Genomic DNA, 57671 nt, shown 5'->3' with positions numbered 1-57671 from the left:
CCAGGATACTGAAATTCGTATTCTTCATTCCGAAAGCCATGCACAAAGTTCTATTCTGTACCGCACTGTAGTCAGAGAAAAGGCTCATCATGTTTTTACAGGAAACCTTCATATTCCTTCTCATTGTAAGGATGTGGGAGCGATCCAGATCAATAATAATCTTCTTTTGGATAGAACCGCAAGAGCGGAGTCCATTCCGAAATTGGAAGTGTTTGCAGACAGTGTAAAATGTGAACACGGAGCAACCGTCGGAGAGATTGACGAAGAGCAATTATTCTACTTAGCTTCTAGAGGGATCGGTGCTGACGAGGCGCGTAAAATGATCGTAGAAGGTTTCTTAAACGAGATCGTGAGAGAATTTCCTTCCGAATCTGTGCGCGAAGAATTATCTTCCATGATAGAATCCAGGATGTTGGGCAACTGATGGGAGAATTCCAAAAACTCGCTAAACTTTCTGATATCCAAGAAGGACAAGTTTTCGTTGCAGAAACTCGTTATCATAGGGTCGGGTTGACTAGACTTGGGAACGAGATCTGTGCGTTTGCGGATCTTTGCACTCATGACGGAGAAGATATCGCGAGCGGAGAATTGGAAGGGGACGTAATCGTTTGCCCAAGACATTCTGCTAAGTTTAATATTCGCACCGGAAAGGTACTTTGTATGCCCGCAGTGGAAGATTTGCCAGTCTATAAGACTAGAATCGTGGGTGACGAAGTCGAAGTAGAGTTAGAGGATTGACATGGAAGAGCCAAGGAGAAACAGGATTTGAGTTTTGATCTCGATAAGATCCGCAGAGATTTTCCGATCCTCTCTACTGAGATGAACGGCAAGCCCTTGGTATTTCTGGACAGTGCAGCTAGTTCTCAAAAACCGAAATCTGTAATCGATACAATTCGTAAATACTACGAAGCGGAGAATGCAAACATCCATCGCGGAGTGTATGCTCTTTCCCAAAAGGCTACAGAAAAATATGAAATGACCCGTATCAAGGCTTCTCGTTTTATCGGAGCGGCTTGTGCTAAGGTTGTTATTTTTACACGCAATACTACTGAATCCATCAACTTAGTCGCTCAGTCTTGGGGACGTACGAATATTCATGAAGGCGATGAGATCGTTTTAACCGAGTTGGAACATCATTCCAATTTGGTTCCTTGGCAGATGCTCGCTCAGGAAAAACAGGCAGTTTTAAAATTTATCCCCCTCAACCAGGATTCTACATTAGATTTAAGTAATCTAGATGAGATCATCACTGAAAGAGTGAAATTAGTCGCAGTCGCTCAGATGTCCAATGTGACCGGAACGATCCATGATCTTTCTTCTATCATTCGTAGAGCGAGAGAAGTTGGAGCTAAAGTACTTGTGGACGGAGCCCAAGGGATCTGTCATCTTCCTACAAACGTTCAAAAAGAAGATTTCGATTTTTATGCATTCTCAGCCCATAAGATGCTCGGTCCGACTGGCGTAGGTATTTTATACGCTAAGGAAGAAATTTTAGATACGATGCCTCCTTGGATGGGAGGAGGAGATATGATTTCCAAGGTCTGGAAAGATAAATCCACATATGCAGATCTTCCAGCAAGGCTCGAGGCAGGTACTCCGAATATTTCCGGTGTGATCGGATTCGGAGCGGCTTTGGAATATCTAGAATCCGTAGGAATGCAAGAGATCAGAAACCATGAGTTGGAACTCCTACAATACGCTTTGGATCGATTGGATGATTTCGGCGGTTTGGAATTGTACGGAACAACAGATCTAAGTAAAAGAGGTGGAGTGATCTCTTTTAATTTTCCTGGAGTTCATCCCCATGATGTAGGTTCCATTCTGGATGAAGAAGGGATCGCGATCCGGGTCGGACATCATTGTGCTCAACCTTTTATGGACTTTAAGGGAATTGCAGGCACCTGCCGGGCTTCTTTCTATCTTTATAATACTAAAGAGGATGTAGATTCCCTTTTAGTAGGTCTAAAGAAAGTGAAGGAGATCTTTGGCCGTGTCCTTAAGCGATAGTCTTTACCAAGAAGTTTTACTAGACCATTACCAAAATCCAAGACATCACGGAAAGATGGAACATTCAGATCTTCATCAAGAGGGAGTTAATCCTTTGTGTGGAGACGAGGTGGAACTCTTTTTGAAACTAAACGGGGATATCATTTCCGAGATCAGCTTTGTAGGGAAGGGTTGTTCCATTTCCCAAGCTTCCGCTTCTATGCTAACCGAAAGTTTATATGGAAAATCTATAGAAGAGGCAAAATCTCTTCTGCATGAATTTAAAGGAATGCTTTTAGAAGATAAGGTTCCGAGTTTCAAAGAAGAATATGAAGACTTGGAATCTATGGAAGCGGTAAAGAAGATTCCGGCCCGTATTAAATGTGCAACATTAGCTTGGAATACTTTGGAAAAGGCGATCGGAAAGTGACTATTTTGGCCGGAAAGGCTTGACAAAGGTGGCCACGGTAGCTACAATAAAAGTATGAGAGCGGTTGGGATTAAGGATCTAAAAAATAATCTAAGCAGTTTTTTGGATTTTGTAAGGGGTGGAGAGACTATCCTAATTTTGGATAGAAATGAACCGATTGCGGAGATCAAAAAAATAGATCAAAAATCGAACCGTACATATCAGTATTTAAAAGAGGCGACTAACGCGAACTCTATCATCCCCGCAAAAAAAGCGAAAGGAATCAATATTCCAAAGTCGGTCTTATTAAATGCTGGAACCAAAACTCGAATTTCTTCAGCCTGGAAGGAGGCTTACCAAGCCGACAGAGATTAAATGGTCTTATATATAGATACTAGCCTTCTATTAAATATTCTTTATGCTGAGGAAGGTTATGAAGACCATTTAAACTATTTCAATAAATCCGATCTTAAGTTTGCCTCTATTCTGCTCGAGATAGAAAGTTTCAGAAGTTTACATTTCATCCATTCCAAAGAAGGCAAGAGTCTGCCTAAAAACTGGTTCAAAGAGGCGGAATCCTTTTTGGGTGAATTTATTTCTCAGATCAATTTAAAAAATTTGGATGATGATGTTCGAACTGAGATCCGAAAGAACAAAGGTGTTTTGGAGTTAAAATCCTTGGACGCCGCCCATTTAGCCACTGCTCTACATATTCAAAAGTCCATTTCCGACGAGTTAATCCTTTGTTCCATGGATGAAAAATTCAGGTCCATTGCCAAAAAATTCGGCTTCAAACTTTATCCGAAGAAATAGTCCGAACCTTTTCTAAGATTTTCCTTTTTAATTTTTATTGAAAGAAATCCAAATCTGTCGTTTTTTTTCTTCGATCGCAAGAACTATCAAGCGGGCTCGGATCGGATCATGTAATGTATTCGAGAAACAGTGCCAAGGATTGGAATGGATTTTGTTCAAAAGGCTCTCTGGTTTATAGAAGGTCATTCTAAAGAAGATATTTCTTTGGAAGATGTTGCGAAAGTGGCGGATGTTTCTCCTTTTCATCTGACCCGGACTTTCGCTTTGACTATGGGAGTCTCTTTGATGAAATATTTGAGAGGTCGCCGTTTAAGTGAAGCTGCTAAAAAATTGGCCGAGAATAAGGACAATATTTTAGATCTGGCTTTAGACATTGGATACGGATCTCATGAAGCATTTACCCGTGCTTTTAAAGAATATTTTTCTCTTACTCCGGAACAATTACGTGCCCAAGGGCATCTTGGTAATCTGAAATTAGTGGAGGCCATAACAATGAATGCCGAACCGATCCCTCAAATTGACCCACCCAGATTCGAGACAATAGGACCCAGAGTGTTTGCCGGTCTTGTAGAACATTACGATTGCCAAATGCCCGGAGGGATCCCGAATCAATGGCAACGTTTCGGAGTCTATTTAGGAAATCTTCCTAAACAAATCGGAGACGCCGCTTACGGAGTTTGTTATAATTTCGATGCGGAAGGAAACTTCGATTATATGTCCGGAGTAGAGGTTTCGGATCCATCCGGATTACCAAAAGATTTTCAAGTCATAAAGATCCCGACCCAAAAGTATGCAGTGTTTTCTCATAAAGGTCATATCGCAGGTATAAGAGCTACCTTTGCTGCTGCAGGTAAATGGTTTCCAGATTCAGGAGTAAAACCTTTTGAAGGTGCAAACTTGGAAAGATATGGAAAAGAATTTAATCCAATGACCGGTCAAGGCGGACTCGAGATCTGGATCCCGGTAGAAGATTGAAGTAAAAAATTTTTACCTAGAACATGAAAGAAAAGAAGAAGATAGAAGATGAAAATTTTCCGAAAGGTCTTGCGGCTCCTGCTCTCAGGGCCTTGGCAAATCACGGGATCCATTCTTTACAACAGTTGTCCAAATATTCCAAAAAGGAAATTGCGGAATTGCATGGGATTGGAAAGAACGCGATACTTCTTCTTCGTAAATCTTTAAAAGAAATCGGAAAGGATTTCAAAGGTTCTTAGAAGAAATTTCCATTTCCCGGATCCGGATCTCGCCTATAATTCTGATCGTTATAGATTAAAACCTTAAAATTCTTTACACGAAGTCTCGGTTTGAATAGACTAATTGATAGAATGCAATTATTGGAACAACCTACTCAGGAGATCGAAAAAAGGGTCTATGCGGAAATTCACCGTGTGGAAGATCCTGAAATAGGGATCTCTGTAGCGGAACTCGGATTGATCTATAAGATCCAGGTGGAAGGAGATAAGGCTAAAATAGAGATGACTTATACTTCTATGGCTTGCCCGGCCGGTCCTCAAATGAAAAAAGATATCGAGGACAATGCCCTTAGGGTAGAAGGTATCAACTCCGTAGATGTTGAAGTAGTTTGGACCCCGAAATGGGATCCTAGAGCAATGGCCTCGGAAGAAGCAAAAATGGATTTAGGGATCTTCGATTATTAAGATCTTGTTTTTTCGATCCAACCCTTCTCCATATACAAAGCTGAATTTCCGAGCAGCACCTGCGGATAATATTATACTTTAGAATTCCATAATGAAGCCGCCGAAATGGTGGTCATCAGCCAAACTGCACAGAATGCATAAAAGTTAAAGTTGTAGTAGTAATCCTGATCTCTGATAAAACTTACAAAGAATATATCAGGTAATAAGATCCCGAGTAGTAATAAAATTCCGGAGAATCCTTGTAGGATGATTACGGTTTTTCCCACCCAATCGCTTCTCCAAAAACCTCCGAAAAAGAATGTAAGAAAACAAGGTAGTATAAAAAAGATATTGGAAGCTGTTCTTACATTTACTTCCTCAAGTCCGCTTCTACTTGGCTCTATCCCGAAAAAACTTCCGAGTCTGGAAATTATATCCGATTGGGATTCTACTCCTAGATTGATGGAATAGTTGATCCAACTTCCCAAACTGAAAAATAATTGAAGTAAAGCTAATACGAAAATCAGCTTTTCCTTCCCTGTCTTTTCAGAATAGAACTCGATGAATCTTCCTAAAAGTTCGGAAAGAAACTTTTTCCAACCGTTCAATACTATGGAAGTTGCCGGTAAGGCGAGGCTTAAATCTCTTAATAGATTTTTGATCATCCGATCGAAACCGTCATTTCCACTTCTACCGGAGCTCCTAAAGGAAGAGAAGAATTCCCAACTGCAAAACGAGCATGACGTCCAGAATCTCCGAATATACTTAAGAGTAAATTGGATGCATGGTTCGCTACGAGATGTTGTTCAGTGAAGTCAGGATTAGAGGATACAAATACTCCGATCTTTACTATGGATTTGATCTTATCCAAATCTCCGATCACTCCTGCGATTGCCGCGAGCCCGTTCAGCGCTGCTTGTTCTGTTGCTGCCTTCACGTCATCCACAGAAAGTCCAGCTCCTAATGTTCCAGTCAGCATAAGTTTACCGTCTTTGAGAGGCAATTGGCCTGAGGTGAAGACCAAATTCCCTGTTTGTATGGCAGGTATATAGGCTGCGATCGCTTTTGGAGCAGGTGGGAGTTCCAACCCTAGGGATTTGATTTTTTCTAGTATGCTCATTCTATGAAGGCGTCCTTTTACTGTTTCTCTTCTATTCCTGGATCCGTGAGGGTTTTTTCAAGCAGATTCGGAAGATTCTTTTCGGGCCGTATTTCGTTCCTGGCCGGGGGATTTTCCTTTACGTAGGGAAGACTTTATGACAAGCTTCATGTAGGCAAGCATGTCCTCAATACTTGAATTGGAACCTCATCCAGAATACCCGGAAGCCTATATGGTATGCCGTCGCACGGGGGTCCATTTCTATAAATTGGCAAAGGAAAGGGAATACGAAGATTCCTATTTTCAGGAAGAATACAAAAATCAGTACAAAAAGACCTACTATGAGGACGAACCCCAACTTAGAAATTTTGCGAAGGTTCGTTTAGATATGATGAGCGCTTTCCAAGATCCGAAAGGCAAAACACTTTTCGAGATCGGATCGGCAGCCGGCTTCTTTTTATCGGAAGCCGAAAAAAGAGGATATAGGGTCAAAGGTATGGAACTCTCCTCAACTGAAGCAGCTTACTCAAAAGAGAAATTAGGTTTGGATGTGGTCTCAGGTTCGTTTTTGGACGACTCCATTTTTCCTAATGAAACATTCGATGCGGTCTGTGCGTTTTTTGTAATAGAGCATTTTCCAAATGCGGAACTTGTTTTTGAAAGGATCAATAAGATCTTAAAGCCAGGAGGACTTTTATTTTTAGGTCTTCCTTCTTTGAACGGTCCTTCATTTCAAACAAATCCGAATGAATGGTTTCGTACTCACCCGTCGGACCATTTTTGGGATTACTCACCTGATTCTTTAAAAAAAATGTTGAAAATGTACGGTCTCGTCACGGTATATAGGAAGCCTATGTCTTATCACCCTAGTAGAGATAAGGGATGGAAAGGCAAGTTCCTGACAGATCGGCTTTTTGTTCGCTTCGCAAACCTCTCCTGCTACGCCGACACATTTCACTCAATCGCGATTAAAAAAATATGAAATTCGAAGAATTAAATCTCGAGCCAAACCTGCAAAAAGCAATTCAAGAAGCAGGCTTTATAGAGCTCACACCAATACAAGAGAAAGCGATCCCACCAGGAATGGAGGGAAAAGACGTAACCGGTTTAGCACAGACCGGTACAGGAAAGACTGTCGCATTTCTTGTTCCTACAATTCATTCTATCTTAACGAGAGGATTACAAGGGATCAGTACTTTGATCCTTGCTCCTACTCGAGAGTTAGTGATCCAAATTGCAGAAGAAGCCGAAAAACTTCTGAAACATACAGACTATAGAGTTGTTCCGATTATCGGAGGAACCGACTACAAGACCCAGAACAGGGACTTGAACGGACTGAACGGTCTAATCGTTGCTACTCCTGGAAGATTGATCGATCTTGCAAGAAGCGGAACTGCAGATCTGGAGAAGGTAGAATTTTTTATCTTAGATGAAGCGGATAGAATGCTCGATATGGGTTTTATCTACGATATACGTTGGCTTCTTCATAAATGTAAGAATAGAAAGCAGACATTACTTTTCTCAGCTACACTCTCTGTGGAAGTTATGCGCCTTGCATATCGTTTCATGAATGAACCTGTGGAAATACAGATCAATCCGGACAAACTGATCACGGAAAGGATCGATCAGAAATTGGTCCATTTGGGAAGAGAAGAAAAATTACCTTACATGGTGAATTCCATTCTTGCAGAAGAGCTGGAAGGCCAAGGGATCATATTCACGAATTTTAAAGCGAATATTCCTAAAATAGTGTTTTCATTAAGAAAATATGGAATTCCGATCACCGGTATCTCCTCCGATCTAGATCAGAAAAAAAGACTTAGATTGATGAGAGATTTTAAATCCGGCAAATTTAAGTTCATGGTGGCGACCGATGTTGCTAGCCGTGGGATCGACGTAGAAAATATCGAAGTAGTATTCAATTTCGATCTTCCTCAAGACACAGAGAACTATGTTCATAGGATCGGAAGAACCGCAAGAGCGGGTAGAGTCGGTAAATCTATTAGCTTCTGCTCCGAATCAGATTATGTTGAATTGGAGAAGATAGAAAAATATCTGAAACAAAAGATAGATGTTCTTCCTGTTCATGAAGAAGCGCTTACTTTCCCTGCGGGAGAATTCCAAGTATTCGTAGGTGGGGACGCTTTTGATAACGCTCCTGTAGAAAGGAATGGAAATCGTAATCAGGGTAGAGATAGAGGTCCTAAAAAACAAAGAGGCGATTTCCAACGGAACGGAAATCAGCAAAGAGGCGAGAAAACCTGGAACAAAGAATCCGGAGATCGTAAAAAAGATTTCAACAGAGATTCTCGTCCTGGAAAACAAAACGGCGGACACAAAAAAAGACCGGAAGCTGCTATCCAAGAAGCTCAGGAATTTTTACAAAAAGCGGATAACGTGTTTGGGGCAAATAAAGGTCCTAAAGACAAAAACCAGAAAAATCATAAGAAGGGAAAACAGCAGCGCCCGGATTCCCAAAGACAAAACTCTTATCAAAACCCTAAACAAGAAAATAGAAATCAGAAGTATGATAAGAGCAAACGGAATCTATTTGATATAAATGATTCTAAAAGGTCCTCGGGTAAGAAGAAGGAATCAATTTGGGTAAGAATCAAATCCTTCTTTGGTGCTTAGGATCCATACTCCTTTTTAGCGGATCTATTTTTGCCGAGTCTAGAATTCCTAGGATCGGCAAAAACGGATACGTATCCTTCGAAGAGATCCGCAAAAAAATCCCTGGGTTACAATCAAAATTCGAATCGGCTACTCTTGTAGGTTCTATCTCTCATCCTTCCGGAGAGATCCGATTTCGGATCGGGGCTTCCTTTTATGCGATCAATGGTACTTTAGAAAAAACGAATTTACCCGTAATCTATAAAGAGAAGGATTTTTTAATTCCTCCAGATGTTGTGGAAGCGATATTCGTCCGTTTATTGCCAGGCGATGTGAGTTATGAATTTAAGGAAGAAGAGCTTGTATTCGATCTTCTTCCTAAAGCAGAAAGACTAAAACTTTCCGCGATTATAATCGATGCGGGACATGGGGGAAAGGACCCGGGAACTTCTTCCGATAAAGGAATGCAAGAAAAGCTCATTTCCTTACAGGTCGCAAAGTTTGTGAAAAAATTCCTGAATAAGGTATACCCTGAGGTTCGTGTGATACTTACCCGCTCGAATGATACTTTTATAGAACTTGAGAAAAGATCCGAGATCGCGAATAAGGAGATCCAAAAGGGAGGTTCCGTATTATTCGTCAGTCTTCATTGTAATGCTTCCATTTCAAACGATGTAAACGGTTTCGAGGTCTATTATCTTTCCCAAACTCCTAGTACCGAGATCGCAAGAGAAGTGTCTCTTTTTGAGAATGGTATCTCCGGAAAGAAAGGTGGGAGTTCCTACGGCAAAATCCAGGCCGGAATGATGTCCTCCATGATCCAAAGAAGGGGTCGTCTTCTGGCAAGAAGTGTGGAATCCGAGATGAAAAAAAACCTTGGTCCAAAGATATTGTCAAGAGGAGTGAAGAAGGCCGACTTTTCCGTACTTAGGGGAAGTTTAATGCCTGCCATTCTGGTCGAAATGGGTTATCTCACCCATAACAAAGAATCTGAGACATTGGCCGATAAAGCTCATCAGGTAAAATTGGCCAAAAGTATATTAGAAGGTATAAGAGCATATGAACTGGCAAAAGATTAAGGAAATTTGGGATCGCCTTGTTGCCTATTTTAATACATTCTATGCTTGGGTATTCGGGTTGGCAACTCGTGCCGCTGATTCGGGGGAATCAAAGAGGATCCTATTCTTAACCTACTCTTGGATTATCGTTCTACTCTTCTTAACCGGTTTTATTTTGGCCGGTAAAAATCCTCTAAAACTTTTGATCCCATTCACACTTTACGATCTGCCTAATATGGATCCAAGAAAAGAGATCGTGATTTACGGTTCGAATGGAGAAGGAGAAGTTTTTGCAGTTAAAAGAAAGGTCCTACTTTCCGGAGAGGACTTCCGACATGATGTCTTAACTTTAGTGGGAGAGACTGGAGAATCCAGTTATTTTGATCCTACTGTTCCGAATGCTTCCGCTCAATTTAGAAATCTAAAAAAATTACCGAACCTGCAAGATTCTGTGATCTCCATTTGGAAAAGAGGAGATCTTCTTATCTTGGATCTTAGAAAATCTACGATAGAAAATCTACTTTCCGATATGAAGTTTCGGATCGATTATACGTATGCGAGCCAGATGACGGAAGAACAGAAGTCTGCAGAAATTGAGCGCAAAAAATTAGTCCTACTATCTTCCGCATTTTTGGCGGTAGAAAAAACCTTATTCGAACATTATTCAGATCTGAATCGAATCGAATATAGGTTAGGCGGAGAACAGGCAGACCTCCCTGGTTTGACCTATTTACTCTCTTCCGTTCATTCCAGGTAAGATTCTAAAATTTAAAATTCTTCCCTAACTTTCCTGGGAATTAACGCGCGCTAAGGCTTGTTTTGACCTTTCGGACGGCCGATAGTAATAAGGACATGTCCGGTCTTAAACGTACAATTATCGCAGCAGTAGTTCTTATTGTCTCATTTGTTGCAATTTTATCTGCCGCTCCAGATTTACAGAACTCTCCGGATATCGGAAATATCACCGACTTCCGAACGGATCGTGTTGCATTCCATTATATTCAATTAGTGGATAAAGATGGTAAGGCGTTACCTGAAAGAAATCTAAATAAAGATACTTCCGAAGCGACCTTATTGATCATAGATCGTGGACAATTAACTCTATTAAAAGACGGCTTCGATGATCCTGCCCAAGTAAGGGAAAAGGAAAAAGAATATTTAAATAAGATCTATAAGTTCACAAGATTAAAGGATCTAGAACAGGAATATTATAAAATACCGGAATCGGAAAGAACCAAACCTTCTTCTAAAACGGAACCAAACCAGGCGGAAACAGGAAAACAAACTCCTAATGCGGAAACTTCTTCGGAGCCTGAACAAAAAAATAAAGAATTCGATCTTTTGTTAAAATACGACGACGAACTCTTGAAAGCATATGCAGCGGAGAAGTCTGTTCACGCCGAATATGTGAGAACGGATCGGATCTACGGAAAAGATTCCCCTAAGACAAGTGCGATCAGAAATCGTTTTGAAGAGTTAAAAGCGAAAACCCAGGAGAGAAAAAAGTTTCTATTAGGTTTTTTGCATAGTTCTTCTCCGGACTCAAACCCTTATCCAGGGGATAGAAAAGAACAGGTCTTTTATACGAATCATTCCAATGGAACTCCCGATTTTTATCTTCATTCCACTACTCCAAGAGAAGTGGATGGAATGATGAGGGGGGAAGAGGAAGTAGGAAAAAAATACGGCCAACTTTATAAGACAGCAGTAGATCGTTTGATCGATTCTCAGATCGATAAGTTATATTATTATTTTTGGAACCGAGATATGACAAATACCAGGATCAAGGTAGAGCGTCATTTAAAAGGGAAGAAGGTAACTGTAGTTACCGGAGACTCTGTCGTTTATACGATGATAGACAAGGAAGGAGACGGGATCACTGAGTCTTTCTTTGTGGATTCCCCGGGGCTTAGATTCGCTTGGGGGAAAGAGATCCCGAATATAATCTCAATCTCAAATTGTACGGATCAGAACATTCTGAATAAGATCAAATCCTTAGGAGATGATGTGTCTTCCGGAAGGATCCCGAAAAAAGTGGATAAACTGGATCTAGCAGTTCCGGAAGAACAGATCTTGTTGGAACTCCAACCTCTACTTAAAAACCTTTAAATACGGGTTTTCTTTTTTCTTCTAAAGATTTGATCGTTTCCTTAAAATCTTGAGAAAGGAAATTTAATGCTTGGGATTCCGCTTCTTTTCTAAGAGCAGCGTTCAATTTTTCACGATCGTAAGTATTCTTCTTCAATTCGCTTAGAGCCATAGGAGCACTTTCGCTCAAGGAAATTGCGATCTCCGTCGCTCTTTGTAATACCTCGTCCTTCGGAACCGAATCATAACAAATCCCTAATTGACGACATTCTTTGCCGCTTAAGGTTTCCGCTAAGAATAAAAGTCTATTGGAGATCTCCGTTCCAAAGAGTTCCTTTGCCAGATAACTGGAGCCCATGCCCGGATGAATTCCTAGTTTTACGAAATTGAACTGATATTTTCCGTCGTCAGCAAATACTCTTAGGTCGCATGCAAGAGTGATAGAGAGGCCTGCACCGATTGCGTGTCCGTTTGCAGCACAGATCACAGGAACGTTTAAGTCCCTTACCGTCAGGAAAAGATTATAAAATTCGAACATTTCCTTCTTATTGGTCTCGAAGGATTTTTCTGCAAAGGATTTGAGTAGTTCGAAGTTTCCCCCTGCTGAAAAAATATTATTTTTCCCTGTGATTACAACAGCTCGAGGGGGATTTTTTTTGAGTCTTTCTATATGTGCTTTAAACTCCAGGCCCATCGGAACGGTCATGGAGTTTTTAGTTTCTGGATTGTTTAGATAAAGGATTTCTATTCTAGATTCGGATGAGAGTTCTACGGTTTCTGCATCTACTAATGCCATTAAACAGCTTCCTGCTTTAATTCAAAACTTTCGTACCAAATTCGATCAGAAACCGAAAGTGGCTTCTCACCTATACCCATTTGGTCGAAATAATCCAGCAGAATTTCTAAATGAATGTTCTCTTCGTCCTCTAAAGTCCAAAAATTGGTGTCGATAGACTTCGAAACAATAGCTTGTCCACGAACGGAATCTAAGAAATAATCGGGTTTGCCGGAAAAGATTAAATGAGAGGAAATCAGATCAAATCGGATCGTATCTGCAATCTTTGAAAAGTCAGAGTCTGTTTTATCAAAATAGCGGGAAGCGATCTCAGTTTGGAAATAATCGCCCCAACTTAGGATATCAGGCTCTACTCCGGTGCGGGCTTTGATTTCCTGAAGTTTTTCATCTTCTAAAAAAGGTTTGGAAGCGAACTTGTCCACGAGCTCTCTCAAGGAGATCAGGGTTAGAATTTTATTCGCGGAAAGTTTTCCCTGCCGCATCATATCAAAAAGTTCCGGATTCAGTTCGGATTTGTTCTCTGCCATGGTTTATTTTTCGGCAGAAGAGGAAAAACGCCTCGAATATTTTCCTTCCGGAAAATCGGTAGATATGTCTCATTTTACAAAAAATAGACTTAAGGGATTTTTCCCGCCGACCAAAACTGAATTCCTAAAGCTCGTGAGTCGAAAATAAAGATAAGGGTAAATTTTACCCTGACTGCTATGGCTGTAGGAAGATCGGATACACTTCAGGAATTAATCACAATTTTGGAAACGATGTTTGGAGAAACCATCATCGGATCCGATATCAATCTGGTTAAACATCTATTTTATAGTTTGAAAGCGGACCAAAGAGAGTTCCCTTTCGATTATGAAGGGGAGAAGTTAAACTCCGTCGTAGAGGAAGTCAGCGAAGATACTCTCATTCTATATGTTCCTTATCTCCAACCAAAAGGGATCTTAAGGGCGAAAATCAGTTTCGAAATTTTGAATATACTTTACCAATTCGAAGTGGTGCTTCTCGATTTTTGGGAAGACCATGTAAGAGTTAAGATCCCTTCTGAACTCCAAGCTGCTGCATTCAGAAAAAACCTACGTGTTGCCGTAGACGATCTATTTATGAATTATGTGATCCTATATCGATCCTTGAGTGGGGGAGAACGGGAGCTTGGAAAAAACCTAAGCGTCGAGCAAAGATTCTTTCATTTGATGAAAGAGATCAAAAAGGATAATCCTAGTCTTAAACTCATTAACTTAATGGTCACTGAATATATCCTGGGAATTTCCAAAGACTATGAGATTGTATTCTTTGGTCCCGGAAAAACAAGGGACTTTTTCGGAGAGTTCATTAAGAAATATAATCGATCCGTTTATGTTCCGGATTGTTCTTTGATCAAAAATTACATCGGAGAAGAGAAGGATCCTTATCTGGATAATTTCAGAGAAGAATATTTAAGTTTGATCCAAGCAAAAGGGCAAGCCAAAGCGGACGAGTTCTTTAGGGAATTGCAAAAAGGAGAAGTTCGTAACTTCCTGATCTCGTACGTAGTCGCTCCAATCCGTTTGTTTAATGATCCGATCGGATACGTAAGAGTATATTCTACCGCTATGGACAAATTCTCCATAGTCCAACAACAAGCATTGTATATAGAGGAACTCGCCGATATTCTCACATACGCTTTGACTAAAGTGTATATTCGTCAGGAAAATTTTAGGAACGAGAAAGCGGTAACCCGTATCCTGGACATCAGTATGAATGGACTTTTGTTTGAGATAGAAGAAGAAAGAACATTCAATTATTTAAAAAAGCATAATATTATCAAGATGTTTGTTCCGATTTCGGAAAGAAACTTAGTGTTGCGCGGAGAAGTTGTACGTTTCTTGGAGCTCGCGAATGGTAAATTCCAGCTTGGGGTGAACTTCTTTGATTCTAATCCGGACGATATGGTCTTTCTGCAGAATTATATCTTTAGCAAGAAGCTGAAGATATTGTTTGAGTGAGATTTTTCAATTTCTTACTCGATATAAGATTTCTATAAATCTAAAATTTTTTCCATAATCGCGAGATCGTATCCATTTACGTTTAATTATTTAGTTTCAAACTTTCTAATCCATTCGAAAAAATCGGCCTGCCATAAAGTTGGTGCTCCCAATTGGCAATGTTCCGCGCCACCAGATTCTCGATCGTAGACGATTGCTTGGACACTTTTTGCATTTGTTAAACTTTTCTTAAAGTTGTCTAGCTGGGTTAATGGAATAAAATGATCTTCAGCAGCAGCGAAAACAAGCACGTCTTGTTTTATGTTTCTTGCAACTTCGTTCAAAGTGAATTTTCTCATAGTTGATAACGTTTCAACTGTACTTTTTGTTCCCAATGTCCAACGGCCATTTTTGACTCCCCAGGAGAACGTGGAAGAAAATGTAGCTTTGATCTTCACTAAAATTTCTATTATACTGTAGAGTTCTCGTTTTTCTAACCATAAAGCGATTCCCGGAGTCGCGTTTTCTGCAACCTTTCCGAAATCATAAAGTACGTCATAGGCGACTAAGCCGTCGAAACGTTTTTCGAATGCGGCTGCTCTGGAGGCAAGATATCCCCCTAAGCTAACTCCGACTAGGATCATCTTATTTGGCTTAGAATGATTAATGAGAAACGTGTCCAAAACAGCGGAGGTAGGTTTTTCCCATTCGTAAGTAAAAGGTAAATTTTGATTTCGTATTATAGACCCTTGGCCGGGGCCTTCGTAGGTTAAAACGCTGTAGCCTCGTTCATATGCATTTCTTGCTAGATCAAAATACAGCTCCTCCATCGTGCCATCGAAACCGTTAACCATAACGATGAGAGGTTTCTTTTCTGAACCTTTGGGGCCTGGATAATAGATCGCATTAAGATGATATTTTCCGTAAGGGATCCGAATTTTCTCATATTGCACTGAAAGCGAATCCAATCCGGAAAAAAACGTTTTTACTTGTTTATCGAAAGCGACCGGCCTTTTCGGATCATCCGGATCTAAAAAGAATTCGGCAGTACGAAAATAATTATGAGCTCTTAGATAGGCTTGGCCACGACTGACTGGATCACTGAGCGCTTCTGCACGTTGTAATACTCGATCTCCGGTTTTTTCCCAAGCATCGAACCAACTTTGGGCATTACCTTCTTCAATATGCCGGATCGTTTCTATGATCTCTCCGGTATCTGCTCCGTCTGTCCTAATATCATTAAAGGCCCTTAGGGTTTGAAAATGATAGGCCTGATCGTTAAAGAATCTCCCTTTTTTGACGCCTCCACAATTCACGAAGACAACAAGCGCAGAAGCAACCAAGTAAATTATGTTTATGGAGAAGATATGTTTTCTCGTAAATAGCCTTTGGATCATTCGGATTTTCATTTTGTTATCCTCTTCACTTTAATTAAAATATGAACCTTGTTCATATTTATGGAACCTACTCCCGAAAGACCTGTAAATCAAAATTTACATATATTTATAATTTTTAAGCCTGGGTAAACAGGGATGGCTAACCCGTCCAGGATCAGTAGCTGAGATAAATTGAAAGATGGCCCAAAAGAAGAAAAATATCAGAAGACCTGTTCAAGATCGTTCGATTGCGAGTAAGGAAAGAATTATCAATTCAGCTTACCAATTGGTAAAAAAGAAAGGGTATGTAAATACAGGAATTAGAGATATCGCTGATTTGGCAGAAGTATCTGTTGGAACATTCTACGCATATTATAAAGATAAGGATGCGATTGGATTCGAAGTTATACGCAAATATGGAGAAGAATTTTACGGTAAACTTGCTACTGATGTTATCGCTATTCTTCCTAAAAAGGCGGATCTCAAACAGATTATTTTAGAAATACTCATCCGAATGAAAAAGATCGCCAAAGAAAATATCAAACTCCATAAAGAATTTGCGATTTTATCTTTAACGGATCCTTCTTTCGGGTCGGCTGTCAAACAGGTCGAGCAGGAGCGTATACAGGTAGAATTATCTAAGATTTTAGAATACTTTGGAAGTCAGATCCTTCTCAAGTCGAAGCCTTCTTCATTATCCGTCGCACAAAGAGTGATGGATGATATTACGACGTACATGGTCTTGCAGGGATTCTCTATATCCGATGAGGAAGTTCTGGAAGAGACTGCGGTTATGATTTCCGGATATTTGGGGAAGAAAGGGTAATTATTTTTAACGTTTTCTCGAATTTTAGGATCTCCAACAAAATCCTAAAAAATCGAAATTTTACTCAAAAATGCCAGGGATCCTAGTAATCATTTCTCGGAGAAAACTATTGGTGAGATCCCTGCCATATAAATTATCGTTAATGAAGTTAGGCTGTTCTATTAATTTTTCGCTGCTTTATGAACTGATAGATCGATCCAAGAACGAATAATACAAGAAACACAAGTAGAGTTTTTCCAATTAAGGGATCGGTTATATCTTTAGCCAATGGGTGCTCTACGGGAAGTCGAGTGAGTGTTTCGTTTGTGGTAGGAACTAACGAAAGGAAGAAGCTGAAGGATAGAAAGAAATTTTCAAAATAGCGGCTTCTGTTGTTTCCTTTCTTTTTTGCTGAAAGAAAAAATGCGGTCGCTATTGAAAAAAGAATGATTAGTGAAAGAACATGTCCCGGATTAAAACCTCCATGTTTAGAAATTCCTAATGCAGTTAATGCAGCAATTGATGTGGCGTAAAAATATATTTTTCCCGTTAGCTGTGATAGATCAATTTTGCCGTATTTTACAAACGAAATAATTGCAGCGATAATTGCAATAATCCCAATCGTAGTGTGAAATATGCCTAAGTTTGTTAGTCCCATTTTATTTTCCTTTTGTCAGGCTTTTGGATCGATTCAAATCGTTCATTCCAGAATGGACTGAATTCTTCAACTTGCGAGTTAAGAGTCAAGGCGAATAAGATTAAGAAGAAAAAGCTTATACTATACCGGGGAAAAAATAACGGATCTTGGGGGACTTTAATTATAAATAATATTTGCATTTAGGAAGTGGTATGTTTTCCGAAAACAAGATATTACAAAATGCAGCAAGATATGTCGATCGTATCTGGAGAGCTGGTTTTTACGCGTCAACTTCTGTCAAAAAGTCTTCAGGACTCTGATCCTTTCAGGAAGTAAGCACCACACTGACGGAAGCGTTCAAAGCAAACTATACTGAATAGGGTAGAATGTATTGTGAGATAATTTTTTCGAAATTTAGAGATAAATTTAGACTTAGAGCCAACTCTAGGTGAGTCTGATCTATAAGCATCCGGAGGCTCCGAATGAGCACGTTCCTAAGTATTTCGGAAATATCAGAGATCACGAATTTCAGTCCTTATACTCTCCGTTATTATGAGAAGATCGGGATCCTGCGCAAACCCGAAAGGGCACACGGAAAAGATCGGAAATATTCGGAAAAGGAAATCCGCCATCTCAAGGGCATCAAAACCCTAAAGGAAATGAATATGTCCTTGGACGATATAAAGGAATTTTTCCTGGAGGGATGTATTCTTGATAAAGTGGAAAGCGGAGAAAACTTCAAACCACCTTTGAATAAGAGGATCCGCATTTTAGAAACTCATCTGCAAAAACTGGAACAAAAGAAGAAGGATCTAGAATCGATGATCCGGCTCGCAAAATCTAAATTAAAAGAGTATGAAACTCTTTTGAAAACAGAATAGGAACTTAAAAATGTCATCTATCAAACCTTATCTTTATCTCGTATTCTTCGCCTTGATCACAGGGACCACTTTTCATGTAGCTAAGGAAGCACTTGCCTTCTTCTCTCCTAGTCTAGCCGGAGCACTTCGGTTTGTGTTTGCTACTATTTTCTTATTTTTATTTGTGCTCGTTACAGATAGAAAATTACTAAAAGTCGATAGAAGGAATTTAATCGTATTCGTTTCTCTTGGGATCATTGGTGTTTTCGGATTTAATTTTTTCTTCTTTATGGGAATGAAAAAAGCGTCTCCTATGAATGCAGCGATCGTGATTGCAGCTAGTCCGGCGATTGCGATCTTTCTCTCTTATTTCCTTTTAAACACAAAAATCAAGTTCCAACATTATTTAGGGACCTTGATCTCTTTTTTAGGAGTTATACTCGTTATTTCAGATGGAAGTATCACGGCACTTGCAAATGCATTTCATGGAGAAGGGATACTGCCTATTCTGATCGCGGCTTCTTGCTGGAGTTTTTATTCGGTAGGAATGAAGAAATATATTCCGGGAGTTTCAACAATCCAGACGACAGCCTTTACCGCCTTATTCGGAACTGTCTCTTTATTGGTTTTAACTTTGATCAACGGAGATTGGAATACGGAATTTGCGACGATCCCAAATTCGGCTTGGTTAGCGATCCTGTATATGGCCGGATTAAGTACTTTTTTAGGATATTTATGCTGGAATTACGGCATCCAAGCAGTGGGTCCAGATAAAGCCGTTATTTTCGGAAACCTGATCCCGGTAATCGCGATGTTAACTTCTTGGGTCTTGGGAGAAGCTCCGAATGTATTCGATCTTGGTGGAGCTTTCCTTGTTATCCTCGGTATCTTTATTGTAAATGCTAAGTTGCATCGGGCGAAACTTAATCAAAGGGTTGAAGTTTCTAAGTAGCATCTTGGTTACGTCCATCGTCGCTAACTAAATAAATTTGTTTTTGAAGGTTAGTTAAGCGGCGTTTTTGTTTTCCGGTTGAAACATTCCGAGACTTTTGCGTGTGAATGACCTTTTAGAAAAGTTTTAACAGTCATATATCTTGTTCTTCAAAAATGGATAATATAATAGGATCAGTAATTACTTAGATCATCTGAGCCTAAAAACATTCATTTCTCCGTAAGTATCAAATTGAAGGATCTCCAACAAAATTCGAAAAAAAACCTCAAAATCTTACTCGAAAATGGCTTAACGAAAATGCCAGGGGATTCCATTAGTAATCATTTCTCCGAGAAAATTATTAATGAAATTCCTACCTTTGAGAACCCTAAGAATCAAACCTTTCGCCATTATTGGCCTCCCTGTCTTACTCTTATTCAGTGCCACACTTTTTGCATTTGATCTTCCGTTCCGATTTCCATGGCAGCAGAAATTGGATCTGGATTTAGGAAAGTTTTCAGAACCTCCTCCTCCTGTAGACGATTCCATCTTAGTAGTATTGCAGGCGACTCCTAAAGGGAATCTTCCTTATACCGGAAGTAAGAAAGAAGTTACTATCGTATTTAATCATCCTCTCATTCCACTTACAAGTTTAGAAGAAGAGACGAAAGGAGTCTTTGAGATCAAGCCTGCAATCGCGGGAAAATTCCGTTGGTATGGGACTCGGATCTGTTCTTTTATTCCCGATGGAGAATGGATCGCTGGAAAGGAATATACCTTCACCGTTAAGGCCGGTCTGAAGTCTATTAACGACAAAAATCTCCCGAAGGAATTTCAGGAGAAGTTTATTGTACAATATCCGGAATTAGTACTTAATAATATTTCCTTATACCAGGATCGGAAAGATTATAATATCGATTATGAGGATGAAGAATACGGTTATTACTACCAAGATAATTCCGCGCCGATTCACCCTAACCAAGAGTTCCAGTTTTCTTTTAGCGAAGATGTGGATCCGAAATCTTTGGATAAAGGGATCGAACTCCAAGTAAACGGTAAACCATTCCCATTTCAGACTCGGTTTGCTAAAAATTCTAAAAGACTCGTCATTCTAAAAGCTTCTCAGGTCTTCCCGACCGATTCCTCCGTGCGCTTACTTGCAAATAAAAACGTAAAGGCAAGTAAAACGGATGTTCCTCTTTCAAAAGAATTGAGTGGAGATTTTAAGGGCCCGGAAAATCTGGCGATCAGCCTGAACGATTGTGGTTTTGAATACTTCCAAGGAAGAGGGTATTGTAAACTTTCCTTCAATAATCCAGTAAATGGAAAAACCGTTTATGATTCGGTTCAGGTCCAACCACAAGCAAGAATATTAGAAAAATATACTGGGTCTGTACGTTCGATCGGGATTTCTTCCTGGGATCTAAAATCAGGCGTAACATATAAATTTACGTTTCCTGAATCCCTAAAGGATGAATATGGGCATCGCCTAGTGGGGGATCGTGAATTTACATTTACTATGCCTGATTATCGTCCTTCTTATTATTTAAGTACATATGACTCGGTATTGGAATCGAGCCTCAAGCAGACTTTGGGAGTGGATGTAGCAAATATCCAAAGTATGAAGTTGGAGATCGCCGAAGTTCCATTCTCCTCTATTTACGATTTCGAAAGAGAATATGATACCAAATATAATTTCAATCGACTTCGCTTCAAATCTTACGAATGGAAAACAGGAGTAGGCCATCACCAGGGTGCGAAAGTCGGTCTGGATCTTTCTCCTTATTTAAAAAAGAATAAAACAGGTTGGCTCGCCGTCAAACTTTCCTCCGACGTTGTGACTGGGGAACCGACGAAACAATTTATTCAATCTACAGACTTAGGCTTAACGGTAAAGAGGTCTATGCTCGGCTCCGAAGTGTGGGTACATTCTATTACGTTAGGAACTCCTATCAAAGGTGTCTCGGTGAAGTCTTTCTCCGCGGACAAAAAACAGTTAGGGATCTGCCAAACAAATGAGTTGGGGCATTGTTCGATTATAACCGGGAGTATTTATTTAGCGGAGTCAGGAGAAGACAGATCTTTCGTAGAAGATAAGAATTACAGTGTCTCTATGTATTCTTTTTCGAATCATTTCAGTTATTCCGAGGATAATTTCTTTCTTAAAGGAAATATATACTTTGATCGTAAACTTTATAAAAAAGGAGAGAAGATGCACTGGAAGGCAATTCTCTCTGAGATTAAAAATGGTAAACTGACTCCTCTCAAAAAACAATCGGTCATAGTCAGGATTACGAATCCTCAGAACTCTGAGGAGAAATCCGATAGTTTAATAACTTCAGAGCAAGGCGGGATCTGGGGAGATTATGAAATTCCGGAAGATGCGGATCTTGGGCATTATACGATTTCAGTTACTAAAGGAAATGATACTTTCGCAGATAATACTTTCCAGGTGGAAGATTTCCGTCCTGTCAGTTTCTCAGTGGATCTAAGTGGATTGGAAGATGATAAGGTCGGTTCTAAAAAAGAGATCGGTGTCGAAGGACGTTATTTATTCGGCGCTCCCATGTCTCAGGCAATCTATGATTATAAATTAGATCGTTATAAAAATTCCAGTTATCAGGGTTATCCGGAGTATCAATTCGGAGAAGAAAGCGATTACGGCGAACAAAGAGATTATTCTCAAACCGGATTCTTTAGTGGAGACCAAAAGAAATTAGGTATCGATGGAAAGGCCAAGTTCAGCGTGGATTTAAAACCTATGTTGATTTTAGAAAAGGTTCATAAACCTTCCGTAATGGAGTTCCGCATGAGTTCTCCCTATCGAGTCACTGCTTCAGCTACGGTTCATGATAAGGACGATAAAACTGTAACCAAGACCAAGGAATTTAATGTATATGCGGGAAGTTTTTCACCCGGGATCAAGGCGATCAGTCGTTACGGAGTATATACTGGAAAATTCTATTTCAATCTAATTGCAGTAGATCCGAAGGGAGGAGGAGCCGTTACCGGCAAATCTGCGGTGGTCCGTGTTTTAAAACGTGTTTGGAGCTCCGTGAAAACGAAGGGACCAAGCGGTTCCTTCCAAAGCAAGAATACTCTTACGAATGAACTCGTTTCCCAATCGGAAGTGGTACTTTCTTCTAATCCGATCGATTTCGTTTATCAACCGACTTCTCCGGGTTCTTATAGCATTACTGTCCAGGAGAAAGGAGGGATGGGATTTGCTAAGGTGCTATTCTATGCCTATGGTGGAGAGGCGGTTTATTGGGACTCTAAGGATGATAGTACAGTAGGGCTCGTTCCGGATAAGACAAATTACAAGCCTGGAGACATTGCGAAGGTTTTAGTTAAATCGAATTTTCCGAAAGCTAAAGCGATCGTGACTGTAGAAAGAGAAAAGGTACTTTGGCAGAAAAGTATCGATCTGACCCAAGCAGGAGTTCCATTGGAGATCCCGATTAAAGAGGAATATCTTCCAAATGTATATGTGGGGGTAACTCTGATCCGACCTAGGACTTTTCCTGCCGATTCACTTAGTCCCAAGGAAAAGAAAGATTTCCTAGAAAAGGATCTAGGAAAACCGGAAATAAAGACTAATGTAATTAAGCTGGATGTTTCCAACGAATCCAAACGTTTGAAATTGGCAATTCATGCTGAGAAGGATTATTATCGTCCTGGAGAAACTGTTAGACTTTCAATCGAATCGGAACCGAATGCTGAAATTTCCTTAAGCGTTGCAGATAGAGGAGTTCTAGATCTAATCTCTTATTCCTATGAGGATCCGCTTCATTTCTTTTATAAGAACTGGCCGCTATCCGTGGGAATATTAGAAATACGGAAACTATTGATCGACCAATTCTATGCGGCCCAAAAAGGAGAGAATCCGGGAGGAGACGCGTACGGGAACGGGTCAGGAGGATTCAATGTGGATTCCGAAGACGGGACTAGGAAGAATATACGTTATACGGCGTTTTGGTCTCCGAATATCATAGTTGGAGCCGACGGAAAGAAGAATATCGAATTCAAACTTCCGGATAATCTCACTACGTTCAAGATCATGGCAACCGGAAGTTTGAATGGAAAGTATGATGAATTCGAGAAAGAATTTAGAGTAGCTAAACCTACTGTCTTACTCGGCAACACACCTAGATTCATTCGTTCAGGGGATTCGATGGAGATCGGTGCTACGCTCATCAACCAAACCGGAAATAGCCAGGAATTCAAGGTTTACTTGGAGAGCCCTTATCTAAGATCCGATGAACTTACAAAAAAAGTTTTCGTATTCAAGGATGAGTCGGTAGAAGTCACTTTCCGTGTTTCTTTAAATTATAAACTGATCGAATTGGAAAAAAATTCGGAAAAGACAAAGAAGGATTTTCTTCCAATAGTAAAGGGCGTATTAGGAGCTGAGCCTACCAATTGGCAGAGATACATCGATAAAAAGGTCCCTCAATCGGAATATAAGGATCGTTTGGCTTTCAAATTCCCGATTAAGGAATCCAATCCGGAAGAAGCATTTGCTCTTTCTTGGTTTACTGAAAAAGAAGAAAAAGAAGCGGTAAAATTCCCAAGTCCGAGTGGGATCGAGCCAGGTTCAGGTTTTTTGAATATTCGGTTTTCAACAAGTGCTCTTATCGGTTTAGAAAAGGGTTTCCATTTTTATCAGACAAATCCTTATCTTTGTGCGGAACAGAGAACCTCTGCTTTTTTATTAGCGATGACGTCCGGAAACTTGCTGGAAGACTTCGGGTTCAAACCTGCCGATTCTAGCGGATACAATTTCTTTAAGATCAAGGACCAGTTCTTAGATGAGATTGATGATTTTCAGAATTCAGACGGTGGATTCGTTTTTTGGAAAGATACTAACTTCAAACAAATCTCGGATCCTTATTTGAGCGCGCATATCATGTTCACTTTGCAGACTGCAAAGAAAGCAGGATATTCGGTGAACGCTTTTATGTATTCTAAAGGGATCTCTTATTTAAAAAGTTATGTAAAGGAACCGCCTAAGGACGGTTATTCCTATGTCCTTGAAACTTTAGCCTATATTGCATATATTCTTTCAGAAGAGGGTATTTACGATAAAGGGATTATATCGGTATTATTGGATAAAGAAAAGTCACTCTCTATCCGAGCCAGGGCTTATCTTGCTATTGCGGTCAGTAAAATTGAAAAAGTAAAAAATTACAAAGAAAATAGTACTACCAAACTTTTGATAGAACCCATTTTGAATTCCATGGAGATCACGAATGAGAATGTTTTTGTAAAAGAACATAGTTGGGGAAGTTACAGAGGTGCGTTCTATACTCCTTCCTCAAGTTTAGCGATTGTTTTGAGAGCATTGATGATCCTTGATCCAGGAAACCCTTTGATCCCTAAGATCGTTTCCGCAGTGATCGGGGATAGAAACAATAGTTATTGGGTCGATAGCCAAAGTACGGGTGTTATGGCTTATAGCCTTAAGATGTATCGCGACATTTACGAAAAGAATTTCACCGAGGAGAAAATAATGAGCGCCTCCATCGGGAACAAACAGATTGCGAAGACTACATTCCCACCGAACGAATTACGATCCGCGAACTTTACATTTTCTTTGGATGATCTTTACTCTTCGGTGACTCCGGGAACAGTTCAAGATTTTATCATACGAAATGAAAAGGCTTCGGGTAGAATGTATTATCGAGCTTCTTTAGAATATAAGCCGATCCTACCCAGGGTAAAGGCGAGAGACGAGGGGTTTGAAGTTCATAGAGAGATCTTCGATATTTCCGATAAATCCAAGGCATTCCCTTTCGGACGTAAGATCAAAAACGATTTCATAAGAGGTAAAATTTATCTGGTGAAATTGATGGTGATCAATCCGAAACCAGCTAGGCAATTCGTATTGACCGATCCAATCCCTTCCAACATGGAAATCCTGAATCCTGAATTCGATACGGAAAGTGTTTCATTAAATTTGCCAAACAAGACTTTTGATGAAGAATACTATTGGAATTATACCGGAGAAAGGACCGAATACAGAGACGATCAATTTCTGTTAACTGCAAATTATCTTTGGGAGGGCGCGCATGAGTACTTCTATTTCTTAAGGCCTACTCAAAAGGGAACTGCAAATTTTCCTGCTGCACAGGCAAAGCTGATGTATGAGCCGGAAATTTTCGGACGGACTGCTGGCGGTCCGATTAATGTCCGTTAGGTTATAAGATGGGACAGTTGAGGTTTTCCGAGGCCAATCATGCTTTGGTTTGAATTCTATCTGATCCCAATACTCTTTTTTATCCTAAGGCTATTACCGTCTAACGAAACTTATTTAAAAGGGGAACAGTCTCTTTCATTCTATTCTTCGGAAATGATCGCGATGAACCGTTTCCCTACAAAAGAGGAAGAGACATTCACAGAATGGACCCCTCTTTCCGAATATCCTGAAAACCTGAAAAGTACGATTCTGGAATTGGAAGACAAGAGGTTCTATTATAGTATTGGAATAGACCCGATTGCGATCCTTAGGGCTTCGTATCAAAATTATTCCCAAGGTCGTATTGTTTCTGGAGGTTCTACGATCCATCAGCAATTGGCCCGTATTATTTTTGCTTCTAGACTATCTAAGAATATCTATCTTCGCAAATTGCAAGAGATCGTATATGCAATATATTTAAACCTTAGATTTGATAAGGACAGGATTTTAGAAGCATACTTAAATCGAGTTCCTACAAAATTCAATCAGTCCGGCTTCTCTGTGGCTTCCAAACGAATCTTGGCTAAGGATGTACATTTTCTGACTCGGGAAGATTCGATCTCTCTAGTCCTTCTTCTTAGAAATCCATCTATGACTAGGGAATCCTTCTCAAAACGATACGGATCCGTTCGAAGTAATATGTGCAAAGAATGTTCTATGGATATTTCTCAAATCGAATCGGGAATATTCGAAAATAGCCAGTCTTCAAGCGGTTCTAACGGAACGGCCGCTTCTCATTATATCGATTGGATCCGAAAAGAATATCCAGATCTGTCCGGAAAATTTCGATCAGAATTGTCGTTAAATTTGACCGAGACGATCCGCGGGATCTTGGCCGCGGAACTTTCCTATCTAAAACAATTTAGGGCCAATGATGGAGCCGTATTAGTATTAAGAAAAAGTGAAGAAGACGGTGGGATTTTAAAATTGGTTTCGATGGTAGGATCCAAGGAGTATAGAGAAGAAATTTCAGGCCAGGTAAACGGTACGGTCGCCTTGAGAAATGCAGGAAGTACATTAAAACCTTTTTTATACGCGCTCGCGATGGATAAATTCGGATACAAGCCAAGCACGATGTTGAGCGACTCCGAGGTAAGTGTAAAAGTGGATTCCGAATCTAGCTTTCGTCCCAAAAATAGCGATCTTAGTTTTTGGGGTAGAATGACTTTGAGAGAAGCTTTGGCCTTATCCAGGAATACTCCCGCTTATCGAATGGTGCAAAAATTAGGGATCGATTTTTTTCTTCGTTCTTTGAAAGAAGTAGGGATGACCCATCTAACGAAGGAACCGGAATATTATGGGGCCGGGATCGCATTAGGCGTCGGGGAATCGAATTTAATTCAGCTCTCAAGAGTATATTCTATTTTTATTAATGAAGGAAAGCTAATGCCTGTTCGATTGGGAAGAATGGAGAATGGAGATACAGTTGATTTTGGTTCGGAGAAAAAAGTCCTAAGTTTAAGGAGCGCCGTCCAGATTAAACATATACTTGCAGACAAAGAAATTCGTCGTAGGGTGTTCGGGACGAGAAATTTTCTGGATTTTCCCTTTGCAGTTGCGGCAAAGACTGGGACTTCCAAGGATTATCGCGACTCTTGGACAATCGGTTTTACTGAAGATTATATCGTTGCCGTTTGGGTTGGGAATTTTAACGGAGAAAGGACTGCAAATATCTCGGGCGCCTTTGGTGCAGGTAGAATTTTCCAATCCGTCATGAGACATCTATACAAAGAGAAGAAACATACCTTTAGGTATCCTTCCGAATTCGAAGAGAGGACGTATTGCAGATTAAGTGGATCTCCGGCTGGGGAAAATTGTCTAACGTATCGAGAATTACTCCCTAAATCAGATCCGAATCAAGAAATTTGTAGATTGGACCATCATAAGAACTTTTCGGAACTGAATCTTTCTCTTGAAAATGTTCCTTCGGTCTTGTCTCCATCGGAAGGAGAAACATATATAATCGATTCCAATCTACCTAGCAAGCTGCAGAAAATCCCTGTTCGGATCCTATATCCGGGAGAAGGGCAGAGTGAAGGATATTTTTATGAGATTGACGAACAAGGAAGAAGGCCTTTCTTTGCGGATGTTGAGATGACGATTTCCTTGGGTAAAGGTGCTCACCGATTTGCGATCTATCGCGATCAAGATATATTAGAAGAATTTTATTTTAAAGTGGAATAGAGATGTTTCGGCGATCCGGATTTTACTTGATCTTTCCAATCATTTCTTTGCTTACATCCCACTTAGGTTTGATTGTGGGTCCCGGAATTTTTCGGATCTCGATCTTTCTTTTTATAACGATCTTCCTATTAACAATTTTATTATTTGTCGCTTTGTATGTTTTCGAAAAGAAAAACAGACTTCTCTATTTGGATTATGCTCAAATTCTATATTCAATTTTTATTCTTTTGATCTTTTATATTTCCGGAATTTCGTATGAGAACTTGAAATTAATTCCAAATTTTGGTTTAACATCGTATTTCCTCCAAAATCTGGGAATTTTATATCAAGATGCTTTTTTTGCGTTTAGTAGGTTAGGTTTCTTTTATCATTTATGGTTTATATCCTCAGCGGTAGCTTGCTTTTACTTCATACCGAAAATCGACAGGCTATTTTTGCAAAAAGGTAGGATCGGATCCCCAACGATCCCAATTTTAACTCTACTTATAGTAGCTGGGAGTTACCTCTTGTTGTTTTCGGATAAGTTAGTTTCTAACCCGAATAAAATGGTCTTGGATCGCTTTTCAAGATCCAATTCAAATACCAAGCCTCAACGGAATAAAAATATAATCATTTTTCTATTGGAAGGAATTAGTAAGGAAGCTTTTACTAAAGTAGATCTGTCTTCATTTAAAAATTGGGAAGAGATAGAATATTTCTTTGTGCCTATTCCTCATAGTTCGAATTCTCTCTTTTCTTTGATTACTGGGAATTACTCCGATTCTAGAAGGGAACCAAATTCTGAAAATACGAAGTCTGCACAACCTATAACATCTGAGTTTGAAAGAGCAGGTTATAAGATACGGTTTCTATTCTCGGGTGCAGGTTATTTCGAAAATATACAAAGGATGATGCAGGATTGGAGAATTCCTTTGTATGACCGAAATTACTTTAGAAATAATGCGAAAAAGAATTACAAAGAATTTCAATGGGGCCTGGAAGATTCGGTCCTTATCGATTTCGCATCTGATTTTTCTCAATTAGATCCCTCTCCTTATTTATATATTTTATATTTTACGAATACTCATTCTCCATATTTTAATCCGCATCCGGAGAAGTTTTATAGATTTGAGGAAGATTCGGATTATGGAAGATACTTAAATTCTTTGGAGTACGAGCTCCATCTCGTGGATTCTTTCGTGAGAAAAAACGAAGATCGATTCCCGAACCAGACGATCTATTTGCTTCTTTCGGATCATGGAGAATCTTTCGGAAAATTCGGCGTTTATAAGCATGGGTTTTCGATTAAAAACGAGGAAGTACGAGTTCCTTTTCTTTATTATTCTCCTGAGTTTTCGATACCGAGTGCGGAGAAAGGTGGGATCCATGACGTGTTTCCATCCTTATTAGAACTTTTGGATTTTGGTTCTTATAAGGAGAAGAATGGGACCTCTTTCTTTGATCCCGACTACGAATTTCGTATGCCTCTTTATCCATGGGGGCCAAGAAGTTCTAAAGGGGTTTTGTATAAGGATAAAAAATATATTTTAGAAGAGAATAGCAGGAGTCTTATCGAAAGTGATTTGGACGAATCTGAGATGAAAGAATCAAGAGATCCTAATATTCTGAAATTATTACAAAAACTTTGAAGACAGATAGTGAAGATATTACGGTTGATAACTTTGCCTGAGAGGTAGTAGTTAAAATCTTCTCGGGCGAATACACTTTAATTTTTATCGAATCTACTTACGAACAAGTCGTAAAACCCTTGATCTGCATTGTAAATTGGATTTCCTACTGTATATCCTGTGGTATAAATATTTTCCGAGGGATCTAGGGTGATCCCATACGCGTACGTTCTTTTACCGTGCGCGGCCCGTAACCTCGTCCATAACTTTTCTCCGTTACTATTATACTTAACAACAAACATATTGGTGCGCATTATAAGAATTTGGTTATCTAGATTTCCGGTTGTGTAGCCAGTGATATAAACATTTCCGGAGGAGTCCGAAGCGATTCCCGTCGCGCTCGTATCCTTATTGAGAGCGCCTAACTGTCTCGTCCATTGTCTTACTCCGTTGCTGTTGAATTTTTTTACGAAGAGTTTCGATTGCCCTGGACTAGTTTGACCGTCTAAATTTTCTCCTGTTGTACCGCTAATGTAAAAATTTCCGGAGTTGTCTGAAGTGATTCCGGAAACGTTATATAATCCTGTATATGCTTGTGAAAGTTTTTCTCCATTGCTGTTGTATTTAGCTATGAGTTGGTCACTAGCAGTATAAAGATTTCCTAATGCATCTAATGTGATCCCTCGCCCGTAGATTATTCCTCCGGTGCCTAGTTGCCGAGTCCATAACTTTTCTCCATTACTATTGTATTTAACAACAAATTGATCCATCTCACCGATACGAGTTTGACCATCTAGAGACCAGTCAGTGTAACCGGTTGTATAAACATTTCCGATAGAATCAGAGGTGATTGCTGTTGCATATGCATTGGCACCTTGGATGCCTAATAACCTCGTCCATAACCTTTCCCCGTTACCATCATACTTAGTTACAAATAGACTAAAAAATCCAGTTCCTAATTGACCGTCCAGATCTCCTTTTGTAGTGCCAGTAGTATAAACGTTTCCGTCTGAATCTGAGGTAATCCCAAATGCAAGTGTGCTAACGTCAGGTGTGCCTAATCGTCTTGTCCATTGTTTTTCTCCTTTGCTATTAAACTTAATAACAAACAAATCAGGGAAGCCAACTGCGGGTATGCCATCTAAATCAAAACCTGAATAACCGGTAGTATAAATGTTTCCAGAGTGATCCGAGGTTATTCCGAATGCTTGTCCTTCTGTGCCAACGACACCCAGAAGGCTGGTCCATTCATCGTACCCGTCCGGTTTAAGCATTACAATGGGTATTGAGGACCCGGGGTTGCAGTTTATCGAGAACAACATTGCCGTGATAGAGACTAGAGTAATAAGAAACTTCTTCTCTTTCATCTTACTTAAGTATCCTCCGATATAGATAGAAGTTCGATCTATCATTTAACAACTTTTCGCTTCTTAAACTTTTTCCCTTTGGCAAAAGAGAAATACAAAAATCTTTCGTTTTGATCTTCGATGATATGCGGGTCTTGGAATACCAATACACCTAAAAATTCTAAGAGACGATGTGTTTCTATACTCAAATGAAATGCAGGACCAACTCCTACCCAGAAATTAATTCCGGAATAAACTCTCCTGTCCTCGTCGCATAATCGAAGGACTAGTGCGTTTGAGCAAGTATTTGCGCCTAAGATGCCAGCTCCCCATGCCAACGGCTGATTTGCACTTCGTAATGTGTCGCGTCGTTTCAATTCTCTCGAGACGGACGAAATCTCAGAGTGCGAATCATTCGGATAAGCGGTCCCGAATTCTAAGGGAACTTTTGCGATTCCGATTGAGGTTCCTAAGGGGCCGACTTCAGTTCCGGCTCCTATTCCATATCCGAACTTGAAAACAAATATGTCGGTGACACCTTTAAATAGATTCCCCACATAACGGAAAGGTAAAAGAAGAACATTCGTCAAGCTGTAGTCTCTATGATTTGAGATATTTTCATTGATATGAGCAGTTGACAGATTGTATTTCTCGATAATTTCCGGAGAAGCAAATTGCTCCTGTATCGTAAGTTGAGCATGAGCAGCTTCTAGATATTGAACGGATTTTTCGAAGTGATCTCCGAAGTCTCCGTTGTCGAAACTTTTCTCTAAAACTGCTCTTGCGTTTTCCATCTCCGCAATCTCTAAGAGACCGTTTACCGTATGATTCACATAAGATCTGGCACTATTTGCCGCTGTAATGTCTTTCTGTTCGAATCGAGTCAATATCTTAGCGAAGTTAGGCTGATTCATTACAGGTTCAAGATATACTTGAGCTTCTTTTACGATTTGGTGATAGATATCATGAGATCTTAGGAAATCCAATTTCTGGTAAGAATTATCTGCTTCCTTCTCCATATATCTGAAAGATGCAATTTTTACTTCCGCGATCCTATATTCTACCGCTTCTTTTGTTTTGATTTTCTGATTGAATTCTGTAGTTGAATTAATTTCGTCTAAAACGTTTTGATAGGAAAGATAATAATTATTTAGGGATTCCGGCGAGATAGACTTCTCTAAGTTTAAAGCTTGATCGATCTTTGATAGTTTTTCTTGAAATAAGCGGGAATAAGTGATGTCTAAATTTTTACGAATTAGAGAGAGGAGATCCTGTAAGGACTTTTGATATTCTTCGCTGATACTTTGCACTGCCTGGATCGATTTCAGATAGATTTCGGCAGCCTCAGCATATTCCTTTTTCGCAACAAGTTGGTCCGCATTTAAAAGGCGTTCCTTGAGCACGTCGGATAACATTCTAGCATTTGAGTCTCCTCCGCCAAAAACGTAGGCTTCCAATCTTTCGGAAGAAACCGTTGCCGTTTTGATCTTTAAAAAAGTTAATTCTAGATTTTCTTTTTGTGGAGCATTTAGAGAATTCACTATGTATTTAGGATTCTGAGTCTTCTTGGAGATCTCCTCTGTATAATAATCGAATTGGTAGGGGAATGCTTCCAAATTCTCCGTGAAAAGAATTTCGAAACCTTCGGCTCTAGTTGAACGTTTGACTACTTTTAAGGTGAGAAGATATTTATTGGCGCGCCTGGCAACAGTCCCGGAAATTAATACATCGAAGTCCGCGATCGTCTTGAGATTTTCGATACCTTGTTTTGTTCCAAAGCCGGACAGTTGAAGAGAAGCTTGGTTCAAGAGGGATCCCATAGCAATATCGCTCATCACGATATATTGATCCCCTAGCCGATTGATCAGTCTTAAAGTTAATAAATTTGTAATATTCTCCGGAATTTCCTGGGAAACTTCCTTATTATGATCCATAGACTGGATGAAAATTTTAGGAGTTTTGCTCCTCATCGGATCTTTGCTCGAAGGGTTCTTAACTAAGGAGCTGGATGTGCATCCTACGGAGCAGAATATTATGAAGATGAAAATTCGTTTCAAGTAATATATGCCTCTATCAATTGAATAACAATTTGTTTGAACAATTTTTAAGTCAATATTTATCAAGGGGCCATTTTGAGAAGAAGTGAAGGTGAAAAAGTCTCTTCATTCAGTGAAATGGATCGAAAAGCGTTATCCTGTATTGGATATTAGTGTTGGCGGATTTTGATTTAAATTTGAGAGAAATGGTATTCTTGCAGAATTATATTTATACTAGGAAATTGAAGTTCTTTTGAGGGTAAAGAGCGTTTGCCATCTTCTCTCATTGTTAACACTGCCTAATCTATCTAATCAGAAATAGTACGGGTGAACCAGATCTTAAGGCAGTCCGGAATCCAGTTTATTCTTCCAAGGGATCAGGATCCGAACGATCATGCCTCCCGATTCAGGAGAATCGACCTCTATTTCAGGATTTTCGAAATAATGCTCCAGTCGAAGTTTGATCCCTCCTAGAGAACGATTCCAAAGATTGTAGGAAGAATTTCCTAAACCTTTTCCATTATCCGTTACTGTAATCATGAGAGTTTCTGTCAGTGGATCAGAGATCGCGCTGACTTTCAGGTTCCATTGAATTCCTGTCCTTGTTCTAAATCCATGTTTGAAAGAATTTTCAACAATGGGCTGGAGGGTAAGCGGAGGGATCTTGACATTCTCAAAACTTCCCCGCTTATTTATTTCCAAGTCTAAGTTTGTTAAGAAGCGAAGTTTATGAAGATGAAGATAATCCTCCAGAAATTTCCATTCTTCTTCGAAAGGAACCAGGGATTGCCCTGATGTATCTACTAGATATCTGTAATTATCGGATAAACGGATCAAGGCCTTATCGGCGAGAGTCGGATCCACTGCAATTAATGCATGGACCGTATTTAGAGAATTGAACAGATAATGAGGGCTCATTTTATGTTGTAAAGATTTGAGCTCCGATTCTCTTAAGGACTTTTCATATTTAATTAAATTTTCTGAATATTCTTTTATTCTTTCTTCCCTTTCTCTAAAGGCCCTCTCTAAGATGATCCCAAAACACAAAATTCCCATCGGGCCATTTAAATGAGTGAGGTTTTCAGGAGAGTTATACCCCAAAAAACCTCTCAGAAATTGATATAAAAATAATAACACGGCAAAGGCTAAACCAATAACCGCGACAAGTCCGTGGCGCGGATCCCTTCTATAGGAAAGATAGGCAACTAATAACATTCCGCACATGGAGATAGTTACAAAAATGATATTGATCGTACTTGCTATAATTAAGAGAAGAGCAGTGCCTGGAGTGCCTGTGAAAAGATAGGAAACAAATTGGATTGGAGATATGATTAAGAAGACTCTTAAGAACCAAATTAAAATTTTGAAAGGACCTGCACCATACGATCGTATGAAAAAAACGAGCATCATGATAGGGAAGGAGTAAAAGAAAGCAGCAAACGAAAAAAAACCGATATAATGATTCGAAGTAAACCAAAGCACAAGCGGATTCGCGCATACGTACATTGCGCCTAGGCAAAGTGAAAATAACCCGAATTCTAAAAGGCTATAATATCTTTGTCTCCAGCGGAATAAAAATAGAATAATCGCAAATATCCCGATGAATATGCTCATACTGGAAAATACAATTACGTAAAATTCATCCTGAACTAATCTTAGGATTACTGAAGTTTTGTCTCCGATGAAGGTACGTTTCGATCCTAAACCAAAAATAACATTGGGAGGATGTCGAAAGCGAAGGTATAAAAATTTAATATTAGAATTTTTTGGTAAAGAAATTAGAGTTTGTTGGAATCCTTTGAATTTAATTTCGGATCCAGGCTCCATGGATCCGTAAGAGAAAATTTTCTCACCATTATCCATGTAAATTTCAAAATGACAAAAGAAATGTTGCATATTCATCGTTGCGTCTTCCATAGGAGGAAGGCCATCGAGTGAAACTTTATACCAGTTAAATTCGTGCGAAAGAATCGAGTTTAGATCGTCATTAGTAAAACTCATGGACCTGGTCCGAATAGGGCGGATCCAATTTACTCCAACTTTTTTTTTCTCATCCCATTCCGGGAATCCTTTAGGATCGAAAGAAAGATCTCCTAATATATAAGCGACGCTCGCTTCCGGTGAAACAATGTAAAGCTGGTCTTCATCTTTTTGCTCTATAAGCGAATTTGTATAAAGATATGTTCCGAGTAAAATAGGAACGATCGCAACAATGAATCCGTAAGCTACCCAGGGCTTTTTATGTTTATAGGGATTTTTCTCAGGTTCTAAAGGTTCTTTTTTCATCCTCTCTTAATCCCCTAACCTAAAATGGATCGGAACTCTATGAGACATGCTTGTAGGTTTTCCTTGGCTATACCCAGGTGAAAATCTAGCTAGATGTATGATCTTCAGAGCAGCAGAATCAAAACCATAACCGGGGTTTCCGGAAACAACTTTTGCACTTCTCAGGGTTCCAGACTCGTCCACTTGTACGAGAACCACCACAGTTTTTTCTGTGATCCCTGAGTTTTTTGCCGCGTCCGGGAAATATGAGTTTGGGTCAAAATCCAAGATAGGAGTAGGCGGCCTATCTCCATTATAAGAATATAAAAAGCCATCTTTATCCTTTCCATCTCCACTTACTTTATTCGGATCTAGATCATCGTTGTTAGGATCTTCTCCGTCTTTTTTAGATCCTTCTACCCAATCCTGTTTTTCAACGGGTGCGGGGCTTTCGGCGCCTCCTAATAATTCGGGAGGGAAATCATCTAGATCAATTTCAACCGGAGACAGATCGGCAGAATCCATAGTTGCACTATTTTGCATTTGGCTAATATAGAATCCTCCCACGGAGATCCCGTGCAGTAATAAAGAAGCGAGGATGGAAATTTTAAAAACCTTTTCTACAGTTTTACTGAAGCTTCTTGTTTCCATCCTATTTCCTTACGGACAAGGCAATCCGAGTCACACCCGCTTTACGGATCAATCCCATTGTTTCTGCAATTTTTCCATAGGTTAGTCCTTCGTCCGCAGAAAGAGTAAGCCTCATATTGGGTTTGAATTTTGAATCTCTTATTAGCCGATTACTTAAGGCTTGAATATTCGTCTCAGCACCTTCTAAATATAATTTTCCATCTTTAGTCAAAGATACCTGCAACGATTCGGAAACATTAGGATCCGCTGCTTGGACTTTGGGTAGATTGATATTTACCGATTCCTGTTTTAAAAAGTTGGCGGTTACCATGAAGATTACAAGTAAGACCAGAATGATATCCACCATTGGCGTGATATTGATGCTACTGATCTCTTCTGATTCGTTTTGTGATGAAGCTGCCATATTTCCTCACAAAACCGCGGAACCCGTTTGGGATCCTGATCTATGGTGATTTGAATTAGGATTAGAAAATCCGCCCAAAGCCTTTAAAGAAAGAATTTCAAGATTTCCTAATATTGTTATTTTTTTTCTTTGGAAGTAGTTGTTTAGAATTACTACAGGTATCGCGAGAGCAAGTCCTCCCGCTGTGGCGAGAAGTGCAGTAGAAATACTTCTCATAACTACCTCTGCACCGCTACTTCCTAAAGTTCCTAAACCATGAAATGCCTTGATCACCCCTAAAACGGTGCCCAATAATCCTAAAAAAGGTGCGTTGTTCCCGAGTGTAGATAAGATAGAAAGCCTTCTTTCCAAGAGCCCTTTCTCTTCCGCAATTTTACTCTGTAAGAGTTCTTTTTTGGAAGAAGTTCCGGAAGAAAAAACCTTCAATGCATAGCTCCCGAATCCATTGTACGCGTTGGATTCACTCTCTATAGCGTATCTTTGGACTGATTCAGTGTCTCCTGATTCGAGACCTTCTGAAATTCCCCAAAAAGAAGAATCGGGGTCTTTTCCTTCTCTTTTTGAAAATACGAACCATCTTTCGATCCCGACAGCTATGGCGAGAGTCGAAGCTAGGCCGAGTAAAATAAATACGGAGAGTTCTCCTATTTCTACAAAATCAAACATATCTTTTCCTCTATATTGATATATCTTAATATTTTAATAAATTTAGCTTGTATCCGTTCGGGTCCTAAGTTGCTTGTCCGCAATCAGATCCTTAGAGACGGATTTCCATTCCTACGTTAAAAAATGGGATCACTGTGGAACTTCCTACGACCAAGGTCCCGAAAACTTCGCTATCCTTTGGATTGGTGCGAGAATAAGGTTTGGTGTTATCATATTCTTCTCCGCTCACGTTCTTTCTCATATATACGTTTACGATTTCCAGATACCAATTGACGTAACCCCAATCATATCTATGGAAAATGTCCCAACGGATATCTAACCTTTGGTAATCTTTTCCTCTTCTTGAATATCCATACGTAGAACTATAAGGATTATTAGAATAAGTCTCATTCCAATAGGTTTGTCCATTGGCGGGATTTGAAAATTGCCCTCCGTCATCTCCTGTGATAGGTATGATCGGAGCGGATGTAAGGTAGGTCCATCGAGCACCTAATTGATGTTTATCGGAAATCTTCCAGCCGAATACGAAGTTTAATACATGTGTCCTGGAATAGGGCGCCGCTTGTTCCTTGGAATTAGTATAGTATTGGTTAACAAGAGCGATTTCTTTATAGTTTGATAATGCGGGGTCTCCATCATACATTTGATAGACACCTTCGTTTCTCATACTTTTACTATAGGTGTAGGAAATCCAACCGAACCATTCTCCTACTCCCGGAGTATGATTTTTACGAAGGATAACTTCATAACCTCTGGACCAACCAGTTCCTTTATTAGAATAATTTAATTTTTTATCCGTATAATACGGTTGAATGTATTTTGTGACCGAATCTGTGTTTTCGGATAGAGGAGTGTAAATATAAGGATCTTGAACAACTATGTCCCTGAATTCTTGTCCAAATCCTTCTACCTTAACATTCCATTGAGGACCTATCGCTTGTTCTAAACCTAAGCTGTACTTTCTTGCCTTCTCAAATTTTAGATCTGGGTTTCCAGTATCCTTATTATAATATTCTGCAAGAGGTTGGTGTGTAAATTCTCCTGCTCCAGCTATGATCCCAGTTTTATATCCTTCTTTTCCGAACTTATAACTTAGGTTTGCTCTCGGGGCCAGAGCTCCATTATTAATGGCGCCTAGATGATCGTAACGAGCTCCGGGAGTAAATACGAGTCCCTTCCATTTGAATGTAAGAGAAAGATAAGCATTGTAGTAGTTACTACCGGTACCTTGGTTTACTGGGATAGAGCTGAAGGCGGGATTTAGTGTATCAAATGGATTTGGAGCAGGGTTACTCGGATCGTTTTGAACAACACTTGTTCCAAAAATTCGAGAAGATAACATTCTAAATTCGGAACCCAAGTCCGCCTTAAACCAATTGGTTGGATTCCAGGTTAAGTCCTGTCTTAAACCTGTATATGCGTTTCGATTGTAAATTTTTCCGACAAGACTTCCAACGGAGATATTATTATCCGCTAGAGTATCATAATTTATTAAAGTAAGTCTATTGGAAAGAGTTTCAATCGGGGTCCAGATATGACGGATTGCGGTGGTACGAAATCTTTGACCTATGGAAAGATTACCTCCCGCATATGCGGAAAATGAATCCTTTGTAGGATCGTTATTCTCTTTATTTGGAATGTTTAAGGAGAGGCTATCTCCCGCAGTCAAATTATAGAAAATGAGCCTATTTTTTGGATCCAAATCATAGACAACCTTGACTTGCGAATCTGTATATTTAGGAAGATTCACTCCTTCGGGAACATCTGCGATCAAAGCAATAGACTTATCAAGGTAACCGACTTTTCCCGCTATGGAAACGGAACCTTTCCCTCCGAATGCAGGTGTGCTTACCATAGAAGTCGTATTCCAAAGTGTAACTTGTAAGGCTGCCTTTGTTTTTGCAGGAGAACTTGTGGTTTCTATGTCGATCACACCACCGGTCGCGTTATTATAATTTGCCGGATAAGCTCCCGAATATAGATCGATAGACTTTATTAAATCGTTATGTATGACGGATGTTAATCCGTCCGTATGAAATGGATAGAGAATGGGAAGATCGTCATATAGATAGGTATTCCAAGATGGATCCGCGCCTCGCACTATAAAGGAATTCGCGCCTCCTCCGAAACTCAAAGGAGGAGTAATGCCCGGAAGAGTTTCGATCCCTCTCAATGCTTCGCCGAAAGTCCCCGGCATCCTTTTTATTTCTTCATAACCTACACTTGTTCGTGACACTGAAGTTTTTTCTCTTTCTCCCATAACTTGGATGGCGCCTTTTGACGTTGTTCTTTCCTGAGGAGAAGAGTTTAGATTTAAGAACATTCCGGCTTCGATCCGAACTTTCTTTTCTATCATTCCTGTGGCTAAAATGATCCGAATCGTATAAGGGCCTTCTTCAGGAACTTCTCCTTTGAATAAACCGTTCGTATCCGTTTTGAATATTCTTTTCGTTTCAAATACGAGAACACCTGCTCCGACTTCCGGTTTATTTTGGCTTTCATTCCAGACTTTTCCTTGGAATTCAACCGCTTCTAAGGAGAAAGATCCTAAGACCAAAAATAGAATAAATATATTAAGGAAATTTAATTTTATTAAGTTCTTCATAATTAACGTACCATGGGATGTTGGAAGCCTCTTTGTCTAAATACATGAGGACACAACTGATTGGATAACCGAGAAAGGGGCATTCGGTCCTTGTGATTGCGATTGTGCAAAGATCTAAATTTCTTTTATAAACTTCATCGAAAACGATGAGAGGTGGAGAAGGAGCCGGATCACCGCATTTTTTAGAAACATATTGAACGGCAGAAAATACCTGGCTTTGTGCATCTTCTACAGAGATTGTTTCTTCAGATGAACACCGGACAAAAAAGGATAATCCGAGTAATAATATGGGAACTATAGGTAGCTTTGTATTTTTGATCTTCTCTTCTTCGGTGATCTCTGATTCAGGTTCTTCCTTTACTTCCGTTTCTTCTTTGGATAAAGGATTCTTCTTAGTGGGTGATTCATAAGGAACGAATATATATCCAAAGGATATCATTTGATTTTCTCCTTTGTTTTAGGTCCTACAAGAAGACCTTCTATGCGCAGGACCGAAACGGTCCCTAAAGGAAAATATAATCTGGTCTCATGAACTTGTTTTAAACTTATAATGGAGGTTCCTGCCTCGGCTTTGGACACTGCCTTTGATAAAGCAAGATTAGGATTTAAAGGAGGGGTAATCGGAATTGCGCCGAACAAAAAGAATTGAGAAGTTTCTCCCGAAACTGTTTCAATAACTTCATATTCCGTGTTCCGGATTACAGTCGCAGAATCTGCCAAAGACAGATCTCTAATTTCGGCGCCGCCTATACAAGCTATACTTGTTAAACCAACAACTAGAAAGGAGAACTTACCGAGGGCGGACATTCTGCTTCTCCCGATTTTCGTCTAGTCGAACGGCGTCTGCGAGAATTCCGAAAGTATGGATTCCTAATATTAGGAAGGAGGCTTTTTGATTATAGTATCTGATATTAACGAGTGCATCCGCTTTTTTCTCTTCTAAACTTTCCTGGATGATCGATTCCAAAGAAGGTTTTCCTAATGGTATACTGAAGATCAAAAGATCTAAAGTAAACCAACGGACTTCTTTTTGAACTCCCGATATAGGGGAGTATGTTTTGTTTCCAAGAGGGATATTGCTAGTAGCGATCCCTGCACTAGAGCTCGCGCAAGAAATAATAAAGAAAAATAGAAAGAGCAAAGAAACTTTTTTCAGGAAGTTCTTTTTATTAGGAGACTTTCTTTCTAAAGAAGTTTGTTCAAAAATCATGGCTCCTAATTGAAATCGAATTCTGATTCTTCAATCATTAAAAAACTGCAATATAGTTGTTCTTTGGATTTCGGGAGTGAATGCTATTTGTAGAAGAATATTTGTTACATATGTGCTTCTATGCTACGGCTAAGAAAAAAATCGATTTCTATATTATGAAAATAAGGAGTGAACGTTACTCCAGAAGAAGTGAACGCTATTGAATGATCCGGTTTTTACTTGAATTAGAAAATTTTGGGAAGAGAAGAGCGGATATTTTCTAAAATGCGCCGGCTATATTTTATAGGCCAAGACGTTTTCTGAGTTCTGAGGCGAAGGTTCTTCCTACAGGAAGAGGAGTTTCTTCTTCGTCTTTTAAATAAACCAAATAAGCTCCTCCCGCAGTATAATGTATATGAGAAACGAACTGTAGATTCACCACATGTTGTTTATGAATTCTCAAAAATTTTTGGACGGGAAGAGTTTCTAAGATATCTTTAAGAAGTTTGGACGTTTCATAATCTTTACGGAAAGTATGGATTATGGTCCGTTTATTATTGGATGTGAAATAGAGAATATCTTTATATTCAATTCTGTAGCGGACCGAGTTCTCGGAAAAGGAAAGAAATTGTTCGGTATTCTCTGATACGTTCGTTTTTTCCGTATTCTCCGAATGTTTGAATTTTAAAGCTCGATCAACTGCCAGATCGAATCTTTCGGATGTGAACGGTTTTAAAAGATAATCCACTGCTCCCAAATCGAATGCCTGGACTGCAAACTTACTGTCTGCAGTCGTAAAAATTACATAGGTAGGGCGGTTGAGAGATTCGAGAACCTGAATGCCGGAACGACCAGGTAGGTCGATATCCATGAACAATATATCAAAATTGGATTCCTGGATGATTTGGAAGGCCTGGTCTCCATCTTCTGCCATTCCTGCTAGGCGAAGCTCCGGTCTTGCCATGATATAACGAACTAAAAGTTCTCTGGCTGGGTATTCGTCTTCTGCAATAAAAACAGATAGAGGAGGCTTTTTGCCCACCGGATCCATACGCCTATCTCTGGCCTTAAAATGTTTTAGGAAAGAATAATTTAGAAAACTAGACGAAGCGTTAATGGGAAAAATCCAGCGTTTTCCTACTTTTAGCTTCCGTTTTTACTCATAACAAATCGGTTTTAGAGGATGTAAATCTTGGTGAGAGAAATTTTAATCTGTGCTCAGCATTGCTTACAATTAGAAAAGCATTCGTGAAAGAATTCATGTCATACTTTTCTAATTTATGAGATGATCTTATTTTTTCTGTAAATTTCCTTTAAATAGCTGTTCTAACACTTTTTTGGAAGGAGTCATCTGTTTGATCTCTTCCGCGGTAGGTGTTAATTTTTTTACCTGCGTTCCATTTGTAATACCATTACAAGGATCTTGTTGATTTGCAGGTTGTGCTTTGATGGCTCTGACCCAAGAACATGCCATTTTTAGATAGCCACTTGCATTTGGATGAATACCGTCTTGAAAATAATCAGTTACAGGTTGCAACGTACTGTGCATGTCGACTAGAGTCATTCTTTCCCGACTGGAAGGTGGGAGATTGATCCAGTTGTTCACTATATAACTATTGTATTTTGCGATTAGCTTATTAACGGTATTATAATCAAAAGGTTTGGAGCCTGGTTGCGGTGCGGAAGTTTTGATGATTTGGGCTACGAATATATACGTCTTCGGGTTTGTATTAAGTAAGATGTTCAGCATGTTGAACAAATTTTGCCCAGTAGTGGCAGCAATTTGATCCATTTGTGCATCCGTAGGATTTTGGATCTGTAATACCTGCCACATATCGTTTGTGCCTGCATGGACCAAGGTGATATCCGAGAAACTTGGTCGACCGGCTACAGGAGTCAGTCGTTCGATTGTCCATCCAGGATAGCCATCATGAGTTTGTGTATTTACGAACCATTGTTGGACGTAAGATCCTCCACTCTGGTAACCTTCAGTTGTAAATACAATTCCGTCTGCTTGGGGTGGAAATGATAGTAATGTCATCCATCCTCTATATCCGCCGCCTTTTAATCCGGGCGGCATGCATATATATTGAAGGATTTCGTAGATCGGACATCCTCCGTCTATTGTGAATCCAACTCCGTATGTGATCGAATCTCCAAATGGACGAATTAAGACAGGATTCGTTAGTTTGTATGGAGCAAGCTGAGCTCCTACTGTCGAACTATAAAGTAACAACACTCCGATGAATGTGTATACACAAGATTTTTTGAATTTCATTTTTGTTGGACCTGCTATTGAATGGATATTTAGTTTTTCTTAATATAATTAATGAATTTCGGCCCAGGCGAACCCTTCTGCGCCAGGCTGTTCTATCCCGTTCTCGAAACTTATGTTGGCAGTTACTTTGAATACTCCTTCGTATTTTTCCACTACCTTGATCATCTGATTTTTTCGTATTGCTTCCCCGCTTAATTCTACTTTCCCCTTCGGGGCTATAAGTTGGATTGAGAATTTAGTCGGATAGCCGTCTGCATCTTTTGTAACAGTATAGGTTATTTGATCAAAAGTCCAATCGAAGGAGGATATCATGGAACCGTTTTCATTGTATTGAACATGATAAGGATCGCTTATGTAAAAACGAGCCGCCTTAAGATCCGAAGTTTCTTTCGGATCCGATTGGACTGTCGCTTCTACAATTGAGATCATCATTGCTGCTTGGTAATTATAATAATTCTCTAATACAGGGAACTGGATAGCAAAGAATTGCCAAGTGGCAGACCCTACAATTTTTAAGCTTTCTTCTCCGAAACTTTGGACAACATAGTCTACCCAAATATTCCCTCTTTTGCCACTGGAATAAGGATTTCCATTTTTAGTAATATTAAAATTTTCTACTTTAAGCAATGGCATCGAGTAGTAGTAGGACCCCTGGCCGAGCATATCGTCCTTACCTGATTGAAGATATTTATGTATATCACCCTGGAACTCAGAATTGATCACTTTTGTTTGATCCGGAAATAACCATTGGGGAAGAAATGAGGATGGCCCATACCCAGTTTGCATTACTCCAAAAGTATCTTCCAAGAGTAGTTCATATTCCCATAAATTTCCATCCGGCTCGGAGAAGACACGACCGGACATTCTATATTTTGACCAACGTTTTCCCATTTCACCGTATATGAGAGATAGGCTGAGAATTCCGGTATTGATCGGATTATAATCGGCAGTGATTGCAAATGGAGATGCATATTCCACATTCCCTTCTTCTAAAAGAAAAGGAGCTAAGACGTAGCCGTCCGTTTGGTCATCACAGTAGGACCATTCTGCAATATAAGGTAAATTGTCAGGCAATGATTGGTATTGAATGATCGAGTTGATCGCCGCAGTTTTTCCATTTTCATCCGTAATATTCCCGAAGAAACACCAGGAACTCATATTGTATCTGGGGTGATGTTTGGAAAGCCAGCCGGAAAGTAGCTCGGGACTTTGCGCTTGAGGCAAAATAAGATTGGAACTATAAAAATTTTGGATCGTCAAATCATGCCCGGAATTATCCAGGGTTGATTTTTTTGGCTTAGCGACTTTCTTGGATCTGGATATAATTTGGAAGGTTTTTCTCATTTCGTGGCGTAGTATTATAAATTAAATTTTTTGAATTTTATAATATTATAATTTTTTATTCGTCAATATATTTTTTATAAGTTCTTTTTGTGAATGTTACATTTTTGGGAAATTATATTGAATTCAGGTTAGACGAAATATCATTTTCGGAAATGCCCTGGCTTTGAATTGCTCAAGTTTTGTCTGGAAAAACGGTTACATCGGCCTGAAGTTTGGCTATACGAATATTCTTCCCAAAAAAATCATACCTTAGAGGATCTAAATGGAAAACGCCGCTTATACGAGCATCCCCAATTAAGGGGAATATTTAGAAAATTACTATTATAAATCGCTTGGACATATTAGCAGGCCGCTAAGCGACACAACTGCTACGTCCAACTCAAATACATTAATATTTTTAATAAATTTGTGCTATTCCTTCTTTTAGTATTTTAAAATTACTTAAATTCAATCCGGCTTCGAGTAGCTCCTTTTGTAATTCTTCAGCAGGTGCGTTTAATGCCTCCTCCGTTTGTTGGAATGTTCCGAAATGTATCCCGATAGAAAGTTTAGAACCTAAGTCCTTGTGGGCTTGGATTGCATCCGAGGGATTCATATGAACCAATCTCATAAACCATCTAGGCTCATAAGCTCCGATTGGTAAAAGGGAAATATCGGGGCTTCCTAAACGCTTTTTAATTTCTTTATAGTGGGAAGAATATGCTGCGTCTCCGCCAAAATATACTTTCCTACTTTCGATTTTGATCATATAACTACCCCATAAACTTCGATTCCAATCGAATATACCTCTCGCAGAAAGATGTTGTGTAGGCGTAAAAGTCACATTTGCTTTCTTTTTTATTTTTATCGTTTGCCACCAATCCATCTCTTCCGTATCAGATATTCCTTCTGATTGTAAGAGTTCTTTATCTCCCAGCGGGACTAAAAATTTAGGCGAAAATTTTCTATTTAGAGTTTTTAAAGTCTCCAAGTCCAGATGGTCATAATGGTTATGGCTGATAACCACCAGATCTATTGGAGGAAGGTCCTCTATCCGAATACCTGGCTCCCTCACCCTTTTTGTTCCAGCCCAACTAACCGGACTGATTCTCTCGGACCAAACCGGATCGGTAAGAATATTTATTTCACGGGATTGGATCAGCACCGTTGCATGATTGATAAAAGTGATCGCTATTTGATCTTTATTTAATGGAGTTTTAATGAGATTCGTTTTTTCATTTTGAACCTTCTCCGGCCATTCTTCGAAATTAATTGTGACCAGAAGTTTCAAAATTCTCAATATCCCGTTTTCTTCGACTTGAGTTGGGTTATAAAATCGTCTCCCATCAAAATGATCCGAATTCGGATATTTAGTAGACGCGCAACATCCGAATAAGAGAGAGCTAAGGAACAATATATATGGAAGAACAATTATGCTTTTCCATTCTATTCTTGTGACGCCGATTCTGAGATTATCCTTCTTTAAAAAACAATCCATTTCGATACTCCTGTAATAGGTAATGTATATCCGGGATTATGATGGAATTATGAGAAAAGGTAAAGATTCGATACTACCTTATTATTGCCCAATCCTACCTTTGGGAATTTGCGCAAAATTATTTGGCTACAAGATCTGAGATTTGGCTACATGAATAAACGCAGCTGAGTCGAGTAAAGCTATTCGAAACTAAGGAGCAGTGAAATTAAGGTTTTATAATATTGAGGATACACCTATGAAAATTATTCTTACAGGTTCGCTCGGACATATCAGCAAGCCTCTTACTGAAGAATTGGTCCGTAAGGGACATTCGGTTACTGTTGTCAGTAGCAAGCCGGAAAGAGCAAAAGAAATAGAAACGATTGGAGCAATTTCCGCGATCGGTAAAATGGAAGACAGCGAATTCTTATCGCAAACCTTTCAAGGAGCGGATATAGTCTATGCTATGGAGGCGATCGGTTACGAAGGTTTTTTTGATCATAAGCTGGATGTCATGGAAGCCGTCAGTAGGATCGCAAATAGTTATAAGGAAGCTATCGAAGGATCCGGAGTGAAACAAGTGATCCACCTGAGTAGCATTGGAGCACATACCGATTCGGAAAGCGGGATACTTGCTTTTCATCATAAGGCGGAAAATATTCTGACGAAATTACCGGATGATGTTTCGATCAAGTTCATGCGGCCTGTTGGATTCTATTATAATATGTTCGCGTTTATGCAAACTATAAAGTCAAAAGGTGCGATCGTATCTAATTACGGCGGGGATGAAAGAGAGCCTTGGGTTTCTACTACGGATATCGCTAAAGTGATTTTAGAAGAGATCGAAAAACCTTTTGTAGGAAGAAGTATTCGTTATATCGCAAGTGATGAAGTTTCTCCCAACGAGATCGCAAAAATTTTAGGCGAAGCGATCGGGAAACCGGATCTGAAATGGCTCGTTATTTCTGATGAAGAATCATTAAATGGTATGATCTCTGCCGGAATGAACCCTAAAACTGCGAAAGGTTTTATGGAAATGAATGCATCCAGAAGAGGTGGCGTACTGTATAAGGATTATTTCCGCAATCGTCCCGTATTGGAAAAGACAAAGGTAAAAGACTTTGCTAAAGATTTTGCCGCTGCTTACGCACAAATCAAGTAGGCCGATATGAAAGAAGTCCAGAAACCATATAGGATCAGAACCATTAATGAGTTCCATCAGTTGAGGGGGCTATCCAAGCCGGAACATCCTTTGATAAGCGTAGTAGATTATGAATCTATTATACATTCGGCGGATTTTAATCTTACAAGTTGGACTCTCGATTTCTATTCCATTTCCTTGAAAAGGAATTCTGCCGCAAAAATGAAGTATGGCCAGCAGGAGTATGATTTTGACGATGGTATCTTGTTTTTTATGGCTCCCGGTCAAGTTTTTAGGATCGAGATAGGTCGTGACAAAAAGCCGGAGCATTCCGGGTGGATCTTATTGATCCATCCGGATTTTATCTGGAACACGACCTTGGCAAAGACCATTCGAAAATACGAATATTTCGATTACTCCGTGAATGAAGCTCTGTTCTTGTCAGAGAAAGAGGAAGCAGTGATGAATAACATTGCTCGGAATATCCGACAGGAATATCATTCCAATATTGATAAATTCAGTCAGGACATTATCATCTCTCATATTACGACCTTACTTAATTATGCGGAGAGATTCTATCATCGTCAATTCATCACTAGAAAGATCACAAATCATAAACTTTTGGATCGTTTGGAAGAAGTTTTGACAGAGTATTTTCGAGAAGGGGACCTGAGGGAAAAAGGTTTACCGTCTGTTCAACATGTGGCGGATCTATTGAACGTTTCTCCAAATTATTTAAGTGGGTTACTTACCGTATTGACCGGACAAAGTACTCAGCAACATATTCATGATAAGCTGATCGAAAAGGCAAAAGAAAGATTGTCTACTACAGATTTGCCCATCACCGCAATCGCATATGAACTAGGTTTCGAGCATTCTCAGTCTTTCAGTAAACTATTCAAAAGTAAGACAAAACTTACTCCGGTCGAATTTCGTCGTTCCTTCAATTAGTTTTGTCTAAGAGCCTAAATTGTCTTGGCGTCAACCCGGTCACTCGTTTGAATTCGGAATTGAACGCTGCTTTAGATCCAAAACCGGACTCGTAAGCGACTTCTAAAATATTCAGATTGTCCGGATCTTTTAATAATTTACTCGCATGTTCTATTCTATAATAAGAAAGAAATTTAGGAAAAGACGTATTGAGTTGTGTGTTACAAATCTCGGAAAGCTGATGAACTGTAAGATCCAATTTTGCGGCAAGACTATTGAGTGAAAGATTTTCATCTCTATAGATCGTTTCTACCGTAAAAAGATATTCTATACGACTTAAGATCTCTCTAACATCCATTTTTTGGATCTTACTTCGTTTGTATTTTTCCGTTCTCTTTTTTTCTGATGGATTTGAGTTTGCTTTTGTTAAATGAGAAAACTCCGCTAAACGATCCATCGCTGCCTTCATTTCTATCTCTAACCTTTTACGAGTAGAGTCTATATTCTTATATCTTTGATAAATACTTGCCGCGAAGAATATTGCTTCGAGTGGAAAAAGCCAAATCATCAAGTATAGAAAAAAAGGATCAGAAGGTAAAATTCGTAATATCCATAAAACATAAATGAATGCCGCGGAATAGAAAGTCCCCCAAGTGATCGTAAATACTTTTAAATGAGTTTGGCCTTCCGCGAGTAAACGGATCGTAATCGTAAAAAAAGTTGGGATCCATAAAATATATACGATAGAAAAGATGCGAGAGAAGATAAAGTTTAGATCCGAAAGAAAAGATCCTATTCCGAAAATAATCGAAAAGATCAATAAACCGATCGCGACCTTATCGAACCTAGGAAAATAAGTCTGCAAATCCACGAATTCTCTAAAAAAGCCGATCGCAAAAAATAGTGCAAGAGATTGGGTGAAGAAGACCCCATGATTTTGCCAGAAGGGTAACTCAGGCCAAAGTAATCTAGGGGCGGAAGAGTATAAGAGCCCGAAGTTAAGCGAAATAGATAGAATATATCCTAAATACCAAAGATAGATTTGGTCCTTTAAAACTATGAAGAAAAAAAATGCGAATAAACAAATCGCTCCTATGAATCCTGCATACATGGAACTAGTCGTTGCTTTTCGATTCGTTTCTTCTCTGATCTCGGTTTCAGTCAGAAGTGAAATTGGAAAACGAATGATTGAACGAGTTTCTATATGGATTAGTAGATCCTTGTCGGAAGTAATTTGAAAACTTGGATGATCTATCCAGGAGATAGACCATTTATTTCTGGGTAAAATTGTTCCGGCCTGTCCCGATAAAACGAGCTTACCTTTTGTATTAGTTTCGTAAAAGTCTACGTTTGTTAATGTAGGCCATTCTAAGATAATGTAGCATTTTTCATTTTGTTTCTTTTGTTTTCCGGATAATCTTAACCAGATCGCTGCATTAGAAAAGCCTAGATCCAAAAATTGAGGATCTAATGGTTTAAAATATGTTTTGTCCAATTCTTCCGCTATGAATGATCTATTAGGGTCGAGAGCTATTTCGAAATTATATCCGCTGCAAAGGTCTTTTGAGCTTTTAGATCCATGAATTGTAGAACAGAATCCAAATAAGAAGGAGATCGTTAGAACGGGAATCATTCTCCGGAAATTTATTATGTCCTTCATATGCGCGGCTTCTTTTTATAGGGATCGAAGAAGTTAGCAACGCTTTATTGAAATAAAAAGTCCAGAATTATAACCACAGACGACAGAGTCTTAATTATGCATACTATATTGGGCCATGATTTTGGATCGTATGCATCTGATACTTTGGCCCTTAATCCCTTCTAATCCTTCTGAAATTCAGTATTTCTGGTACCAACTCCCTTACGCAATCCCAGGTCTTTTAACATTTGTAGTCGGCTTATTATTATTTATCTCAGGAGTTGCTCGAGCTGGTCGTCCAGGGCCAAAAGGTTTATTCTTAAGTTTTGCAATTGCTTGCCTATCCTTTGGAACTCTCGGATTACTCTTGGGATTACGCGCGATCATTCAAGATGAGAAGTTACTTCTTCTTTTAAATACAGCAGTTTATCCAATCGTTCTTTTATTCACTCCAATGAGCGGGCATTTCTTGCATAGAATACTTGAGAAGAAGTATCCTATCATACGTTGGATGAATTGGCTTAATTGGGGAGCAATGTTATTCGGGTTCATCGGGATCTTGATGAACAAGGCGTTTACAGGAGAATTTATAGAATATCCTTTCGGAAAATATCCTGTATCTACCATCTTTTTAAAACCGTGGGGAATTATAGGTGTCGGTTCTTATTTTCTAATAGGGGTTCCTTGTATTATTCATTACGTAAGAAAGTATTCTTTTAAAGAAAAGAAAACTCTTGTTTTTGGACAAAACTTACTGATCGTACTAACAGCTTCTAATCTTCCTAGTTTTGTTGGAGTTCCTTTTTTTCCGGGAGGAAATTTTTCTTTCATCCCAATGTTGATCCTTGCCTACGGTGTTTTTAGGTCGGATTTTTTGAGTTTAGGCGATTTTCTCTTTAGAAAAAATGCTCTATTCTATTTTTTGAATGCTTTAATTGCGTGCGTTTTTATCACGATGGCAACTGCAGTAGTCCATCTTGTTTCTCAGGAAGATCTTGCAAAAATATACGGATCTGTATGGCTTTTTATTCCTGTACTTTCCACCTTAGCAGTATTTTGGTTAGGTATTATCGTAGGAGGAACAAATCCAAGTTCTCCTTTGAATCAAATGGCAGCGTTTTCTCTGTACATTTATGGAGCTCAGTTGATCTCTGCTACGGCAATCGATGTCATTTCAGATCCTATCATAGCTTATAGGATCACTCAAGCTTGTTATGTTGTTTTCTTCCTTGCTCCTTCCGTTCATATTCGATTTGCATTTCTAGCTTTGAAAAGGCCATTACCTAAGTTTTTCTTTTTGTTCGATATTGCAGTTTTGGTACTTTGTATCGCAGCATTCACTCCTTGGTTGTTTGTGGGATTTTATGAGTTTGCTTGGGGCAGGATCTTTTCTTCAGGACCAGTTATTCAGATTTTCGGAGTAGTGGGAGTGCTCGGAATTTTTGCAGTATTGAAAGAATGGATATCCGCTTTAAGAACTAAAAGTGTAGCTCCTTTGGGGAATTTTGCGGTTACATTCTTATTATTGGGAAGTTTGATGCTTCTTCTGAATTTACCTGCAACTCAAGGATTTCCGATCTATCCATTGGGAAATTTGAGCATTCTTCCTACAGGAATTCTTGCATACGGAGTCTTAAAGAATGAAACCCTATCCAGACAAAAACAAGCGTTTAGGATCAGTCATCGAGTTTCTCTTCTATCCTTATTATTGATCCCATTTCTTCTTTTTTTAATATTTCCTTTTTTATCTAAAGAGGCTCCATTACATGCGCGTATTTTGCATCTTCTACTTTTCGGTTCTCCCATTCTGCTTTTTGGATACCAGCTCGCATTCTTTTTAACTCGCCCAATTTCGGCGGAGTTAGACGACTTATTTCATAGTTTGGAAGATGCAAAGGGGCAAGAGGAAATTTCTCGTAAAAATGCGGAGACACTTTCTGAACTTGCTAAGAGGATCAACTCCACGAATGATCTTTCCGAAATTTTAAACTTCGTAGAGGATTATATTACTCAAAGATTTGGTCCGAAGGCTTTTTTAGCTTTGTTTAAAGTAGATGAAGTCGGTAAAGAGCTTATTGCACATCACAAAGTTTTAGATTTCAAAGTTGAAAATCTCCAGAAATTTTACGCACTTAAGGTCCCCATTTCGGAAGAAGGAGGAACTCTCTCCCGTGCTGTTCAAAGACAGAAACTTTTGTACATTCCGAAAATTAATATGTCTTGGCTGAGTAAGTCTCCGATCGATGAAAAAATTGTAGAGTTATTGGGGATCGAATCATTTCTTCATATTCCATTGATCGTTCAAGGGAAAAGTTTAGGAGTTCTGGCGATTACTTGGTTGCAAGATTCTCCTTTAGCGCAAAAGGATCTAAAGGAAGTTTCTGCTCTGGGAGATCAAATTGCGGGAGCAGTGCAGAATGCTGTGCTACTTCATGAGAGGACGGAGGCTGTTCGAGAAATAGAAGAGCTGAATGGATTTGCAAGAATACTAAATTCTACTTTGGATCTGGATCAGGTTTTTAAAGCAGCATTCGATTTTATACTGAATCATACAAGTGCTGACACGATTTGGCTTTTAATCAGAAATAAAGAAAAGGAAGTACTTAGTACTTATTCTAAGGGAATTACACCTAAAGGAATGTCTGAGAAAGAAGCTCAATTTTTCCTAAATTTGGAGGTTCCTCTAAACTCGGACGGAGGTAGTTTATACCAGACCTTTTTAGAAGAAACTCCATTATATATCGATGATATAGGAGCTACGAGGAATATATCCAATGAACTAAATGGGCAGAAATATTTTTTCTCTAAATTGGATATAAAGATCGCCGCAAAGGGGCATTTGCGCTCCTTTTTGCAAATTCCTCTCATTTTAAATCAAGAAGTCATCGGAATAATTTGTATAACTGCATTCAAAAGAAAGCTCGGTTTGAATAAAAGAGAAATAGATCAAATCGTTCGGATATGTGAACAGATCACAAGTGCTTTGCATAACGCATTACTCTATGATCAGATCAAAAAACTTCTCTCGGAGACCGAGTCTTCTCGGGAAAAAGCGGATACATTATTATTAAATATTCTTCCTGCTGAAGTTGCCGGAGAACTTAAGGAGAAAGGGGAAGTAAAACCGATACTTTATGAGTCCGCGACGATCCTATTTACGGATTTTAAGGGATTCACTCAGATTGCCGAAATACTTTCCCCTTCTTCTCTGATCGAAGAGTTGGACGGTTGTTTTTCCCAGTTTGATGAGATCGTACACAGATATAAATTAGAAAAATTGAAAACGATCGGCGATTCTTATATGTGCGTTGGTGGAATTCCTGCAAAGAACGGGACTCACGCAATCGATGCGTGTTTGGCTGCACTTGAATTACAGGCATTCATGAATCAAATGCAAGCGATCAAAAAAGAATTAGGACTTCCTTATTGGCAGATGAGAATAGGGATCCATACGGGGCCGGTGATCGCAGGTGTGATCGGTAAGAAAAAATTCGCCTTCGATGTTTGGGGAGACGCAGTCAACACGGCATCTAGATTAGAATCTGCCGGAGAAGTAGGAAAGGTAAATATCTCGCAGGACACGTATTCCTTAGTAAAAGATTTTTTCAAAACCGAATATAGAGGCACTGTTCCGGTAAAAAATAAGGGCGATATGGCAATGCACTTTCTTTTGGGGCTTAAAGAAGAATTTGCACTTAGGGATGGAAGAGTCCCGAACGAGGAATTTAAGGAAAAATACTTACAGCTATTTTGATCCTTAAAATCCTCTTAAGTTTTATCTCACTTTAATCCGGCTCTTACGTAATTGCGAAGATGAGAGCCTACGTTTTGCATATGTTCTGCGATTGTTGCATCCAATTCGTTTAAGGATTTTTGATTGATCTGCTGCAACAACTTGCCTTCTGAAAAGCCGTTTAATAGATTCGATTCGTCTATCAGAGTATCAAATCGATCGGAAACCCCATAACTTTCTTTGGTAAGAACATCTACAATATACGAATCGTTAAAATTACCGTAAGATGTATCTTTTTCAGTTTTCATAACGCTTAGAATAAACGGGTGATCTAGTTTTTTCGCGATATACGCATCTCTTAAAGTGCTAAAATGATATTTTTCAATCGTCTGGTGCCTATTTGAAATTCGATCGATTGCCTCATTCTTAGCGGTTTCATCACCTAAAATTGCTTTGAGATTGATCCATAACATACTTGCTGTCCCAAAATTTGGGAGAACCCTAGCATGATACGGTTGTGTAAGATCTCCTACATAATGCATTCCCCAGCCTAAGAAACGATAGCCCCAATATTTATGACCGGTTTTGAATGCATAGCGGGCAAGTGTCGTAAATTGGTAGACCCGATATCTAGGATAGGTTCGAGTTAGGAATTCTGCAGCAGCAAATATGATCTTTGATTCGTGATAGTAACCTATATGAAAAGGGACCTGGGTGCTATAGTAGATCTTCGAATCCCCGAATGATTGTATTCCAAAAGCGTAATCTTTCCCAAATTGTTCCCCATTATCCAAAAATAAATTTAGATCTAGTCCGAAATCCGGTTCGTCGCTTGCAGTTGCCAAAACTTCTATCGGGCTTACAAGATCTCCCTTTTTGATATCATAGAATTCGTAATCTTGTTTTAGATCTTTTTCGCCATAGATGCTGACGGTTTTAGGATCCGATTTTTTCCCTGGAAGAGGTTTGCCTGGAAGATTTTGTAGAAAATAGCCGATCGGTGTGCCTGTGTTGACCCGAAGCGCTCTTAGAAAATTATTCCGGATGGATTTAGTATCTCCTCCTTTGAAATAAAGAGATTCAGGAAGAGGCGCTTTTTTTGAATAAGTTTGTTTGGCCTCATTCTCCATTTGGTTCATGAGCTGGACCAAACCGTCTTTTTCTTTTAAAAGAAATTCTTCAAGAGACTCTACTTTTACTTTTGGAGCAGAAACAAGCTCGGGGACTCCCTCAAGTGCGGGACGGTTGAATAGAAAATGATTCCACCATGCTTCTGCAGGGTTTGTGAATAGAATAAAAGTAAAGAAGATTGTGAGATAGTAGTAATATTTAGGCACACCGAATAATGTACTCTTGTGGGAATAAGTCAAGACAAACTGCCGAATCAATGTCTTGGGAGGCCATAGGCTTTTTGCATTATTTTTCGCTCTCGGAACCGAAATGATTTATATTAGGTCCAACACGTTATACTCCATTAGAATATTCGAATGGATGAAGAGGTGTTTATATGAAGAACCTCGCTTTTGGTATTTTGTTCTTGGTTGGAATTCCAACCTTTCTGGGTGCAGAATTTGTTCCTCCGACTCAAACGCCTATCTATCCCGCTGTCGATACAGGGTCTAATATCGGATTTTCCAAAAATTACTCTTCTTTTTCTTTTTTCGGAGGAACACCGATCTCTCCACCAAGCGGCTCGTTTATAGATTCCGAAAAGGATTATGATCGAGCACTTCTGGATCGAATATTATTGGGTGATATCAAAAGGAATATTGCCGGAATGCCTGCATTGTCCACTTACGACAGGCCAATGTATCGTGAAACGGGATTATATGGAATAGAGACCGAGTTTGGTTGGACGGATTATATAGGTTACGGTTTCACTTTTCAAGGCCAGTCCGTCAATGCAGTTCGACAAAATGTACAAAAACAAGTTCACTTTTTGCTAAATGAAGATGTTACTACATTACCCAAAGACCGTCAGGTTTATTTCGATGTATCTTCTTTAGCATTTCTCTCCGCGCATTTTTTGCCGAATAAAAAGTTTGATCCGTTTATAAAACTAAAGGCAGGGATCAGCTTTCCTTCGGGAGAAAGTGTGCATGCAAGATCTCGCGATGATTATAATGCCCGAAATACGGAAATGACAAACGGGAGGGGGCTTGTTCTAGGATTGGGGATCGGGATGAATTACCATTTTAATTCCAAATTCTTTTATACACTCGAGTTTTATAGACAAAGTACTCGTATTTATTCGGATCAGTTTACCGGAAGAGTGTTGAATACTTTTTATGCTCAATTCGGAGTAGGAATCCGGTTGGCGATGGGAGATTAAAACGAATTCCGAAATTCTAATGGAGAAACTTTGGTCTTTGTTTTGAATAATCTGCTGAAATACTGAGGATATTCGAATCCTAACTGAACGGCGATCTCATTGATCGACAAAGAGGTCGTGGATAATTTTTCCTTCGCCTTTTCTATGATCCAGTTATGAATATGCTGTTGTGTGTTTTGTCCTGTTACGGTGCGTAACATATCGCTTAAATAGTTGGGAGAAACATTTAGTTGAAAGGAAATATATTTTACAGTCGGGATCCCAAGTTCTGAAAACTTATCGGACACATAGTATTCTTCTAATATATTTTCTAATTTGACCAACAGATCCTGATTTGTATTTTTTCGAGTAATGAATTGTCTTTTGTAGAATCGATTCGCATATTGTATCAATAATTCAATATAAGATACCATTAAGTCCTGACTAAAATTATCGATAGAACCTAAATATTCCTCTTGGATATTTTTCATCAGTGAATCTATGGTTGCTTCTTCCTTTTCGGATAGATGGAGAGCCTCATTGACTTCGTAGGAGAAGAATCCGTAATTTTTGATTCTTTTGATCAAGTCGTATGTTCTGATAAAATCCGCATGAAAAATAAGATACCAACCGGACATTTCGGAAAGATCGACACTCTCGTCGAAGGAAAATATCTGTTTGGGAGAACTGAAACCCATCATTCCTTCTCTAAAATCTAAACTTTGTCTTCCATACCGAATCATTCCTTTGATATTCTTTTTTATTGAGATCGTATAGAAGTCATACATGAACTTGTTTTCGATCAGAAAAGGTTGCATTTTTGATTCGGATCCGTTCAGTTTCGTAATGCTGATCAAAGGATGAGCGGGTTTAGAATGCCCGAACATTTCATGAAACTCTGAAATAGAATTGATCGTGATTAAGTTTTTAGAGTTCATCTTGTAATTTGACTGTTCTAGTTGGAAAATCTCCCGATGATCCGCTTGATACATTTGAAAAATCGGGAGTTAAATCTTACTTATTTACCATGGACATTCCACGATCGTCATAACGGTTTCCAGTGGATAGTTCCAATGGAATGATCGATTCTAACTTATCTAGTTCTTCCTTAGTGAGAGAGATATTCGCCGCCGCGATATTCTCTTCTAAATATTTGATCCTTTTAGTTCCGGGGATAGAAACTACATTTTTAGAAACAACCCAGGCTAAGGCCAATTGAGATGCCGTGATCTTTTTCTGAGAAGCGAGGTTTTGGATCTCATTTACTAATTCTATATTCTTATAGAATTGTTCTCCTTGGAATTTAGGTAGAGTCTTTCTAAAATCGTTTTCGTCTAAATCGTTAGGAGTTTTGATCTGTCCGGTCAAAAAACCTCTTCCTAAAGGAGAATATGCGACGAATCCGATCTCAAGTTCTTTGAGAGTATTCAGAATTTCTAATCTTTCCACATCTCTTTCGAAAAGGGAATACTCGGATTGGACTGCCGATAAAGGATGGACCTTGTGAGCCTTTCGGATCGTTTCCGAACCAACCTCGGATAGGCCAATATATTTCACTTTTCCTTCTTTTACAAGTTCGGACATTGCTCCTACAGTTTCTTCGATCGGAACATTTTGATCCATACGATGTAGGTAATATAGATCAATGTAATCTGTTCCAAGATTTTTTAAGGAACGTTCTATCGCTTTTTTTACATATTCAGGGCGACCGTTTATTTGCCAGGTGAGCTGTTCTTGATCGTCAATTTCAAATCCGAACTTAGTAGCAATGATATACTTGTCTCGATTCCCTTGGATCGCTTTCGCTACTAGTCTTTCATTCTTTAGTGGTCCGTAAAGATCTGCAGTATCTAAAAAATTAACACCTAATTCTAATGCACGATGTACTGTAGCAATTGATTCAGTCTCGTCACTTTGCCCGTAGATATTTGCCCCTGCGATTTGGGTCATACCCATACAACCAAGTCCTTCGATTGGAACAATAAGCCCTTGGTTCCCTAATTTGGTTTTTCTGATATTGTTCATACTCTAAGTATGACCTAAAAATCAGAAAAACTGCAAAAGAAATTGGGTTGTATGGAGTATACAAATCCACTTTATTTAGAAACAAAATGGGGCAGGCCTATAGGCCGGTTTCCCGGCTCATATTATTAGTTTGCCATTCTGCTTAATAGTATCTTACCTAAAAATCCTGAATAAGATCCTGGGAATATCCTTTGGATAAGATCTAGGAAAACTGCATCAGGTCCGATCAAAACTCTACGGGAATTTTTCTTTACACCTTTCAGGATCACGTAAGCCGCTTTTTCTGCAGTTGTGATAAATTGTTTTGTCATCTTATCTCCCGCTGTGCTCGGATCTAATCCTAAAACTTTGATGCTATCATTACTCTTGGAGCTTGTGGCTATAGCAGTTTTGATCCCACCAGGATGAACACTCGTGGCAGAAACACCGCAGCGAGTATAATCCAGTTCTTGACGAAGAGTTTCCGTAAATCCTCTAACAGCAAATTTAGAAGCGTTGTACGCCGAAGTTCCTGGAACAGCTATGATCCCGAAAACGCTGGAAGTATTGATGATA

General features: G+C 39.3%; 50 protein-coding genes (2 of these 50 cut by a window edge). 25 read left to right on the top strand and 25 right to left on the bottom strand.

What is annotated here, in order from left to right; translation table 11 throughout:
* The 9 genes from EHQ64_RS11780 to EHQ64_RS11740 all read left to right on the top strand — a co-directional run.
* Positions 1-424, top strand: partial view of a SufD family Fe-S cluster assembly protein gene (locus tag EHQ64_RS11780; RefSeq protein ID WP_135649684.1) — the final stretch only. 758 nt of this gene lie to the left of the window's left edge; 424 of the gene's 1182 nt are visible here — the last part of the coding sequence; the start codon falls outside the window, past its left edge; the stop codon is at positions 422-424.
* The gene (locus tag EHQ64_RS11775) at positions 424-738 is read left to right on the top strand and encodes a Rieske (2Fe-2S) protein (RefSeq protein ID WP_135649683.1); all 315 of its coding nucleotides are present in this window, start codon (positions 424-426) and stop codon (positions 736-738) included. Before EHQ64_RS11780 ends, EHQ64_RS11775 begins: the two co-directional genes overlap by 1 nt.
* 27 nt (positions 739-765) lie before the next feature.
* On the top strand, positions 766-2007 hold the full coding sequence (locus EHQ64_RS11770) for a cysteine desulfurase (RefSeq protein WP_135649682.1): 1242 nt from the start codon (positions 766-768) through the stop codon (positions 2005-2007).
* A complete protein-coding gene (gene sufU, locus EHQ64_RS11765) occupies positions 1991-2416 on the top strand; it encodes a Fe-S cluster assembly sulfur transfer protein SufU (RefSeq protein ID WP_135649681.1) in 426 nt (141 codons plus the stop codon). Before EHQ64_RS11770 ends, sufU begins: the two co-directional genes overlap by 17 nt.
* A gap of 54 nt (positions 2417-2470) precedes the next feature.
* Positions 2471-2770 (top strand): type II toxin-antitoxin system Phd/YefM family antitoxin, encoded by a 300-nt coding sequence (locus EHQ64_RS11760; RefSeq protein WP_135649680.1) that lies wholly within the window; start codon positions 2471-2473, stop codon positions 2768-2770.
* Positions 2771-3208 (top strand): PIN domain-containing protein, encoded by a 438-nt coding sequence (locus tag EHQ64_RS11755; RefSeq protein ID WP_135649679.1) that lies wholly within the window; start codon positions 2771-2773, stop codon positions 3206-3208.
* Positions 3209-3352: 144 nt separating this feature from the next.
* Positions 3353-4183, top strand: a complete 831-nt coding sequence (locus EHQ64_RS11750; RefSeq protein ID WP_135649678.1) for an AraC family transcriptional regulator — start codon at positions 3353-3355, stop codon at positions 4181-4183.
* Positions 4184-4206: 23 nt separating this feature from the next.
* A complete protein-coding gene (locus tag EHQ64_RS11745) occupies positions 4207-4422 on the top strand; it encodes a helix-hairpin-helix domain-containing protein (protein ID WP_135649677.1) in 216 nt (71 codons plus the stop codon).
* A 111-nt stretch (positions 4423-4533) separates the two neighbouring features.
* Positions 4534-4866: a metal-sulfur cluster assembly factor gene (locus EHQ64_RS11740; RefSeq protein ID WP_135650548.1), complete on the top strand. Its 333-nt coding sequence runs from the start codon at positions 4534-4536 to the stop codon at positions 4864-4866.
* A 71-nt stretch (positions 4867-4937) separates the two neighbouring features.
* On the opposite strand, the gene EHQ64_RS11735 is transcribed toward EHQ64_RS11740, so the two are convergent.
* Together EHQ64_RS11735 and EHQ64_RS11730 are read right to left on the bottom strand one after the other, a co-directional pair.
* On the bottom strand, positions 4938-5510 hold the full coding sequence (locus EHQ64_RS11735; RefSeq protein ID WP_135649676.1) for a hypothetical protein: 573 nt from the start codon (positions 5508-5510) through the stop codon (positions 4938-4940).
* A complete protein-coding gene (locus EHQ64_RS11730) occupies positions 5507-5965 on the bottom strand; it encodes a RidA family protein (RefSeq protein ID WP_135649675.1) in 459 nt (152 codons plus the stop codon). Before EHQ64_RS11730 ends, EHQ64_RS11735 begins: the two co-directional genes overlap by 4 nt.
* A 160-nt stretch (positions 5966-6125) precedes the next feature.
* Between EHQ64_RS11730 and EHQ64_RS11725 the strand changes: the two genes are divergently transcribed.
* From EHQ64_RS11725 to EHQ64_RS11705, 5 genes are all read left to right on the top strand, one after another.
* Positions 6126-6926 (top strand): class I SAM-dependent methyltransferase, encoded by an 801-nt coding sequence (locus EHQ64_RS11725; protein ID WP_135649674.1) that lies wholly within the window; start codon positions 6126-6128, stop codon positions 6924-6926.
* Positions 6923-8578 (top strand): DEAD/DEAH box helicase, encoded by a 1656-nt coding sequence (locus tag EHQ64_RS11720; protein WP_135649673.1) that lies wholly within the window; start codon positions 6923-6925, stop codon positions 8576-8578. The genes EHQ64_RS11725 and EHQ64_RS11720 overlap by 4 nt, the downstream gene beginning before the upstream one ends.
* Complete coding sequence (locus EHQ64_RS11715; RefSeq protein ID WP_135649672.1) at positions 8545-9636, top strand: N-acetylmuramoyl-L-alanine amidase family protein; 1092 nt, start codon at positions 8545-8547, stop codon at positions 9634-9636. Before EHQ64_RS11720 ends, EHQ64_RS11715 begins: the two co-directional genes overlap by 34 nt.
* Entirely contained in the window at positions 9617-10372 is a 756-nt protein-coding gene (locus EHQ64_RS11710; protein ID WP_135649671.1) for an LIC_10740 family protein, read from the top strand. Before EHQ64_RS11715 ends, EHQ64_RS11710 begins: the two co-directional genes overlap by 20 nt.
* A 95-nt stretch (positions 10373-10467) precedes the next feature.
* Positions 10468-11724, top strand: a complete 1257-nt coding sequence (locus EHQ64_RS11705) for a hypothetical protein (protein ID WP_135649670.1) — start codon at positions 10468-10470, stop codon at positions 11722-11724.
* On the opposite strand, the gene EHQ64_RS11700 is transcribed toward EHQ64_RS11705, so the two are convergent.
* Both EHQ64_RS11700 and EHQ64_RS11695 read right to left on the bottom strand, forming a co-directional pair.
* The gene (locus tag EHQ64_RS11700) at positions 11711-12499 is read right to left on the bottom strand and encodes an enoyl-CoA hydratase/isomerase family protein (RefSeq protein WP_135649669.1); all 789 of its coding nucleotides are present in this window, start codon (positions 12497-12499) and stop codon (positions 11711-11713) included. The two genes, EHQ64_RS11705 and EHQ64_RS11700, sit on opposite strands and share 14 nt — an antisense overlap.
* Positions 12499-13026, bottom strand: coding sequence for a hypothetical protein (locus EHQ64_RS11695; RefSeq protein WP_135649668.1), 528 nt, complete (start codon positions 13024-13026; stop codon positions 12499-12501). Before EHQ64_RS11695 ends, EHQ64_RS11700 begins: the two co-directional genes overlap by 1 nt.
* 177 nt (positions 13027-13203) lie before the next feature.
* Between EHQ64_RS11695 and EHQ64_RS11690 the strand changes: the two genes are divergently transcribed.
* Complete coding sequence (locus EHQ64_RS11690) at positions 13204-14481, top strand: PilZ domain-containing protein (protein ID WP_135649667.1); 1278 nt, start codon at positions 13204-13206, stop codon at positions 14479-14481.
* An 86-nt stretch (positions 14482-14567) separates the two neighbouring features.
* On the opposite strand, the gene EHQ64_RS11685 is transcribed toward EHQ64_RS11690, so the two are convergent.
* Positions 14568-15869 carry an alpha/beta hydrolase family protein gene (locus tag EHQ64_RS11685; protein WP_246048737.1) on the bottom strand — a complete coding sequence of 434 codons (1302 nt, stop codon included), beginning with the start codon at positions 15867-15869 and terminating at the stop codon, positions 14568-14570.
* Positions 15870-16035: 166 nt separating this feature from the next.
* On the opposite strand from EHQ64_RS11685, the gene EHQ64_RS11680 reads away from it, so the two are divergent.
* Positions 16036-16662: a TetR/AcrR family transcriptional regulator gene (locus EHQ64_RS11680; protein WP_135649666.1), complete on the top strand. Its 627-nt coding sequence runs from the start codon at positions 16036-16038 to the stop codon at positions 16660-16662.
* Between the two features lie 148 nt (positions 16663-16810).
* Here the strand turns inward: EHQ64_RS11680 and EHQ64_RS11675 are convergent, their stop codons facing one another.
* Positions 16811-17299 (bottom strand): hypothetical protein, encoded by a 489-nt coding sequence (locus EHQ64_RS11675; RefSeq protein ID WP_135649665.1) that lies wholly within the window; start codon positions 17297-17299, stop codon positions 16811-16813.
* 461 nt (positions 17300-17760) lie between these two features.
* Between EHQ64_RS11675 and EHQ64_RS11670 the strand changes: the two genes are divergently transcribed.
* The 5 genes from EHQ64_RS11670 to EHQ64_RS11650 all read left to right on the top strand — a co-directional run bounded on the left by EHQ64_RS11670 (position 17761) and on the right by EHQ64_RS11650 (position 29119).
* On the top strand, positions 17761-18159 hold the full coding sequence (locus EHQ64_RS11670) for a MerR family transcriptional regulator (protein WP_135649664.1): 399 nt from the start codon (positions 17761-17763) through the stop codon (positions 18157-18159).
* A gap of 10 nt (positions 18160-18169) precedes the next feature.
* Positions 18170-19090, top strand: a complete 921-nt coding sequence (locus EHQ64_RS11665; RefSeq protein WP_135649663.1) for a DMT family transporter — start codon at positions 18170-18172, stop codon at positions 19088-19090.
* Positions 19091-19433: 343 nt separating this feature from the next.
* Positions 19434-25268 (top strand): alpha-2-macroglobulin family protein, encoded by a 5835-nt coding sequence (locus tag EHQ64_RS11660; protein WP_135649662.1) that lies wholly within the window; start codon positions 19434-19436, stop codon positions 25266-25268.
* Positions 25269-25307: 39 nt separating this feature from the next.
* Complete coding sequence (locus tag EHQ64_RS11655) at positions 25308-27491, top strand: transglycosylase domain-containing protein (protein ID WP_135649661.1); 2184 nt, start codon at positions 25308-25310, stop codon at positions 27489-27491.
* A gap of 509 nt (positions 27492-28000) precedes the next feature.
* The gene (locus EHQ64_RS11650) at positions 28001-29119 is read left to right on the top strand and encodes a sulfatase-like hydrolase/transferase (protein WP_167882394.1); all 1119 of its coding nucleotides are present in this window, start codon (positions 28001-28003) and stop codon (positions 29117-29119) included.
* Positions 29120-29196: 77 nt separating this feature from the next.
* Here the strand turns inward: EHQ64_RS11650 and EHQ64_RS11645 are convergent, their stop codons facing one another.
* The 14 genes from EHQ64_RS11645 to EHQ64_RS11580 form a co-directional block, all read right to left on the bottom strand.
* On the bottom strand, positions 29197-30510 hold the full coding sequence (locus EHQ64_RS11645) for an SBBP repeat-containing protein (RefSeq protein ID WP_135649659.1): 1314 nt from the start codon (positions 30508-30510) through the stop codon (positions 29197-29199).
* Complete coding sequence (locus tag EHQ64_RS11640; RefSeq protein ID WP_135649658.1) at positions 30507-32414, bottom strand: hypothetical protein; 1908 nt, start codon at positions 32412-32414, stop codon at positions 30507-30509. The genes EHQ64_RS11645 and EHQ64_RS11640 overlap by 4 nt, the downstream gene beginning before the upstream one ends.
* Positions 32415-32819: 405 nt before the next feature.
* Positions 32820-34766 carry a sensor histidine kinase gene (locus EHQ64_RS11635; RefSeq protein WP_135649657.1) on the bottom strand — a complete coding sequence of 649 codons (1947 nt, stop codon included), beginning with the start codon at positions 34764-34766 and terminating at the stop codon, positions 32820-32822.
* A 6-nt stretch (positions 34767-34772) separates the two neighbouring features.
* Positions 34773-35396, bottom strand: a complete 624-nt coding sequence (locus EHQ64_RS11630; protein ID WP_135649656.1) for an energy transducer TonB — start codon at positions 35394-35396, stop codon at positions 34773-34775.
* A 1-nt stretch (position 35397) separates the two neighbouring features.
* Complete coding sequence (locus EHQ64_RS11625) at positions 35398-35799, bottom strand: ExbD/TolR family protein (protein ID WP_135649655.1); 402 nt, start codon at positions 35797-35799, stop codon at positions 35398-35400.
* A gap of 6 nt (positions 35800-35805) precedes the next feature.
* Positions 35806-36465, bottom strand: coding sequence for a MotA/TolQ/ExbB proton channel family protein (locus EHQ64_RS11620; protein ID WP_135649654.1), 660 nt, complete (start codon positions 36463-36465; stop codon positions 35806-35808).
* A 91-nt stretch (positions 36466-36556) separates the two neighbouring features.
* On the bottom strand, positions 36557-39070 hold the full coding sequence (locus EHQ64_RS11615) for a TonB-dependent receptor (protein ID WP_135649653.1): 2514 nt from the start codon (positions 39068-39070) through the stop codon (positions 36557-36559).
* A complete protein-coding gene (locus EHQ64_RS11610; RefSeq protein ID WP_342775354.1) occupies positions 39039-39509 on the bottom strand; it encodes a hypothetical protein in 471 nt (156 codons plus the stop codon). Before EHQ64_RS11610 ends, EHQ64_RS11615 begins: the two co-directional genes overlap by 32 nt.
* Positions 39506-39877 carry a hypothetical protein gene (locus EHQ64_RS11605; RefSeq protein WP_135649652.1) on the bottom strand — a complete coding sequence of 124 codons (372 nt, stop codon included), beginning with the start codon at positions 39875-39877 and terminating at the stop codon, positions 39506-39508. The genes EHQ64_RS11610 and EHQ64_RS11605 overlap by 4 nt, the downstream gene beginning before the upstream one ends.
* Complete coding sequence (locus EHQ64_RS11600) at positions 39861-40280, bottom strand: LIC20211 family lipoprotein (protein ID WP_135649651.1); 420 nt, start codon at positions 40278-40280, stop codon at positions 39861-39863. The genes EHQ64_RS11605 and EHQ64_RS11600 overlap by 17 nt, the downstream gene beginning before the upstream one ends.
* Positions 40281-40560: 280 nt before the next feature.
* The gene (locus EHQ64_RS11595; protein WP_135649650.1) at positions 40561-41310 is read right to left on the bottom strand and encodes a LytR/AlgR family response regulator transcription factor; all 750 of its coding nucleotides are present in this window, start codon (positions 41308-41310) and stop codon (positions 40561-40563) included.
* Between the two features lie 240 nt (positions 41311-41550).
* On the bottom strand, positions 41551-42537 hold the full coding sequence (locus tag EHQ64_RS11590; RefSeq protein WP_135649649.1) for a GDSL-type esterase/lipase family protein: 987 nt from the start codon (positions 42535-42537) through the stop codon (positions 41551-41553).
* A 48-nt stretch (positions 42538-42585) separates the two neighbouring features.
* Positions 42586-43881, bottom strand: a complete 1296-nt coding sequence (locus tag EHQ64_RS11585; protein ID WP_135649648.1) for a hypothetical protein — start codon at positions 43879-43881, stop codon at positions 42586-42588.
* Positions 43882-44278: 397 nt separating this feature from the next.
* On the bottom strand, positions 44279-45358 hold the full coding sequence (locus tag EHQ64_RS11580) for an MBL fold metallo-hydrolase (protein WP_135649647.1): 1080 nt from the start codon (positions 45356-45358) through the stop codon (positions 44279-44281).
* A gap of 235 nt (positions 45359-45593) precedes the next feature.
* On the opposite strand from EHQ64_RS11580, the gene EHQ64_RS11575 reads away from it, so the two are divergent.
* Positions 45594-46499 (top strand): NAD(P)H-binding protein, encoded by a 906-nt coding sequence (locus EHQ64_RS11575; protein WP_135649646.1) that lies wholly within the window; start codon positions 45594-45596, stop codon positions 46497-46499.
* A 6-nt stretch (positions 46500-46505) separates the two neighbouring features.
* Complete coding sequence (locus EHQ64_RS11570; protein WP_135649645.1) at positions 46506-47429, top strand: helix-turn-helix domain-containing protein; 924 nt, start codon at positions 46506-46508, stop codon at positions 47427-47429.
* Here EHQ64_RS11570 and EHQ64_RS11565 read toward each other — a convergent pair.
* Entirely contained in the window at positions 47422-49041 is a 1620-nt protein-coding gene (locus EHQ64_RS11565; protein WP_246048734.1) for a 7TM diverse intracellular signaling domain-containing protein, read from the bottom strand. The two genes, EHQ64_RS11570 and EHQ64_RS11565, sit on opposite strands and share 8 nt — an antisense overlap.
* 157 nt (positions 49042-49198) lie before the next feature.
* Here EHQ64_RS11565 and EHQ64_RS11560 point away from each other — a divergent pair, with 157 nt between their 5' ends.
* A complete protein-coding gene (locus tag EHQ64_RS11560; RefSeq protein ID WP_167882392.1) occupies positions 49199-52801 on the top strand; it encodes an adenylate/guanylate cyclase domain-containing protein in 3603 nt (1200 codons plus the stop codon).
* Positions 52802-52827: 26 nt separating this feature from the next.
* On the opposite strand, the gene EHQ64_RS11555 is transcribed toward EHQ64_RS11560, so the two are convergent.
* Positions 52828-54150: a phospholipase C/P1 nuclease family protein gene (locus EHQ64_RS11555; RefSeq protein WP_246048733.1), complete on the bottom strand. Its 1323-nt coding sequence runs from the start codon at positions 54148-54150 to the stop codon at positions 52828-52830.
* A 137-nt stretch (positions 54151-54287) separates the two neighbouring features.
* Between EHQ64_RS11555 and EHQ64_RS11550 the strand changes: the two genes are divergently transcribed.
* Positions 54288-55112: a hypothetical protein gene (locus tag EHQ64_RS11550; RefSeq protein WP_135649642.1), complete on the top strand. Its 825-nt coding sequence runs from the start codon at positions 54288-54290 to the stop codon at positions 55110-55112.
* On the opposite strand, the gene EHQ64_RS11545 is transcribed toward EHQ64_RS11550, so the two are convergent.
* From EHQ64_RS11545 to EHQ64_RS11535, 3 genes are all read right to left on the bottom strand, one after another.
* Entirely contained in the window at positions 55109-56029 is a 921-nt protein-coding gene (locus EHQ64_RS11545) for a helix-turn-helix domain-containing protein (protein WP_135649641.1), read from the bottom strand. The genes EHQ64_RS11550 and EHQ64_RS11545 overlap by 4 nt on opposite strands.
* Before the next feature lie 76 nt (positions 56030-56105).
* Complete coding sequence (locus tag EHQ64_RS11540) at positions 56106-57116, bottom strand: aldo/keto reductase (protein WP_135649640.1); 1011 nt, start codon at positions 57114-57116, stop codon at positions 56106-56108.
* 125 nt (positions 57117-57241) lie between these two features.
* Positions 57242-57671 carry the 3' portion of an SDR family NAD(P)-dependent oxidoreductase gene (locus EHQ64_RS11535; protein ID WP_135649639.1) on the bottom strand. It continues 413 nt past the right edge of the window, so the window shows 430 of its 843 coding nt (coding positions 414-843); its start codon lies off the right edge, out of view; it ends in the stop codon at positions 57242-57244.

Source organism: Leptospira sarikeiensis, assembly GCF_004769615.1.
Lineage (GTDB): Bacteria > Spirochaetota > Leptospiria > Leptospirales > Leptospiraceae > Leptospira_B > Leptospira_B sarikeiensis.
Note: the sequence above shows the minus strand (reverse complement) of the source record. Positions and strands in the feature narration are given on the sequence as shown.

What these genes read in the sequence shown, in the direction of transcription:
- EHQ64_RS11580 (WP_135649647.1), bottom strand. Translation starts at nt 45,358, where the DNA reads ATGGATTGTTTTTTAAAGAAGGATAATCTCAGAATCGGCGTCACAAGA.
- EHQ64_RS11655 (WP_135649661.1), top strand. Translation starts at nt 25,308, where the DNA reads ATGCTTTGGTTTGAATTCTATCTGATCCCAATACTCTTTTTTATCCTA.
- EHQ64_RS11705 (WP_135649670.1), top strand. Translation starts at nt 10,468, where the DNA reads ATGTCCGGTCTTAAACGTACAATTATCGCAGCAGTAGTTCTTATTGTC.
- EHQ64_RS11550 (WP_135649642.1), top strand. Translation starts at nt 54,288, where the DNA reads ATGAAGAACCTCGCTTTTGGTATTTTGTTCTTGGTTGGAATTCCAACC.
- EHQ64_RS11760 (WP_135649680.1), top strand. Translation starts at nt 2,471, where the DNA reads ATGAGAGCGGTTGGGATTAAGGATCTAAAAAATAATCTAAGCAGTTTT.
- EHQ64_RS11605 (WP_135649652.1), bottom strand. Translation starts at nt 39,877, where the DNA reads ATGTCCGCCCTCGGTAAGTTCTCCTTTCTAGTTGTTGGTTTAACAAGT.
- EHQ64_RS11570 (WP_135649645.1), top strand. Translation starts at nt 46,506, where the DNA reads ATGAAAGAAGTCCAGAAACCATATAGGATCAGAACCATTAATGAGTTC.
- EHQ64_RS11540 (WP_135649640.1), bottom strand. Translation starts at nt 57,116, where the DNA reads ATGAACAATATCAGAAAAACCAAATTAGGGAACCAAGGGCTTATTGTT.
- EHQ64_RS11750 (WP_135649678.1), top strand. Translation starts at nt 3,353, where the DNA reads ATGGATTTTGTTCAAAAGGCTCTCTGGTTTATAGAAGGTCATTCTAAA.
- EHQ64_RS11665 (WP_135649663.1), top strand. Translation starts at nt 18,170, where the DNA reads ATGTCATCTATCAAACCTTATCTTTATCTCGTATTCTTCGCCTTGATC.
- EHQ64_RS11710 (WP_135649671.1), top strand. Translation starts at nt 9,617, where the DNA reads ATGAACTGGCAAAAGATTAAGGAAATTTGGGATCGCCTTGTTGCCTAT.
- EHQ64_RS11740 (WP_135650548.1), top strand. Translation starts at nt 4,534, where the DNA reads ATGCAATTATTGGAACAACCTACTCAGGAGATCGAAAAAAGGGTCTAT.
- EHQ64_RS11730 (WP_135649675.1), bottom strand. Translation starts at nt 5,965, where the DNA reads ATGAGCATACTAGAAAAAATCAAATCCCTAGGGTTGGAACTCCCACCT.
- EHQ64_RS11660 (WP_135649662.1), top strand. Translation starts at nt 19,434, where the DNA reads ATGAAATTCCTACCTTTGAGAACCCTAAGAATCAAACCTTTCGCCATT.
- EHQ64_RS11645 (WP_135649659.1), bottom strand. Translation starts at nt 30,510, where the DNA reads ATGATAGATCGAACTTCTATCTATATCGGAGGATACTTAAGTAAGATG.
- EHQ64_RS11635 (WP_135649657.1), bottom strand. Translation starts at nt 34,766, where the DNA reads ATGAAAAAAGAACCTTTAGAACCTGAGAAAAATCCCTATAAACATAAA.
- EHQ64_RS11695 (WP_135649668.1), bottom strand. Translation starts at nt 13,026, where the DNA reads ATGGCAGAGAACAAATCCGAACTGAATCCGGAACTTTTTGATATGATG.
- EHQ64_RS11585 (WP_135649648.1), bottom strand. Translation starts at nt 43,881, where the DNA reads ATGAGAAAAACCTTCCAAATTATATCCAGATCCAAGAAAGTCGCTAAG.
- EHQ64_RS11700 (WP_135649669.1), bottom strand. Translation starts at nt 12,499, where the DNA reads ATGGCATTAGTAGATGCAGAAACCGTAGAACTCTCATCCGAATCTAGA.
- EHQ64_RS11545 (WP_135649641.1), bottom strand. Translation starts at nt 56,029, where the DNA reads ATGAACTCTAAAAACTTAATCACGATCAATTCTATTTCAGAGTTTCAT.
- EHQ64_RS11600 (WP_135649651.1), bottom strand. Translation starts at nt 40,280, where the DNA reads ATGATTTTTGAACAAACTTCTTTAGAAAGAAAGTCTCCTAATAAAAAG.
- EHQ64_RS11620 (WP_135649654.1), bottom strand. Translation starts at nt 36,465, where the DNA reads ATGTTTGATTTTGTAGAAATAGGAGAACTCTCCGTATTTATTTTACTC.
- EHQ64_RS11775 (WP_135649683.1), top strand. Translation starts at nt 424, where the DNA reads ATGGGAGAATTCCAAAAACTCGCTAAACTTTCTGATATCCAAGAAGGA.
- EHQ64_RS11690 (WP_135649667.1), top strand. Translation starts at nt 13,204, where the DNA reads ATGGCTGTAGGAAGATCGGATACACTTCAGGAATTAATCACAATTTTG.
- EHQ64_RS11590 (WP_135649649.1), bottom strand. Translation starts at nt 42,537, where the DNA reads ATGAAATTCAAAAAATCTTGTGTATACACATTCATCGGAGTGTTGTTA.
- EHQ64_RS11735 (WP_135649676.1), bottom strand. Translation starts at nt 5,510, where the DNA reads ATGATCAAAAATCTATTAAGAGATTTAAGCCTCGCCTTACCGGCAACT.
- EHQ64_RS11670 (WP_135649664.1), top strand. Translation starts at nt 17,761, where the DNA reads ATGAGCACGTTCCTAAGTATTTCGGAAATATCAGAGATCACGAATTTC.
- EHQ64_RS11615 (WP_135649653.1), bottom strand. Translation starts at nt 39,070, where the DNA reads ATGAAGAACTTAATAAAATTAAATTTCCTTAATATATTTATTCTATTT.
- EHQ64_RS11755 (WP_135649679.1), top strand. Translation starts at nt 2,771, where the DNA reads ATGGTCTTATATATAGATACTAGCCTTCTATTAAATATTCTTTATGCT.
- EHQ64_RS11685 (WP_246048737.1), bottom strand. Translation starts at nt 15,869, where the DNA reads ATGAAAATCCGAATGATCCAAAGGCTATTTACGAGAAAACATATCTTC.
- EHQ64_RS11630 (WP_135649656.1), bottom strand. Translation starts at nt 35,396, where the DNA reads ATGGAAACAAGAAGCTTCAGTAAAACTGTAGAAAAGGTTTTTAAAATT.
- EHQ64_RS11680 (WP_135649666.1), top strand. Translation starts at nt 16,036, where the DNA reads ATGGCCCAAAAGAAGAAAAATATCAGAAGACCTGTTCAAGATCGTTCG.
- EHQ64_RS11675 (WP_135649665.1), bottom strand. Translation starts at nt 17,299, where the DNA reads ATGGGACTAACAAACTTAGGCATATTTCACACTACGATTGGGATTATT.
- EHQ64_RS11575 (WP_135649646.1), top strand. Translation starts at nt 45,594, where the DNA reads ATGAAAATTATTCTTACAGGTTCGCTCGGACATATCAGCAAGCCTCTT.
- EHQ64_RS11565 (WP_246048734.1), bottom strand. Translation starts at nt 49,041, where the DNA reads ATGATTCCCGTTCTAACGATCTCCTTCTTATTTGGATTCTGTTCTACA.
- EHQ64_RS11625 (WP_135649655.1), bottom strand. Translation starts at nt 35,799, where the DNA reads ATGGCAGCTTCATCACAAAACGAATCAGAAGAGATCAGTAGCATCAAT.
- EHQ64_RS11595 (WP_135649650.1), bottom strand. Translation starts at nt 41,310, where the DNA reads ATGGATCCGGTGGGCAAAAAGCCTCCTCTATCTGTTTTTATTGCAGAA.
- EHQ64_RS11745 (WP_135649677.1), top strand. Translation starts at nt 4,207, where the DNA reads ATGAAAGAAAAGAAGAAGATAGAAGATGAAAATTTTCCGAAAGGTCTT.
- EHQ64_RS11640 (WP_135649658.1), bottom strand. Translation starts at nt 32,414, where the DNA reads ATGAGGAGCAAAACTCCTAAAATTTTCATCCAGTCTATGGATCATAAT.
- EHQ64_RS11720 (WP_135649673.1), top strand. Translation starts at nt 6,923, where the DNA reads ATGAAATTCGAAGAATTAAATCTCGAGCCAAACCTGCAAAAAGCAATT.
- EHQ64_RS11560 (WP_167882392.1), top strand. Translation starts at nt 49,199, where the DNA reads ATGCATCTGATACTTTGGCCCTTAATCCCTTCTAATCCTTCTGAAATT.
- EHQ64_RS11610 (WP_342775354.1), bottom strand. Translation starts at nt 39,509, where the DNA reads ATGATATCCTTTGGATATATATTCGTTCCTTATGAATCACCCACTAAG.
- EHQ64_RS11725 (WP_135649674.1), top strand. Translation starts at nt 6,126, where the DNA reads ATGTCCTCAATACTTGAATTGGAACCTCATCCAGAATACCCGGAAGCC.